Raw genomic sequence first — 57671 nt, 5'->3', positions numbered from 1 at the left:
ACATCTTGCGTACCCAGGGCTATGTTCGACTGCTGGCCAATGCCCTCGCCAGCCACCCCCGTTTTATCGATACCCTGACCCCCCGCTACATCGATCTGCTGAGCCGCTCCGCCCCCTTGCACGACATCGGCAAGGTGGGTATTCCCGACCATGTGCTGCTCAAGCCCGCCAAGCTGACAGTAGAGGAGTGGGAGGTCATGCGTACCCACGCCAAACTCGGTAGCGATGCCATCGAGGAGGCCGAACGGGATATAGAACAACCGCTGGCGTTTCTCACCCTGGCCAAGGAGATCGCCCACTGGCACCACGAAAAGTGGGATGGCAGTGGCTATCCGGACGGCCTGCGTGGCGATGAAATTCCTCTCTCGGCCCGCTTGATGGCGCTGGCCGATGTGTTTGATGCCCTCATCAATGTACGGGTTTACAAGGCCGCCATGCCCTATGACGAGGCGAGAACCCTGATCCTCAGTGGCACAGGCCAGCATTTCGATCCGGACGTGGTGACGGCATTTGACAACCATTTCGACCAGTTCGTTGCCATCGCAGAGCGCTACACGGATGAAAACGGGGCTCCGCATGGCTGATCAGCCGCCACTCACCCGAGCCTATGTTCTCAATATCGTCCTCACTTATGCAGCCGTGGCTAGCCTGTGGATCCTGCTCTCCGACAAGGCGGTGGAGTGGCTGTTCAGCACACCCAACCAGTTTGCGCTGGCCAGCACCATCAAGGGCTGGCTGTTTATCCTCATCACGGCGCTCATGCTCTATACCATGCTGCGTCGCCGCATTGACATGCCGACGGTCACCGCAGCACCCTCCCGTCGTCAACTGCTGCCCTTTATCCTGATCAACGGTCTCATCCTGGCGCTGACCGGCATGGCCATCGCCCAGAATATCAGCCACACCCAGGACAAGGAGGTGGCCCGGATCCAGGCGATTGCCGATCTCAAGAGCAAACGCATCACCGAATGGCTCAAGGCCCGTGAACGGGATACTCATCTGCTGGCCGAAAACACCCTCTACACCGGGCTATATCGCCAGAGAGATGACGCCCCCCAGAGTAATGGCCGTGAACAGCTGATGGCCCAGCTGGTCGAGTTCATCTCCATCAGGGGCTTCAGTGCAGCGACCCTGTTTAGCCCGGCAGGAAAAACGCTATGGCAGACATCTGGCGCGGGCAGCTTGAATTCAAGACTGCGTCATGCCTTTACCAAGGTAGAGGCAGGCCATGTCATGCGAGTGGGCCCCTACCTCGATGAGCAGGGTCAATCCAGACTCGACTTCATCGCCCTACTGCCCATCAAAGGAGCCCCTTCCCCCTTCATCGTGCTGCAGATCACCTCAAGCAATTGGCTCAACAATATTCTCAAGCAGTGGCCCATCCCGGACAGCAGTGGTGAAGCCCTGCTGTTTCGCAAGCAGGGCTATCAGGTGCAGTTTCTCAATGACGTGCGCTACCGCCCCGCCTCGGCCCTCACCCTGCAGATCCCCATCAGCAACGGCACCTTGCTGGCAGCCCAGTTTCTCAATGGCGGCGCCCGTGAAGGTCACCAGCAGGTGTTCTTTGGCAAGGATTACCGCGGTATCGAGGTCTTTGGCACCATCCACTCCGTCATGGGCACCGACTGGTATCTGCTGGCCAAGATAGACAAGGCAGAGCTCAACCAGGCCGCCTTCAGGGAGAGCGTCTGGATCGGACTCATCGGCCTGCTGGTGCTGTTCATTGCCAATACGGGCATCATATTGTTGCGCCAGCATACCCAGCTCTATATGGCCGAGCAGATCCGGCTATCCCAGGCAGGCCGCCTGCAGGCGCTGCAACTGCTCTCCGCCATTGCCGACAGCTCGGAAGATGCCATTTTCGCCAAGGATATTGATGGCAAATACATCCTCTTCAACCGCGCCGCCAGCCAGTTCGCCGGCAAGTCAGCCGCAGAGATACTGGGCCAGGATGATCAGGCCATTTTCCCCCCTGATCAGGCTCGCATGCTGATGGAGCTGGGCCAGCAAGTCATTGTCAATAACAAGGTACAGACCCAGGAAGAACATCTGACCCTGCCCTGCGGTGAACGGGTGTTTCTCGCCACCAAGGGTCCCTTGCAGGACAACGACGGCCAGGTGATCGGCATCTTCGGGATCTCCCGCGATATCACGGACTTCAAGCGGGCCGAAGCCGGATTGCGGGAACGGGAAGGGCTGTTTCGCGCCCTGGTCGAGCAATCCCTCGCCGGCATCTATATCATCCAGCAGGGCCAGCTCTGTTACATCAACCCGGGCTTCGCCCGTCTGTTCGGCCACAGCTCAACCGCCACCTTGCTGAAGGTGGGCACCCTGCATGGGCTGGCCAGTCCGAAAGACAGCGCCAGGGTCGCGGAACAGTTGCAGCGCAGCGAAGAAGAGGACACTGAGATACACACTCGTTTCACCGCCTTGCACCACGACCATCAGAACATAGAAGTAGAGCTGTACGGGCGGCGCGTCGATTATCGCGGCAAGCCTGCGGTACTGGGTCTGTTGCTGGACGTCACCGAGCGGGAACAGGTCGAACAGGCCCTGACCCGTCAGGCCGCTGAGCTACGTCAGCAAAACAACGAGCTGGAACGGTTCAACAAGGTAATGGTGGACAGGGAGCTGGCCATGCTGGCCCTCAAGCACCAGATCAATACGCTGTCAGTCCAGCTGGGACAGCAGCCGCCTTATCCTCAGGCCCCCACTCCGCCGGAGGAACTCCTATGATGAGCTGGTCTCAGCTGTTGCATGTCCGCCAGCCCTGGCAGCAGTGGGGGGCGTGCCTGCTGGCCGTTCTGCTGCCCATCCTCATGTTGCAGATCCGGGTACAACTGCCCATCGCCTTTGGTGAGCGACCGCTGCTGGTGCTCTTCATGTTGCCCATCATCGTCTGCGCCCTGCTGGGTGGCTTGCTGCCCGGCCTGCTCAGCACCCTCGTCAGCACGCTCGTCACCACCTATTTCATACTGCCCCCGATCCATTCAATGACCATTGCCGCCGGTCAGGATCTGGTGCAATGGGGGATACTGATCGCAAACGGCATCCTGATCAGTTTGCTCAGCGCCGCCATGCACAGATCCCGTGCCATGGAAAGCCAACGCTGGCAGGAGCTGATGAATATCCAGTCCCGTCTGCAACAGAGCGAAACCCGCTTCCAGGCAACCTTCGAGCAGGCCGCTGTGGGCATTGCCCTTGTCGCTCCTGACGGCAAGTGGTTAAGGGTCAACCAGCGACTGTGCGACATGGTCGGTTATCAGGCTGACGAGTTGATGGGCATGACTTTTCAGCAGATCACCCACCCGGACGATCTCTTTATCGATCAAGCCTATGTTGGCCAGATGCTGGCGGGCGAGCGGCCTCACTACACCCTGGAAAAGCGCTACCTGCGCAAGGGGGGCGACATACTCTGGATCACCCTCACAGTGGCGCTGGTTCGCGATCTCAAGGGAGAACCCGACTACTTCATCTCGATCATCGAGGACAATCAGCAACGCAAAGAGACAGAAGCAGCCCTGCGGCGCAACGAGGTGATACTGCATGAATCCCAGCATCTGGCCAAGATCGGCAACTGGCGCTGGCACATCGCCAGCAACAGCCATTTCTGGTCGCCGGAGATCTACCGCATCTATGGCCGTGACCCGGGCTTGCCCCCTGCCGTCTATCCCGAAGTGAAAAAGTACTTTACCCAGGAGGGGTGGCGCGCCATCGCCCAGTCTGTCGAGCGCTGCCTGCAAAACGGCCAGCCCTACGAGTGCGATGCAGAGGTGATCCACGAACAGGGTGACCCTGTCTGGGTCATCGCCCGTGGCGCCGCCTTGCGCGACAGCGAGCAGCGCCTGTTGATGGCCCAGGAAGGAGCCCACGTCGGCATCTGGGAGTGGGACATACTGAGTGGCCGCCTCTTCTTCTCCCCCGAATGTGCCCGCCTCTATGGCCGCAGCGTGGAGCAACTCTGCGAATTTCACGTCTGGCAAGGCAGCCTGCACCCGGACGACAGGGCCCGCATCGACCAGCTGCTGTCCGAGCTGCCACACACAGGCACACCGCTCGATATCGAGTTTCGCATCTTGCTACCCACTGGCGAGGTACGCTGGCTGGTGAGCAAGGGCAGCGTCTATCGGGATGCCCAGCAGCGCCCGGTGCGCCTGCTCGGCATCAATCTGGACATCACGGAGCGCAAGCAGGCAGAGCAGCAGTTGCGCCAGCTGTCACTGGCACTGGAACAGAGCCCGGACGGCGTCTTCATCACCGATATCCAAGGGCGTATCGAATACGTCAACGTCGCCTTCCTCGCCGCCAGCGGGTATCAGCAACACGAGGTGATTGGCCAGACCCCCACCCTGTTGCGTTCAGGCCTCACCCCCAAGGCCACCTACATCACGCTGTGGGATGCGATTCATCAGGGACAGCGCTGGCATGGGGAGTTCATCAACCGGCGCAAGGATGGCTCACACTACCAGGTGCTGGCCACCGTCTCCCCCATCCGTCAGGAGAACGGCGAAGTCACCCACTATGTGACGGTACAAGCCGACATCACGGAGAAAAAGCAGCTCGGCGAGGAGCTGGATCAATACCGCTACCACCTGGAGGAGATGGTCAACGAGCGCACCCTGCAACTGGCCCAGGCCCACCAAAGGGCGGAGAGCGCCAACCGGGCCAAGAGTGCCTTCCTCGCCAACATGAGCCACGAGATCCGCACCCCCATGAATGCCATTCTGGGGCTGACCTATCTGCTCAAGCGCGATACACCGGATCACACCCAGCACGATCGGTTGGAAAAGATCGACAATGCCGCCCAGCATCTGCTCACCATCATCAACGACATTCTGGACCTTTCCAAAATCGATGCGGGCAAGATGGTACTGGAGCAAGGCGACTTCTCCCTCACCGCCATGCTGAACAATGTCAGTGCACTGATGAGCGAACAGGCCCATGCCAAGGGGCTCACCATCATTGTCGATATCGGGGATTCCCCCGCCTGGGTCCACGGCGATATCACCCGATTGCGTCAGGCACTGCTCAACTATGCGGCCAACGCCATCAAGTTCACCGAACAGGGCTCCGTCACCTTGCGGGTAAGGGTCGAACGGCCGCTATCCAATGGGTATCTGCTGCGCTTCGAGGTGGAAGACACGGGCATCGGCATCAGCCCGGAGCAGCGCGAGAAACTGTTCCAGGCCTTTGAGCAGGCCGACGCTTCTACCACCCGAAAATACGGCGGCACCGGGCTGGGCCTCGCAATCACCAGTCGGCTTGCCACCCTGATGGGGGGAGAGGTCGGCGTGGAAAGCACCCAGGGCAAAGGCAGCTGCTTCTGGTTCACCGCACTGCTTTCACTGGGCCAGGGCGAACCGCAGCAAGCAGGACAGCTCGAACAGGCAGTGCAGCAGGCGCTCTTTTTCTCCAACCATGCCAGGGTGCTGCTGGTGGAGGACAATGCAATCAACCGCGAGGTGGTACTGGAGCTGCTCAACAACAGCGGCCTCATCATCGAAACTGCCGTCAATGGCCAGGAAGCGCTGGAGAGAGTCAGTCAGCATCCCTTCGATCTCATCCTGATGGACATACAGATGCCGCTGATGGATGGCTACACAGCCACTCGCGCCATCCGCACCCTGCCGGGCTGGGAGCAGCAGACGCCTATCCTGGCGCTGACGGCCAGCGCCTTTGAAGAGGACAGAAAGGCGTGCAAGGCTGCGGGCATGAACGACTTCATCGCCAAACCCGTCACCCCGGCCAAGCTGTTCGAGGCGCTGCAACAGTGGTTGCCCACCAGCACACCCGTACAGCCCAAATACCAGCGCCGGGCCAGCGACACCCTGATCGCCCCCCTCGTCCGGTTGCAAAACCTGCCAGGACTGGATCTGCAACAGGGGTTGGCCACGCTGCAGGGCAACCAGACCAAATACGTCGCCCTGTTGCGCCATTTCGCCAGCGAGCACTGCCAGGACATGGCACTGCTGACCAGTCATCTGCAAGCAGGCGATCAGACCAGTGCCACCCGACTGGCCCACACACTGCGCGGTGTCGCCAGCACACTGGGATTGGTGAGTCTGGCAGAGCAGAGCCTGCAACTGGAGCAAACGCTCTCTGGGGATGGCAGTGAACTGACCGACCAGATGTCCGCCATTACCGAAGTGCTTGCCACCCTGCTCGAACAACTGGGGGAGGAAGCACCGGCCCCTGCAACCATGCCAGCCCCCCTCACCAGCCATTGGCAGCAGCAGTTGCTGCGCCAGATTGAGGGCCTGCTGCTGCAAAGCGACACCGCCGCCATCCCCCTGTTCGAACAATATGCCGGCCCCCTGCTCATCAGTCTTGGGCCCAAAGGGGACACGCTGGCGCGGCAGCTGAAAATGTTCGATTTTGACGGCGCCCTCATCACCATCCGCAGCCTGCAAGCAGAAGAGGGGCACTCACCGGTAGCCCCCGATGCATCAAGCCGGCATCAGGGGGCGACGAATCAAGATAAAGGGTTGAATCACTGAATAAAGTCATGCATATAGTGTTGGTTCCCCTGTCGAACACGTTCCCTTGCGGCCACGTTTTCGCCCGGCTGGGCACCACCTGTTGAAGCATGCCGACGATCTTCACTCATTGGCCGTCTGACGCCCGCGTCATCCGGCAATAACGATGTTTTTAACCGTGCGTTACATGGAGCAACGAGCATGTTGTCAAAGCGTATTATCCCCTGTCTGGACGTCAAAGATGGCGTCGTGGTCAAGGGAGTGCAATTTCGAAATCATGAAGTGATGGGCGGTATCGTCGAGCTCGCCCGCCGCTACGCAGAAGAAGGGGCCGACGAGCTGGTGTTCTATGACATCACCGCCTCCAGCGATGCCCGGGTCGTTGACAAGAGCTGGGTGAGCCGGGTGGCGGAAGTCATCGACATCCCCTTCTGCGTCGCCGGTGGCATCAAAAGCGTTGATGATGCCCGCCAGATCCTGGAGTTTGGCGCCGACAAGGTGTCCATCAACTCACCGGCACTGGCGGATCCCGGCCTCATCACCCGTCTGGCGGAGCGCTTTGGCGTGCAGTGTGTGGTGGTGGGGATCGACTCCTACTTCGATGCCGACACTGGCCACTATCAGGTCAAGCAGTTCACCGGTGACGAGAGCCGCACCCGCACCACCGCCTGGCACACTCTCGATTGGGTGCCGGAGGCGCAAAAACGCGGCGCCGGTGAAATCGTGCTGAACGTGATGAACCAGGATGGCATGCGTCAGGGCTACGACCTCGAGCAGCTCACGCTGGTCCGCGCCATCTGCAAAGTGCCCCTCATCGCCTCCGGCGGCGCCGGAGCCATGGAACACTTTCGCGATGCCTTCACCCTCGCAGACGTGGACGGGGCCCTGGCTGCCTCCGTGTTCCACAAGGGCCTTATCCCCATTCCCGAATTGAAACGCTGGCTGAAAAATGAAGGAGTCGCCATCCGTGAATAATCAAGCTGTAAACAATGAGCTACCGCTCGCCGAGCGCCTGGACTGGGCAAAGTGTGATGGCATGATCCCCGCCATCGTCCAGCATGCCGCCAGCGGCGAGGTGTTGATGCAGGGCTTCATGACCCGCGAAGCGCTGGCACAAACCCAAACCACAGGTCAGGTCACCTTCTTCAGCCGCAGCAAGCAGCGCCTCTGGACCAAGGGCGAAAGCTCGGGCCATGTGCTCAAGCTGGTCGCCATCAGCACCGACTGCGATCAGGACGCTCTGCTGATCGCCGCCAATCCTGTCGGCCCCACCTGTCATCTGGGCACACCCTCCTGCTTCGACGGCCACCCTGTGCCGCCGCTCGGCTTCCTGGCAGAGCTTGAGCAGATCCTGGCATCGCGCAAGGGCGCAGACCCCGCCACCAGCTACACCGCCAGCCTGTACGGCAAAGGCACCAAGCGCATCGCCCAGAAGGTGGGTGAAGAGGGTGTTGAAGTGGCCCTGGCCGCCATGGCCAAGGATCGGGAGGAGCTCATCAACGAATCCGCCGACCTGCTCTACCACCTCACAGTCCTGCTGCAAAACGAGGGGCTGGGATTGAAGGATGTGGTACAGCGGCTCCATGAGCGCCATAACAAGTAATCGTAAAACTGATGTGAGAAACGGGCCCTGATGGGCCCGTTTCTCCTTATGACATTCAGTCATGGGCTCCTGTACCAGAAGCCTGCATGGGTAGTTTTCTTATTTAACCTATGCGAGTCCAGAAACTCATATTCACCGAGTCCATCTCCAGCAGGGTCAGATACTCCCCTGCGACCTCATCGTGCAGCCACTGCTGGCAATACGCCTCGGCCAACGACTGGCTGGGAGCCATCACCAGATCGGCATAGATGCCATCAGCACCGCGCAGCAGGCAGTGAACGATGAGTTCGGACTGCTTGGCAAGAAACTCGGCCTCCACCCGCTGTGACAAAACGAGCAGATCCTGCTCAGTCACTCCCTCTTTGAGCCTGAAGGTGGCAAACTCCAGCCCCCCAACCCCTTGCATGCTGCCATTGATTATCATCTCGCACTCTCCATTGATATCCGTGTGTTTGGAGAAGCCAGCATAGAAGGGAGCCACTGACAGCCTTGTGTCAGTAGCCGGCGCTATTTTTTAACCTCCAGAGGCGCCATCAAGCAGGGGATTTTCCGCCTGGCGTACGGCCAGGTAGTTCGCCAGCGTCACACCTGTAGGCACGGAGTCCTCTTTGGAGCACGGTTCTAGGCTGCCGATTCGATCCACTCTAAAGTCCCGGTATGCCAGGCGCAGTGCGCACCAGGCCCCCAATGTCCAGCATCCACCCCAGTAAAAGAGCCCCAGAGGATAGATGCGGCGCCGGGTCTGTCGGGCCAAGACATCATCGTAGCCGATCTCCAGCCAGTGACCCGCCGTGATGGCGTCGTGCAGCTTGTCCCAACGGGCGTACTCAGGACGCGCGGTCCGGTAATCGGGTACTCGCACCACGGGAGTTTGCCCGCGGCCAGGCCCCCTTTCTGGCAAGGCGGCCTCTATCTTGGCGAGCAGTGCCCGGGCCGGATCCGCCAGCCCCTTGCCGGTCAGCACAGCCACCAGGTTCACTCCTGTGATCAGCGCTTCCAGTTCGGCGTCGCTCAACTGCAGGGGAGCCAGCTCAAAGCCCTCGCTTAGCCGATAGCCCAGTCCCGCCTCCCCATAGACGGGGATACCCGCCAGGGAGAGATCGTCCATGTAGCGATAGATGGTGCGCTCCGATACGCAGAGACGCTCAGCCAGTTCGCGGGCGGTCAGGGGCTGATGAGCCCGCAACAGATTGGTCAATTGAAACAGTCGATCCGATTTTCTCACGGGCAACCTCTTGCTTGCCGAACTTGGCTGGCATGGTAATCCGGGAGGAGACACCTTGATACGCCTTTGTAGTTCGAGCGCCTCTCATGGGCCCTCAATACGATGACAAGCTAAGGCCGCAAGCATTGCCGGCCATCGCCGTGTCGGCACGCAAAACGGGCCCATCAGGGCCCGCTGCATTTCTTAAATGGCGCTGTATCCCCATTACCCCAGCTGCTGGCGCAGCATGTATTTTTGCACCTTGCCGGTGGAGGTTTTCGGCAGCGGGGTGAAGATGATCCGCTTGGGGGCCTTGAAGTGGGCCATCTGCTCACGGCAGAAGGCAATCAGCTCGGCCTGGGTAAGCTCGCGCCCCTCCTTGAGCTTGACGAAGGCACAAGGCACCTCCCCCCACTTCTCGTCCGGCATGGCGATTACCGCTACCTCGTCCACGTCGGGATGGCGATAGAGCACGTCCTCCACCTCCAGGCTGGAGATGTTCTCCCCGCCCGAAATGATGATGTCCTTGGATCTGTCCTTGATCTCCACATAACCGTCCGGGTGCCACACCGCCAGATCGCCGCTGCGAAACCAGCCCTCCGCCATCGCCTCGGCGCTGGCATCCGGGTTCTTGAGATAGCCCTTCATCACCAGGTTGCCGCGCAGCACTATCTCACCCAGGGTCTCGCCATCCCGGGGCACAGGCTCGCCGCTAACCGGGTTGATGACCCGCATCTCCCCCTGCAGCGGGGATGCCACCCCCTGGCGCGCCTTGAGGCGGGAGAGCGCAGTGGCATCCTGCCCCTGCCAGCTTCGCTGGGGTTCGCACAGCACGCAGGGACCATAGGTTTCGGTGAGGCCGTAAACATGGGTCACGGCGATCCCCATGGCCTCCATGCCGGCGATCACGGTGGCGGGCGGCGCCGCTCCGGCGGTCATCACCTTGATGGGATGATTGAGCCCATATTTAAGCGCAGGGTCGGCGTTGTTGAGCATGTTGAGGACGATGGGCGCGGCGCAGAAGTGGCTCGCCTTGTGCTCGCGCAGGGCATCAAAGATGGCCCCCGCCTGCACATGGCGCAGGCAGACACTCACCCCGGCGGTGGCCGCCAGGGTCCAGGGGAAGCACCAGCCGTTGCAGTGAAACATCGGCAGGGTCCAGAGATAGACGCTGTGCTTGGGCAGCTCCCAGGAGAGTACATTGTTGATTGCATTGAGGTGGGCACCGCGGTGGTGATAGACCACCCCCTTGGGGTTGCCCGTGGTACCCGAGGTGTAGTTCAGGGAAATCGCCTGCCACTCGTCATCCGGCAGCCAACCGGGCTCATCCCCGTTTCCCTGGGCAAGAAACTGTTCATAGTCGAGCTCGCTTATCAGCTCCCCCTCCCGATAGAGGGGATCGTCGATGGCGATGAGCAGCGGCTGCGTCTTGATAAGGGCCAGCGCCTTGCGCACCACGGCGCTGAACTCCCTGTCCACCAGCACCACTCTGCTCTGGGCATGCTGGAAGATGAAGGCCATGGACTCGGCATCGAGCCGGGTATTGAGGGTGTTGAGCACGGCGCCGCTCATGGGCACCCCGAAGTGGGCTTCGAACATCGCCGGGGTATTGGGGGCGACGATGGAGACTGTATCCTCCTCGCCTATGCCATGCCGACGCAGGGCCGAGGCGAGCTGGCGGCAGCGCCGCTCGGTCTGGGCCCAGTTTTGACGCAAGGCCCCATGGATCAGCGCCGGGTAGTCGGGATAGACCCGCGCCGCCCGGGCCAGGAAGCTTATGGGGGTCAGCGCCTCGAAATTGGCGGGGCTTTTATCAAGGCCGGCCTCGTAGATGTTCTGCTCTGTCATCGGGTTCCTTCCTCGCAGGTGGCACAAAGCGGCTGGATCGAATTGGGCGGGAGATCTCGCCGGCATCATGCACTGCACGGATCTCTTATGGGGCTGACAGCCTAGCAGCAGGGCCATGGCGGCAGGTATTAGCAAAACGTCTTAGGCGATGGCGCTGCCTGAGTTTTCACCCTGTCAGGCCGGTCACGATGCCGGGCATTGCCAGCCTTGAATAATATCTATCCATTATCAAACCGGCATGGGCTGCCATGCATTATTTACATATTAATTTGCAGCCTATGGCATTGTTGCCAATTATATCCACCAAATGAATAGAGATAATCATTGAATATAATGACTCCGTATGGGCATGGCATTGCAATTAACGACAGTTTCATCAGCCAATATATTCTGTGAGCCAGCCCATAAAGCGAGCCGCGCTTCCTATTCATCCCGACACCAGCAGGTTATGGTTACATGGTGAAACAATCTACCGCATGCCCAATATCAGGCCAGACTTCTCGCCAACGAGTGCGCCATTACCAGTAGATCTGCGCACTTCTGCCCAATGACGAAGGAACCCTGTCGCCCCGATATTCCGCCGAGCCCGAGCCTGCTTTATCGAGGAGCATTTATGTGTGCCGAGCCGAATACCAAGCCACGCAGACAATTTCCCACTGCCTTTACCATTTTGTTTCTTATTATGTTGCTGGCCATTGCCCTGACCTGGATCATTCCGGCAGGGGCCTATTCCAAGCTCTCCTATAACCCGGCCAACCACACTCTGATGGTCAATAGTCCGAAGGGAGAAATAAGCCGGGTGCCCGCCACCCAGACCGAGCTTGAAAAACTCAATATCAATATCGGGGTGGAACAGTTCACCAGCGGCACCATCCGCAAGCCCATCGCCATTCCCGGCACCTATGAGCGGCTGGCGCAGGCCCCCAAGGGTCTCGCCGATGTGGCGGTCAGCATGGTCAAGGGCACCATAGAGGGGGCTGACATCATCGTCTTCATCCTGGTGCTCGGCGGGCTCATCGGCGTCATCAACAAGACCGGCGCCTTCAGCGCCGGGCTGGTGGCGCTGTCGCGCAAGACCCGGGGCAACGAATTCATGTTCGTGGCGCTGGTTTGCGTCGTCATGGCGCTGGGGGGCACCACCTGCGGGCTGGAAGAAGAGGCGGTCGCCTTCTACCCCATACTGGTGCCCATCTTTCTGGCGCTCGGCTATGACGCCATCGTCTGCGTGGGTGCCATCTTCCTCGCCGCCTCCATGGGCACCACTTTCTCCACCATCAACCCCTTCTCTGTGGTGATCGCCTCCAACGCAGCCGGCATTCCCTTCACCGAGGGGCTGATCTTTCGCGCCGTCGGCTGTTTGGTGGGCACCCTGGTGGTCATTGGCTATCTCCACTGGTACTGCAAGAAGATCAAGGCCAACCCGGCCTTATCCTACACCTATGAGGACAGAGACAGCTTCCGCGCCCGTTTTCTCAAAGAGGACGCACTGGATGAAGGGGTCCCCTTCACCCTGCGCCGCAAGATCATTCTGACCCTGTTCATCCTCGCCTTTCCGCTCATGGTGTGGGGCGTCTCCATGGCCGGCTGGTGGTTCTCGCAGATGGCGGCCTCCTTCCTTGCCGTTGCGATCATCATCATGTTCATTTCGGGGTTGAAGGAGAAAGAAGCGGTCGAGGCCTTCACCCAGGGCGCCTCCGAACTGGTGGCGGTGTCGCTGATCATCGGGCTGGCGCGCGGGGTCAATCTGGTGCTGGATCAGGGGATGATCTCGGACACCATACTGGCTTACGCCTCCGACTTGGTTTCCGGCATGCACGGCGCCGTGTTTGCGGTGGCCCAGATGCTGGTGTTCACCCTGCTGGGGCTGGTGGTGCCCTCTTCCTCGGGGCTCGCGGTGCTCTCCATGCCCATCATGGCGCCGCTGGCGGATACAGTGATGATCCCGCGCTATATAGTGGTGTCGGCCTACAACTGGGGGCAATACGCCATGCTGTTCCTGGCCCCCACCGGGCTGGTGCTGGTCACCTTGCAGATGCTCGGCATCCAGTTCAACCAGTGGGTCAAGTTCGTGCTGCCCATGGTGGGCTTCGTGCTGGGCTTTGGCGCCCTGATGCTGGTGGTACAGGTGATGATGATCTGAGGCGAACCTCACCAGAGAGCGCCCGGCCCACAGTGCCGGGGCGCTCTCTATGCAGCCAGGCTCCAGCGGCTCGGAGAAACGCCCTCTCACTCGCGCATCAATGACGCACCCTGCCCTGTTGGCGAAAACAGTAGAGCTTGAGGCTGATGTCGACTATGTCGGCGGGCAGTTCCTGCGCTACTTCGGAGAGGGGTTGATAAAGGGATGCCAACAGCAATTGAGCCTGCTGCTGGGTGATAATCCGGGCCTGTACGGCCGGCTGTATCCATCTTGGCAACATCGACATAAGTCCCCCTTGCCGATTGTCTCTTTCATTCGCTACGCGATGACGACGGTGTCACTTCATCACCGTTCTTTCACTCTCTTGCCAAAAGACCAAGCATAATGCTTGCCGTGATCTCTTATCGGCAATGGGAGCGCTTTATCACAGCGATTTATCAAGCAGTTGCCGCCAGCATGCACGATGCCCGGACCCGTCTCAGAGGGCAAACGCAGCCAATCCCCCTACAGCCAGAGACACAAGCGACGAGGGCTTGACGCAAAATGAGCACAAAGAGCCCATATGAATCGCAAAATGCAACGTCTCCACCCGATCCAGAGCAACATGCCCACGTCCCAGCCAGACCTCCACGGCCTTTGTCGCCAAAGCCCGACACCTTTTTGACGAGGGACTTTGCGGTGCAGTCAGAGGCTGTCGTGCCTGAGCGGTGCGCGCCTTGTTCATCCCCCGGGTTGTGCCAAGATCGCGACAAGCAACAGCCGCATCAGGTGATGCATTTCAGGAGAACGCAAAATGAACAAATCCATGTTGGCAGGTGTCGGGATCGGTGTGGCCTCTGCGCTGGCATTGTCGGCCGCAGCCAGCGGATCCCTGTTTTCATCCAAGCCCCAGTTTGCCGAGGTACTGGCCAGCAAGCCGGTGACCGAGACCATCAAGACACCCCGTCAGGAGTGCCGCAACGTGACTGTGACCCACCGCAAACCCGTGCAGGATGAGAACAAGATCCTGGGTACAGTGGTTGGCGCCGCGCTCGGAGGCGTGCTTGGCAACCAGTTTGGCGGTGGCAGTGGCAAGAAGGTAGCCACCGCTGCGGGGGCCGTGGCCGGTGGTTACGCAGGCAATCAGGTGCAGGGCAATATGCAGGCGGGTGATACCTACACCACCACGCAGCAGCGCTGCAAGACGGTGCAGGATAGCAGCACCCGTACCCTGGGTTATGATGTCACCTACCGCCTCGCCGGTCAGGAAGGAGTCATTCGCATGGACAAGGCCCCCGGCGCCACCATACCGGTCAAGGATGGCAAGCTGGTGATCGACAGCACTCAAGGCTGATCCTTACCCGTCAGGCTCCTGCGCCAAACGAAGGCCCATCATAGCGATGGGCCTTTTTATTGCGCACGCTCCTGCGCTGCTCACCAGCAAGGCATCGGACACGCCAGCAGCCTGAATTCAGAAGGTGGCAACTGCCGGCAAGGATCGTCTTGCACGCATCCTTGCCAGTCAAAAGGCCAGCAAAAAGGGGCCCGCAGGCCCCTTGCTCATCCTTTTTCAATCAATGGCGACCAAACGGCCACCAGGACTTGTCGTTATCCTTGATATCGACCAGGGTTTCCTGCACGACGCCCGGTTTGCCCCCCTGCACCTGCCGCAGACTCACCTTGAACTGCTCTGTGGACTCGACAAACCAGTCGTCCAGGATCAGCACCTTGATGGACTTGCTGCCCCCCTCACCGGCGGCCCAGCTCACCGACTGACTGAACCAGGGCAGGAAATCCAGTCCCCAGCGCGCCGTGATCCCCTCAAGGCCCAACTGGGCACGGGCCGGCTTGCTCAGATCGCCGCTGCGCACCACTGGGATCTCGGCAAACCACTGCCCCTCGTTCACCGTCATGGTGGCGCGGGCCAGCGCAATGGTGGACGGCGCCAGCTTGTCCTTGATAGTCACCAGAGTCTGGCTCTGCTCACCCAGCGCAGCGCCGCTCGCATCGAACAGTTCCAGAGTGAAGGTCTCATCCCCCTCGCGCAGGGTGTCGCTCTTTACCGGGATGCTGATGGTCTGGCTGTCACTCTGGCCGGCTGCCCAATTCAGGGTGCCGCTCAGTGGCGCCACATCATTGGCATCGGCGCTGCCAAAGACGATGCGGAAGTGCACGCTGGCCTCGCCATGGCTGCCATCGCGGCGGCTGACGGTGAGGCTCAGGGCGCTGCCCTCCTCCACGCTGGCGGCCGCGCTGTCCAGACTGATCACCCCGGCAGGCGGCAGCGGATACTGGATAGCCACCAGCACGGGATCGTGATCCGAGGCGCTGAAGGGGCCGTCCGATTTGGCCAGCTGGCCTGTGTACTTGCTGCCGTACTCAAAGAAGTTGCTCTCGGCGGAGTTGATGTGCCAATCCTCGATACCGATCACCTTGGCTGCCAGGCTGGGGTTGGCCAGGGCGTGATCCAGATTGCCAAGCTCACCTTCATAGCTGTAGGAGTAGGTGTCGGTGCCATGGAAGCGGGTATTGAGGTTCACAAAACCATACCCCTTGCCAAGGGCGTTGCCGCTCTCCTCGAAAGGCTGGCCCGCCAGCGTGGTGAAGGAGGCGCTCATGATCTGGCGCGGCTGCGCGGCAGGATCATAGCTGGTCAGCACCCGGATGGGGTCCTCCATGCCATAGGCGTTCAGGTCGCCGATGAGCAGCAGATCCCCGCTCATGTCCTTGAGGCTCTCCCCCAACACCTTGGCGGCGGAGACCCGCAGCGCGTTGCAGTGACCCTGACCATCCAGCGGATCGGCGCTGGCATAGTCGGGGTAATCTTCGAAGCAGGCGGAACCCTTGGACTTGAGGTGGTTGACCACCAGGGTCAGGGGCGCATCCCCCTTGGGTGAGCTGAATTGCTGTAACAGGGATTCGCGCATGCCCTGATTGATGGCAACCGGCTTGCCGCTGGCGTCCAAGGCCTCGGCCTGCTGCACCGGCAGCACTATGAGGCTGGCGGCACCTTGTGGCGTCACGCTGGCGGGTCGGTAGATGAGTCCCACCGTAATGGCATCGGTACCTATGGGCTGGCCATCCTGCGAGGCTATCCAGCGGTAGTGATCCGCTTCATCCGGCTGAGCGGCGTTGAGGGCCTCGACCAGATTGGCGATGGCGGAGTTGTCGCCGTAGCCGTTGTTCTCTATCTCCATCAGCCCCACCACATCGGCATTGAGGCGGGTGATGGCGCTGACGATCTTGGTACGCTGCTTCTCGAACTCCGCCACTGTCAGGGCGCCACGGTTGCTGCCGGTGGGGTTGGCATCCCCGCCCACCACTGTGGTGAAGAAGTTGAGCACGTTGAAGCTGGCGACCCGCAGATCCCCTGCCTCGGCGAGTTCAGGGGTTTCTACCCTGTCCCAGCCGCTGTGGTCTATGTCACTGCTGTCGATGCGGTTGCTCGCCACCAGCCGGAACAGGTTGTAGGAGTAACCCAGCGCCCCCTCCAGCCCGTTGAGTTTGTCGCCGATGCGCAGGTAGCCATCTTCGGCATTGAAGGCGGGATACCAGGGCAGCACCCCATCCGGCGTCTTGGCGTCCGTCTCCACCACCAGCTGATTTTGCTGGTTGCGCAGGGCCCACTGGCTCGCCTCCTCGCTTTGGGCAGCAAACTTCTGGGTCGACTTGATGAGGGGCGCACCATAAGAGAGCACCAGGTTGTTGCGCTTGCCGTCGTAATCGAAGCTGAAGTTGCGAGTCACCACCAGGCTGGACTCGGGCACCAGCCGCACCTGCATCCCCTCGTGGCGCTCCAGCAGCTGGTTCAGGGTCTCGCCCGCCACCGGCACCAGATCCACCGCCGGCAGCAAGGCCACCATGGGCTGGGTCACCACCAGCTGGTCTGCATTGAGCTGGGTCTGGTTGAAGTACTCCTTCACCTTGCCAGAAACACACACCTCGACCCCCGGCACTATGGCGCTGTTGGCCTGGGTGCTGTAGACGAAGAGGCCGTCCGAGCTGGCCGGATCCCCGTCCCCTTGCGGGTCCTGGATGAAGAAGCCCTTGTAGAGGCCGCTTACCACCTGAGTGACCACACCTCGGGTGGCATAGGCCTGCTCGGATTCAAACTTGCCGGCCGGCACCAACGGGCTGCTGCTGCCGGTGCCCTGAATGGCGGGCACGGGTATCAGCTGATCAACCGGGCAGACGAAGGCCGGGGGCAGAGTGCCATCGCAGGGGCCATCGCCACTGCAACCCAGGCCACTGGCGTCATCCTTAGGGGCAGCCACGTATTCAAGCGCCGGATTGAAGGGGCCAGCAGCATCAGTCCGGCCCTGATTGACAGTGGCTTTGCGGCGCAGTGTCATGTCCAGGGTCGAGATGCTGCCGGACACCCAGGCCGTGCCCGGATCCACCCCCACTTGCCCGAAGCTGTCCACTATCTCGCTGCCGCGATAGAGCACCAGGGCATCGTCACCGTTGAACACCAGGTTGCCGCTGGTCTGATTGGCCTTGGCCAGGATCTCGGCGTTGGCGGAAGGATTGGCCAGCACCAGGCTGGCGCCCGGGGCCAGGGTGCCTTGCAGCGCCAGGCTATTGGTGGGGGCATCGGTGAGAGGTTTGCCGTTGGCATAGAGCGCCAGCCGGTATTGAGAGAGGTCGACGGGCGTCGCGCCCAGATTACTCAGCTCCACCGCCTTGTTGTTACTGGATCCTTCCAGATATTCGCTGATCAGCAGTTGTGCCTGTACCTGTCCTGACAGCGCCAGCCCGACCGCGAGCGCCACCAGAGAGTGTCTTCCTGACATAGCCAATGTTCCTTTTCTTATTAGCAGATATGTTATTGGCGCCCCGCGTTATGCGGGCCGCAGCACCTTATTGCACGTATAAAAACAACGGATATAGGCCCCTGGCCAATATCGCGCCTACTCTGCCCGTTTGGCCGCACCACCGCCGCGAGCTGGCTAACAATTACAGAAAATTGTTGCGAACTGGTGACGGGAAATAATGGGATAAAAAGGATAATCGGATCATCTGACTGCCATCGCACAAGTTGTGGCATTTGCTGCCGTCAATATCTCGTTGCGGCGCAGAACATGGCGACACAGGCTGACATAAGAAGCAAAAACAGCAGCTTGAAGACAGGGTGCCATCACGGCTTTCATACCCTCGCGCCGGGGATCACCCGGGAGCGAACAGGGTAATCTGGCAAGAAATAGCAACGACAATGACAAAAACACGGCTATGCAGAGGCGCATGACCGCATCTGACATTTACGCGGCTTACCGAGGAAAAATATCGCCCTATTAATGACAAATGAATTTATAGCCACCTCCTCGATCAATATCCATGCCCTCATCTTTGGATTACAGAAGGAATATGTACCATGCTGATCTCCCTTGCATCCTTGCCCTCATAAAAAGGGGACCGACCATGCAAAAACCCATTGTCTTTACAGCTACACCTATGGCAAGGAGGTGTGGGGTGCCATGGTTCTGCTGGCATTGACGGGGGTGCTGGCAGGATTCGGACTCTACTCTCAGTTGCGCTCCGGCAAGCATGGCTGCTCGCCTCTGCCCGAATGACAGAGGTGGTAGATCCTGCGGGCCATGTTAACGACTGGTGTTCAACTGTTCAGATGCAACGCCAGCCAGACTACCAGGGGGATCACCACCACCGAGAGTGCATTGCCGCCGAGCACTATGCTGGCCACTTTTTCCGGCTGGCACTGGTACTGCTCGCACAGCATGTAATTCAACACCGCCGGGGGCAGCGCCACCGACAGCATCAGCAAGGGTAACCACTCCGCCTGTAGCGGCAACAACCAAACCACCAGCCCGAATGACAAACCGCCAGCCAGCAGGTAAAGCAGGTTGCATTTGAGTGCCAGGCCAAGGTGGTCCAGTTCCCCCTCCATCAGCCGAACACCTAAGGCAAACAGCATCAGCGGCACCGAGATCTGGCCTAGCAGAGTCACGCTGGTCACCAGGTATTCCGGCAACGGTATCTGCAAGTTGGCCACCAGCAAACCGGCGAAGGCCGCCCACAGCACAGGGCTGCGCAGCCAGAGCCAGCGGGAAGTGTTGGCCGAGAGGATAAACATGCCCACCGAGAAGTGAAGCAGGTTGGAGAGCACGAACAATATGATGATGGCGCCGAGCTGCTGCTCGCCAAAGGCCAGCACCATCAGCGGAATGCCGAGGTTGCCTGTGTTTCGAAACATGGCGGGCAGGATCAGTGCCGGCCTGCTGATCTCCTTCAACCTGAGCAGGGAGAGCAAGAGTCCGGGCAACAGGATCACCAGTACCCCCGCCGCGATCAGTGGCAGATGGGCCATCAAGGCCAGCGGATATTTGACCAGCGCCGAAAACACCAGCGCCGGTGTGAACAACTCTATATTGGCCCGATTGACGTAACCCAGGGCCCCGCCCGGTCGCAACCGACCATAGAGGGCACCGAGCCCCACCACGGCAAACACCGGTATGACGATATTGAGCAGCGCACTGAACATGAGCGGGTCCGTTTACAATTCGCGGGCGGGTGGCCCCATCAGCAGTATGGGGTCCAGCGTCACTTCCAGCTCGCCGTTGCTGACCCAGAGCTGACCGTCGGAGATGGTGCAGGTGAGGTGCATGGTGCGCGCCACCATGGCGGTGAGCGGCAGTGTCTGTGTGTCGGAAAGCTCGATCACTGTGAGGTTTTCGTGCTGGCTGAGCTTGCCCTGATTCTGCTTCCACCAGACGCTGGTGCCACGGCCCCCGTAGAGGTAGAGCACGACGTGACGGGAGCGGTTGCATGCTTTTTTCAGGCGACGCTCGTCCGGCTGACCCAGCTCAATCCAGAGCTCAATCTCATCGGAATAGTTCTTGCGCCACAGCTCGGGCTCGTCATCGGCAGAGAGACCCTTGGTGAACTCCAGACGCTCGGCAGCATGCCAGGCGAAGGCCGCCAGCCGGATCATCATGCGCTCATCGGTCTCTGAGGGATGACGGGCCAGTGTCAGGGAGACGTCCTGATACTGGTGGCGGTCCATGTCGGACAGGCTGAGTTGAGCCTTGAATACGGTTGCCTTGAGAGCCATAGAAAATCTTGGATACCTTGAAGTGGTCAATCCGGACCGGATCAATCCAGAGTGGAAAAACTGCGCGCCAGTGTAATCAAAATCCGCGCCAGGTTCGACCACCTTGGCCATGCATTTGGCCGATATTCCGCGGTTCACTGCCGAAAAAGCGTTAAAAAACAGCAACCGGCCCATGGCATTCGTACAACCTTGCCAGATGGCAGGCTGAGCCGTCTGGCAAGGGGAAACCCTTGAAAAACAAATGCCAGTCCGAAGACTGGCATTTGGCGGTATGAACGAAAGAAGCGGATCACTTCTCGGCGGACTTGACCCCGAAGGCATTGAGCAGCAAGCAGCAGGTCACTGCCACTGCCACAAACCCGCTCAGGAAGATAAAGGGCATGGCCCCGTATCCCAATACAGTCCAGATGGTTTGTTCAAGCAGACTCATTGTGTGTCCTTCATCCAGTGAAATGGGTGTCCCTTTCGTGACGGAGTTATCTCCCCGTTCCTGATAATGCTATTTGAACCCAACAGTTGCCTGAGTCCTATGCCACCAAAGTAATAAATAGGGGGCAAGTTTGCGCTGGATCAATTATTTGGCCCTTGCCCAAGGAAAATATGGCCACAATTCCATCCATTGTCAGCGTGCGCCCCCATACCAGAGCAGGAAAAGTGGGAAAAAGGGCTCCAGCAGCAGGCGTTTGGATCAAACATCTGCCGTAAAGATCACCTTGGATGACTGGATTCACTGCCAGTTTGTACTCCTGGGAGTGGAGGAACGTGCAAGAAACCATCTCGAAAATGGGCCTTTCTCGACAGCAATACACCGACAGAAACCGTGCAGTATTGACCTATTTTACCGCTGACACTCACACTTTTATGTAACAAGAGCTTGGCCCAGACGGCAACCTTGTGGCACTCTGGGACGTCAATGGACAGACTCACAGACACCTCGGGTGTCACCACTGCAAAAGGAGCAACACAGATGGCCAAAGCCAGCAAGAAAGATATCAAGAAGAAAATCGCCGCTCGCCTCGAGAAAATTGCCAAGCACGAAGGCAAGATCAAGAAGCTGAAAAAAGCCCTGAAATAAGGGTCGGCACGATAAAAAACCGCCTGATTGTTATCTGGCGGTTTTTTTATTTCCGCGTCATTGCTGTGCCGTACCCGCTGGCCATGCCTGCCAGCAGGGGGACGTCACCAGTACCTCTTGCTCCAGCCACAAGCGGCTTTCAATCAGATGCATAAATACCGCGGCCAGCACCTGGTCCGGCTGAGCCATCGCAAGACTGCCTCGCCAGGGGGTCTTTCCCCTGCTGCCCTTTTGGCCTTCCAGCCGACGCGTCAGAGGGCGAGCATAGTGGTGGACGTACTCCATCAGATTGCAAGGCAACCAGAGTGACAGGGGACGGTTGACCGCATTGGCCAGTTCGGCGGCAATATCCAGGCCCCGCTGATCCAGATCGCCAAAGTGAGCCCAGGGAATGGTCGAAGGCAGCAACGGGAGCAGTTGCCTTGCCAAAGACGTGTTACGGCCAGGCACATAGATGAGTAACTCCCCGGCTTGCAGCGGGTAATCCACGAAAGCCCCCTTGTTCTCCACTGTCACTATCTGCCGCCCTTGCCACGCTATGCCCTGCAGCCTGGACAAACAGCGCTCCGGCAAGGCCAGCTCCCCCAGAAAGGTCATCAGCGGCGTCATGTCCTGCGGTTGGCCGTGCAGATCAATGAGTGACAGCGGGGTCAGGGTGCGCATGCGGATCACCTCATCCTGCGTCAGCAAAATCTCGATGGGAACCTGGTCGGGAACAGTGTCACTGCGCGGGTGTTTGCTATCCCCGTGCCAGAGGGCATGAAAACTGGCCTGATTGAGGGGGGACGGCAGCGTCAACCCGAGTGCCTGCACGCTGTCACGCTTGTCCGGCTGTTGTGGCGCCACTTGCGCCAGTTGCTTGGTGAGATAGTCAATCCCCGGGTCAGTCAGAAGATAGCGAGCGCTGCGCCCGAGCGGCTTGACGCCGCCGACCGCCAGCAACAGGGCCAGCAACTCCCGGCCATGCTTGCTATCGAACGAACACCCCCTCTCGTTTTGCTTGTCCAGCAAGCGGGCACAAAGATCCTGTACCCGGCTCTCATCAAACAGTGACATCACGGCTCCTTGTTACGGCGTCATATGAGTAATTAGAGGTGATTTCACCGTCCATTACCGTGATCGGTCTCGCGCATGAGCAATGGTCATGCGCAATGCTAGTGGCGCCGTATCGCACACCTGCTTGGGGCAGCACGACAGGCCTGGTCGACCAGAGCCGACCACAGAGTAACTGGCAAACCCGAGGCAAACACGGCAAGCTGGATGTGTCTGTGTTGGCCAGACGCGTGCCTCTGTGGGGATGCGTCCCTTGTTGACACCCTATTCCCGAGGGCACCTCATGAACCAGTCGACAGAAAAGCAGCCGGTTTCATCCTGGCATGTGTCGGACATCCGCGAGCTGGCCAGATTGCTCACACAAGCCCTGCCCGCCGCAATACAGATCACGGAGGCTGTCCACCAGGCGGTATTGAGTGGCATGGGCATAAAGGGCAAGAGTGAGGGGAAAACCCGGGGCATCACAGGTTTTGTCTACCGGGGGATCCACAGGGCGGCCGACCAGCTCGGCAGTGGCGTCAATGCCGTGCTCGCCCGCGTGCCGGTACCGCTCGCTCAGGAAGCTATCCCCGAAACCCCCAAACGCGCCGCCCTGCTCGCCACCCTCAACGGCGTGATGGGAGACAAACTGGTCGCCAGCCACAATGCCCTCGCCACCCCCATGACACTGCGCTATCAGGGGGTGCCCCTGAACTGGCACGCCATACCCCCTGAACTTGCGGGTCAAAGCCGGGTGCTGCTGATGGTGCATGGCCTGTGCATGAATGATCTGCAGTGGCAAACCCAAACCAAGGGGAAGGACAAAGAGCAGACGCTCAACCATGGGGAGATACTGGCCAGCACCCTGGGTTATGTGCCCGTCTATCTGCGCTACAACTCAGGGCTGCCGATTTCGCAAAACGGGCGGGAACTGGCGAGCCAGCTGGCGCAGCTGGTGACTCACTGGCCCGGCCACATCAGCGAGATAAGCGTGCTGGCCTACAGCATGGGCGGGCTGGTGATCCGCAGCGCCTGTCACTATGCCAGTCAGAGCGAGGCGAGCTGGCCTGGCGTCCTGAAAAACCTGGTGTTTCTGGGGACCCCCCATCATGGGGCCCCCCTTGAACACGCGGGTCACTGGCTGGAACAACTGCTGCCTGCCACCGCCTACACTGAGCCGTTTGTCAGGCTGGCACGGCTGCGCAGTGCGGGTATCAAGGATCTGCGCCACGGCCCCCTGCTCGACGACCAAGACCATACCCGCGATACAGCGTCAACGGATCCGCGCCCGCCTTTGCCCCTGCCAGCAGGCGTCGTCTGCTTTGCGATAGCCGCCACGACGGCCGCCAAACGCAATCTGTTGGCAGATAGATTGATCGGCGATGGCCTTGTCCCCCTGCGCAGTGCCCTTGGGCAGCACAAGGAAGCCCGCCACCAGCTGGCATTTGCGCCATCACACTGCTGGATTGCCTATCGCACCAGCCATATGGCCCTGCTTGGCAGCCCCCAGGTGACTCGTCAACTGCTGCACTGGCTCACGCCTCTTCACCAACAAGCAGAGGATGGCAGCCAGTCAGAGAGGAATGCACAAGCAGTTCCCCTTGCTCAATAAGCTGACATCCGCCCCCATAATGAAAAATCCGCCAGCTGGCGGATGTTTCATTGCATGTCGGTCACATCAAGCGGGCACGGCCGAAGACCCTGATTGAGCTGCCGGGTTCGGCCGGGATCTCGGCGTGCAGGTGTGACGCCATGCCCATATCCTCTCCCTGAAAGAGATCTATGATGCCGCCATGGGGCCAATGGATATCGCGCAGATAACCGGCAAAAGCAGCCGTCGCCGCGCCGGTGGCTGGATCTTCGTAGACGCCGCCATAAGCAAAGGGATTACGGGTGTGAAACAGCTGCTCACGGGCGGCATGGGCCAACAGTATGGTCACCAGCCCTTCCCTTCGCATCAAGGTGCGCCCCTGCTCCAGCTCATACTCCATGGCCGCAAGGGCGGCACGGCTGTTCAGGGCCAGCACCAGATGATCGGCGCCGCCATGAATGAGAGCGGGTGGAATACGGGGATCCAGATCCGCGGGCGTGTAACCGAAGAGATCCAATGCGGCGGCCACCAGTTCGGCCGGGGCCGGTTTGCTGTGAGTCGGCGGCGATTGCAGGGCGGCCTGCCAGTGCCCTTCCCCATCCAGCCAGCCCGATACCTTGATCACCGCCTGATTGAGGTGCAATCCATACTCCCCTTCCCCAAAGCGCTGCGCCAATGCCACGCCGAGGGCTATGGTGGCATGGCCACAGAATGGTACCTCGGCCTCGGGAGAAAAGTACCGTACCCGCCATTCCCGCAGCTCGGCGGTTGGCTCAACTGCCTGTGCGCCTTGGGGCAAGGGCGTTGACATGGGTGCAGCGAAAGCGGTTTCCGAAAATCCCACTTCAGCGGCAATATGCTGCATCTCGTGTGCGCCAGGCAAGCTGGCGCCAATCCAGACACCGGCAGGGTTGCCCCCTTGCAGCCCATCAGAAAAGGCGGCGATACGCACCAACTCGGGCTCCAACGGGGAGGCTAGCTCCTTCATGATCACTCCTTGTTCTCATGCTGCTTGTTTACATAGTGACGACTTCATACTGGCTGCTTTCATGCTGAAAAGGTCAGCACCCATGCTTGACCATTTATGCAGCCCCAAGACAGAGCCTCTTGCAGACCTGACCAACGACCCCATTCACAAGAGAAACACGCCAAGCTTACCCGTTAAATTAAATGGCGGACAGGTGTCGCTTGGGCGCCGCGGATCCGGGTGCTGGCAACTAACCTTGAGGTGCGTGTCTGTATAGGTCTTGCCGTGGAGAACCCTATGTATTCTTACACCCTCACCTTCAAGGAGGAGGTCGACAAGTTGACGGCCCCCGAGCAGGAGATCCGCCTGCAGAGCCCGGCCCAGGCGGGGGACTTTATTATCCTCTCCGATGGCAGCCGCCATCAGGTGATGTTTGTCACCCACCGAGCCCACTACAGCAGCCTCTATCTGGACAAGGGGGTGAGGCTCCCCCCAGAACCTGGTTATAACTAGACACGTACGAGCAGCGGCATGCTATTACTGACTACTTTTTCGAAAGTCTTCGTACTCATGAAACATCGCCTTTGCATGCTGCGCATCGATAGTTGAAAGCAATGCCACTGATGGACATCGGAGAACATCTGACGTCATTTTAGATAGTTCCCCTTTAATAAAACTACTTTTATTGGTTAGATATACCCCATACATATTTTGGTAAATAGTAAATCCATTCATCTCATTTAATACAGTACCAACACGCCATAGGGTTGTTCCTTTATGGTCAACAAAACACAGTCCTTGTTGATGCAATATTCTCGGCATAACATACGAGTTTTTATTATTTGAGCACTTGATGCTATCAAGAGATACATGCAACGGAGGTGTATTACCAAACCGATAATATATCGAATCACCCTTACTGACATTCTCACAGGGAAGATATACTTTCAGCAGAAAGTCACCTACTTTGGAAAATCTATCCAACTCGGTCAAAAGCCCATTTGATTGTAAAAAGAGTTGGCCTTCCCCCTGTGGGGCTACCACGTTGAGTAGTAATAGTTTATTCTCCTGCTCATAGCTTTGAATAGATAAAGTGCCATCATTAGCAAGTACTGAACTAACACCAAATGACATGAAATAAAATATATAACAAAGCAAAAAACTATAATTAACTTTCATTTTCGATATGCTTCATCAATGCTTTAATATGGTCCAGACAGTCTATTATCTGCTGTTTATGAGTATCGTCCATCAGATGAGCCTCGATTTCTTTACAGCAATTAACTATTTCATCATGTCTGACCATCAAGAAAACCCCTTTAATTCTATGAATCAACATAGAAAACATATCGATATCATTGTCCACATAAGCGTTGCGAGCCAAGACAAGATCTGCCATTGTTAACTCTTGCAGCATTTCAACAAATGAGGCGCTCTTAAGCAGATGATTATTATCGGCACTCGTACTTTTTAACTCTGCAAGTTCCAGGTGATCAAGGTGTGCCATTAGCTCACCGTATAGCGCGTTATTATCTATGGGCTTGAACATACAGGCATCCATTCCTGCCGCCATTCCTTTCTCTCTGTCCTGAATAATACCGGAGGCAGTCAAACCCAAAATAATATGTCGAGTACAGCCAGAATCAACCTCGTATTGCCTCAACGCTTTAACCAGAGTGAAACCATCCATGCCCAACATCTGACAATCGGTTATAATGATATGAATTTCCTCTGATTTTACAATTTCTAACGCTTGCCAACCATTGTCGGCCTCATGAATGTTCTCAAACCCTAAAGATGTCAGCCTACGTCGCAGCAGAATTAGATTTACAGGGTGATCATCAATAATCAACAAATGTACGCTAGCAGGAAAAATAATACTTCCTGATTTCTCTGGCGCCTTGTGCTTGACTGGCAATGCTGCCATGTCAACAGGCTGATAAGGCAGAACAATGTTAACTTCTGTCCCCTTACCTATTTCACTCGAGATCGCAACATCACCTCCCATCAATTCACAGAGTCGCTTGGTAATATTCAACCCCAAGCCGGAGCCTTGGTAGCTAGATTCACCATGAACCTGAACAAAAGGTTTAAATAGATCGGCTAACTTATCACTATCAATTCCAATACCAGAATCCTGAACACTTATATTGATTCTATTATTAGTCTTCCAGGCAGAAACCATGATAGTGCCTTCATGGGTAAACTTAACTGCATTTCCAATCAAGTTAAACAGTATCTGTTTGGTCCTAAGTGGATCAAGTTGAATCAGACAGTTATCCAGCTCACTCTTCAAGACTAGATTTAAACTCTTTTCTTTGGCCATAGTTGAGAACATGGAAACAACGTCACGTACGAGATCGCCAATGTTTATTGGTGACAACTCTAACGATAATAATCCAGCCTCAATTTTTGTTACATCCAATACATCACCCACCAGACATAATAGACCATCGGCAGCAGATTTTGTGTATTCCAACTCTTCTCTATCAATATCACAAAGTGATGTACGCTCAAGCACCAGCGTCAAAAATCCATTGATAATATTTATTGGGGTACGTATTTCATGGCTGATGGTTGCAATGAATTCAGACTTGGCTTGATTGGCTAGATCAGCTTCATGTTTAGAGAGCTCCAGTTGCCGGCATATCTCATTGCGCCAAGTGACATCAAACCACCCCCAAAGCACCCCCGTAGAGTCGTCATATATATTATGATAAGGAATAAACCATTCTTGAATATCTATAAGAGAGCCTGTTATATTTACCTTATTATCTCTTACCACAATTCCCATATCCCTGACAACTTTACCTACTACATTTAAAAAATCATCGTCATCACTAAAGAAACTGAATAAATTCGCCCCTTTTGTACACGCTTTTGCATATCCTACGGCCGTTAAAAACGCTTTATTACTATATATCACAGTACCATCAGCATTGATCAATGTCACTGGATGAGGTAACCCATCCAACAGGCTTTGCATCAAATCAAGTTGACCTAGCAGCACTTTTTCCAATTTTTTTCTGGTACTTAGTTCATGATGTATTCGGTAGGAATATAATATATATGCAAGTAGAAGGGGCAGTACTATGCCTGCTAACACTTTAATTTTGTCTGCATACTGAGCATAAAACCCTATCTTTGGAAGCGGAGTTACCCTCCAAAAGTAAGCAATATCAGATAATGCTGATGGTGAAATAGAGGCCATTGCTGAATTCATGACTTCCAACAGCGGTTTGTCATTTTCTTTCATAGAAAAAGCACGCGGCAGAGTCGGTGGCCCCACTCGCTCAATGACTTTATATGATCGTTGACTCAAAGAAGCATAATAGTCAGCTAAATACTGAGGTACAATCGCAAAATCACTATTTCCATCCTCAAAGTATTGCATTACCTCCCTGTCATTATTGAGTGCAATAATGTTTTCATATTGAATACCTGACCATGAATTCAGTATATCTAAATATTTTTTAGATATAACCACTCTGTTTGTTTTTTTTATTTCACCTACAGTTGAAAGCAACACCAAGAAATCATCTTTATTGTAATAAATAGAGTGTAGAGTCTCAGCTGAATGTATATCTGACAGGGTATTACCTATCATATCTATATGACTTGACGACATTGCTTTATCTAGCGCTTCAGAGCTGTCATATGATATAAAATCAAATGACAAGCCACTTGCATATCTCACATTATTCAGCACATCTATAATGATGCCCTGCCACTGCCTTGTTGGATCAATAAATGAATATGGAAAATCATTCGGTATCAAACCAACACGAACAACCGGCTCACTAGTTAACCATGCATCAGCTACTGGGCTTAATCTCTTTAATAATTTGTCAGAAACTTTATAGCTCCCACCACGCCACCTCAGTGCAGTCAAGCCCATGAGAGAACTTTTTTGCATTTCAGATATCAGCCTATCAATGATTTTTTTCAATGGTGGATTGTGACCTGCTATAAAAAACTGAAGCGGTGCACAACTTATTTTAGTGCGTTCCTTTACAGGGAGGCCATTGAGGCGGCTTTTATTGAGATATGTAAGTGAGCTGATACTACCAACAACTGCATCAGCCTTGCCAAAAACAACAGCATCATAAGCATCAGTAATATTTTCGAATGGTATCAACATTGCCTTTGGATATGCAGAAGCTAATGAGTCAACATCCATTCCACCTGACTCATAAGCTATTTTTGGCTCGTTAACATTGGCACTAATAGACTTTATGCTTGCAAGATACGCACAATTATCCAACATGACATTTGAACTGAACAGTCCAACTTTTTTAGTGCTAGCATCAGGTAATAATGATGAAATATTAAGGATATCAACACTTCTATTTTCAATCGCTGATAACGCTTGTTGCTGCGACTCAAATATTTTAATGGTTACATTTTTTCCGGTTAACTTTGCAAGGACACTTAATATATCCGCGCTTATACCTTCCAACTTGTTATCTGATGTAATCACTTCAAAAGGAGGGGTGAAGGGTTTGACAATACCGACAACTATGCTCTCGCGCTGCGCCAACCAAGTTAACTCGCTCGAAGACAGGTTTTGTTTAAAATTCTTTATATAATCAAGTCCAAAGCTGGGTTCACTAGTTTCTGAAATGGTTCTTTGACTCAATGCCAATACCTCCGCATTGACATAAAATGTGGAAAGCATACATAACAAGATGGTGATATATTTGTATTTTTTCATCCTCCCTCCATTTTATATTCTTATCAAGATACAATAAATAAACCCAGAAATTGACACCGCAATTGCTATTGCATCATAACGCTATTTAAGCATCATCATTGGTCTTGTTTGTTTCAGCTCTAGCTATTTCAATCAATTCAGCAATATTACTTATCTGTAGTTTTTCAAAAATTCGCTTCTTGTATGTACTGATTGTTTTTGGGCTTAGGTTGAGGTCTGCAGATATTTTGCAATTACTATCACCTTTAGCCAAAGCTTGAAAAACAGAAAACTCTCTGCCCGAAAGTGAGCTCAATGTATCGAGGTCGCAAGCATTACCATCACAGAGGCTAATCGCAGCCTCAGTGAAATAGGGATAGCCTGATTGAACGAGTTTTATCACCATGGGGAGTAACTCAAGCGACTCAGACTTATGAATATACCCACAGCCGCCAGCAGCACGTACTCTCGCAGCCAGGTACTGGCTATCAGAGCCTGAGAGTACGATCACCTTGCATGGGTACTTATATGGACGGATTTGCTCCAACAACGTCAGACCATCCATCCCCGGTATATCCAGGTCGAGCAGAACAATATCCAAGCTCAAAGAACGGATTAGTCGCAGCGCCTCTTGGCCACAGCCGGTCTCAGCCACTACCTCCGCCCCTGCACGACGCAATGTATCGGTTAGAGCAAAGCGGATGGCAGGATGATCATCAACGACCAAGCAACGGAATTTCTCGTTCATATTACACCTCATTATCTGTGGCTCTTCTCTACGGCCATCCAACAGTCATATAGTGAAAGTATTCATTGATGCCGATGTGTCAAACTCCATTTCGATCGTATGCAGAGAATGAACACTGACGGATGGCTGAAAAGGTCACACAGGCTACCGCGCCAGACGCGCAATAACAATACATAAAAGAGGGTTAAAAGGCATTTGATTGGTACATATAGCCAATATAGTTGAGTTAATTGATATAAACAACCCAAGTGATTCATCCAAAATCATATGAGTCTTTTATTTCAACAAACAACAACAAGCAACAGGTACTTGAGGGGAAATGCTGGCACACATTGTCATCAATACAGCACAACGCGGAGACACACGGTCACCTTCCGCAGAGAAAGGGACCATGTGTTGTGATGCTTGTTGTTGCTCCCCTAACCAGCGATCAGGTAGCAACTTCCCCAGACTACAATGGCAGGTAAATTTAGTATTTACTAACAGCGAGATAATGTATTGCACTTAATATATGGATTCACGGACACGTTGTGTATTACGTACAGTTACTGACTCCCCATATCGATTTACTCATCTTATAATCTCGACTATATAACTCAAGTAATCAGTTCCCAGTATAATTTAGAAGATCCATACTCTGGTATATATCAACACCCACTAAAACTTTGATGCCAGAGTTACCACTACTCATATCGCATTTCAAGTGTTGCTGTCGCCTCAAATTCCCCTGGGTTAACCTCCAGCGTCGTTTTCACCAGATAGAATTCAAGTGGGATGTTTATTTTTTGTGATGAAACAGGTCCTGTCTCAGGTGTTCTTCCCCAATGTAGCGTTTCCCCAAAACGGACTTCATGTTGACTACGCGCCATATTTTTATAACGCATTTTAACACCCACTCCCTTGGCTGAGCTATCAAGGGTATCAGACATGAGCATGATATTGTTCATCTGTTGTTTTGCCGGGGTGACGCGAAATCCCACATTTGTGCCGAGATCACAAACCAACTCAAGGTCTTGACTGCGCACTAACTGAGGTAATGGCTCCTTATCTGGGCTTCTAAGATCGTCCGCATGTATGGTCTCATAATCAATTGCCATACGTGCAGTGTTGAGCATACACGAGCGAGCAAACAAAGGGATAGATGGAAACTCTAATGAATATAGAGGATAAGCTCCACTTTTATTTTTATAGCTTACATTGATAGGCGAAGGTGAAATATCACGACCAGGTTGCAGCATCCCAGTAATGTAATAAAAATAAAAATCGTCATGTACTCTTATTGTATTTCCAGATTTAGTTAAAGAACGCTCCATATTTTCAGAATGACTATAAGACATACGCTTTTCATTGCCATCCACACTATTGCGCCATACGAAGCCAACAGAATCCTGCATACCCTTCAGCAAGTTCACCATCCCTATATTAGAGGTCGACTGTGTCGAATAACCAGATCCTGTATGGCTCATAACGAGTAGCGGCCATGCCTCTCCCTCAGCTACATCATCACACGTTAGAATTGTCTCAAACTGAACTATTGCTATCGGATCCGGGCTGCCTGGCGAACGATCACGTTGATAGTCGTAGTTCAAGTTCATTGCTGGGCCACTTATTACTCGACATTCAGCGTGTACTTGCCATGGCAAAGCAAAAGCCGCAACAAACAGAAACACCCATATTAACTCATGCTTGGTTAGCATCATCTAACTACCTATTTTGGTCTGTATTTACATCATCACTGTTACTGCACTGTAACACTGCCTGATGATAGCTTTGCCCTGCGGTCGGTGCACTCGGCAGACTATAAGGTACAACACATTGCATCTTGTCTCCTTTGATAACAAGTACCCCAGCAGGCTTATTCAATAACGCCATCGCTCTACCATGCGGGTCTGACATCGCCAATAACTCACCATCTTTACTTTCAAGCTGAGTGCCAAATGGAAGTATTTTACCGCTCGCACTACGTAGTTCAAACTGGGCTCTAATGACTTTCCTGGCAGGAAATACCACTTTGGTTATTGCACCCTTACGTGGAACTACCTGACTATCATTTCCATCAATTTCGACATCATCAGGCAAGGTCTTAGCATCTATTTTAACCCAATTTCGTTTATAAGGAGTAAAGGTACTTAATACGGCATAGCCGTTATTACCTGTCTTGGCATTCTGTCCAGCAAAACCGACACTTTCCGTGTCCTCGACTTCTGCAAGAATAAATCCATCCATAAAACCAGGAGCCAAGTTTATACCGCCCTCATGTGCCACGAGCGAGCCATTCCAACTGGCATGAAGTGCACGATAATTCTTGCCTTGGCTGTATCCAAGGGAACCATCACCGTATCTGCCACGGCCACTACCACTAGCTGACCAGCTTTGATTATCAGCATGGTCTGTATTGGCACGTAGACCATAACTGAATTGTTCGTATGAGCCACCAATGCCCATATTACTGTAGCTATTGTCACCTGTATGGCTGGAGCCTATCGAGAGCCAGTTACGTGCCCCCCCCCATTGCAGAGGCATGGAAAGGTTAACCGAAAAGCGAGTGTCGTCACTGCCATTTCCTGCTCGGCTCTTTTCTACATTGACGTTGTAACTCAAACGCTGCCAGCTATTGCTATAGCCTGCGGACAAGCTGGTCCGGCTTTTTTCTGCGCCCCAAAACTCGTCATAATTAAACGACAGATTCAGACTGCCATAGCGATCCGGTAATGATTGGCTGATGGCTGCAGACAATTGTGCTTTACTGTGGGAAGATTGTTCTTGTGCCTGTTCTTTACTATCCGCTATATGATCGTTCAAGGTCCGATAATTTTTATCAGAGTAACGCATGGCCGTAACACCAACGGTCGTTCCCGTCTCCATAAACTGGCGTGAGAAGCGAGCTCGATAACTCTGGCCTCGCACATGTACATCATGACGGGCAAGACTATCTGAGTGAGTAACATCAAAAGACATGGCACCAAACGATGTCCCCAACCCGACCGCCATATTGAGGGCAAAATAATCTTTTTTGCCCTGTAAGCCTCCCCCAAGGGTAACGTTAGAGGTCAAACCATAAATAACTTCACCACTACCAAACCAGCGATCCCCCAACAATTCACTATCATCAAGCTCACCCAGATTAAGGCGATAACGTGTTGCCCCCTTGGGCACCATGATGGCGTCCATCCCGAAACCTTGTGTTTGAGTCCGTTGACTGCCATCCGCTTCAATGATGGTGATTTCCAATTCACCATTGCTGCCTCGCGTCGGAATATCCCGCAACGTAAAAGGGCCTGCTGGTACAGAAGTGCGCAACAACACCTCTCCTCCCTGACGAATTTCCACAGTCGCATTGGTTTGTGCAACACCACTTATCACGGGGGCGTAGCCACGCATGTGCGCAGGCAGCATCTGCTCATCGGTCCCCAGTGTAAGACCGCGCAAGCGCGGCGCACTGAGCAATTGTGACTCGGCATAGACCTCACCCAAGGCTAACTGGCTGTTCCAGCGGGTGATATCGCGCTCGGCATAGCTTTGTTCGCTACGCCATGTCAGCTGGCCATCGCTGTAACTGGCTGAACCATGGTTGCGCAAGCGCCAGGGGCCCACATTAATACCCGATGTAAAGCTGCCGTTGTGGCGCTCGCTAATTCCCCGACCACCCTGCTGATTCCAATGGCTGCTCAGACGGTAATTAACAAAGGCTGCCATAATCCCCTGATCCCACAATGCAGGAGAGACTTCATCTCGTGCAATCTTGGGCACCAGCTCCAGCGGTAAACTGATGTCCAGTCGCTGGTTGCTTCCATCATACTGCCAGTTACCATACTCAATATTTTTTGGATCGATACAGGTTGGCCAAGCCTCACCCTGTACGCCCAGTGTCTTGGCTAATGTCGGCATATCAACGCCGATACGCTGCAATAAATCGGAAGGCAAGCAAGGGGAAACCTCGACGCCTTCCTGAATAAATGTGACCAGTTCTCGAGCAACAAGTTGCTGGTTCAGAAACAGATCTACCCGATAACTACCCGGCAGGATGGCACCTTGGGCAAGAAACTTGTCGAGATCGACCTCCAACCCCTGCATAAAGCCGGCATTAAATGTCAGTTTGTCGTTCACTGGCATGCCTGAGGCAGCCAACACGCCCCCACCAGAGAACAGCGAAAGCATGATCACTGGCCCCGATATGTAAAGAGACTGCATATACACCTTCATATGGGTTCTGATGACCGGCATTACTACTGGATCAGAGTTTCTTTCTTTATTAAGGAGAGACCAGGGTCAACCCTTGTCCTATGCCTTGATTCAATTGAACTTGCCATGGCATATGCGCACCGAAGTCGTTGACTATGGTCAGTGACAATGCACTGCTAGCGATCAAGCCAGAAGCGGGAAGCACAAGAGATCCAAAGGGTGCAATCGTGTCACCACCAAGGTCATGCTCGCCCTGTGCGACGGAAGACAAATTGATGAAGTAAGGGGTCGGGTTGTTGATGGTAAGCTCGCTATTTTTTAACGAGAGCGTCAGGGCTTTAGGAGCCTCCATGGCCTTGCCAGGCAAGCCCGCAGGGCGATAGAACACCTTGATCCGTTGCTGCACGGCCAACTGGATCACATTCTGCCCCTCGGCCTTTTGCGGGATCTCCTGCACCGCCAACCAGTACATGGATTCGCGATCGGCTGGCAAGCCGCTACCAGCGTAGTGGACCCGTAACAATTGCTGACTATCACGTTCCAATTTGGCAAGTGGCGGCGTCACCGCAAAAGGCGGCACAGGATCTGTTGGCTGATGCTTGTCTAGCCAGCTTTGTACCAAACGCACATCGCCTTTATTCCGAACCGTGACAGAAACCTCTCGACTTCCCTTCTCAAAAATAAGTCGGGTACTAGACAGCTGGATAGATGCATGAGCCGACCAGGCACTAAGTACTAGTGCGAAAAATGAAATTAATCTGATAATCACTTTAACCTCGCTTGATTGATTTCAACAACCCACCACTTAATAAGCACATCTATCAAACTAGTGTTTTCATAGAAAAAATTTTATTAAATTTTTTTAAGATTAATCTGCCCACAGAGTCAACAAATAAGATGAAGCGATATCCCCTGGAGAAGGCTCAGTATTTCTTAACGTTGACATAAACACTTTTACCACAGAGATAACCCCCTCCGAGTCATCCAACTTCAAGTTATATATATCATTTCCATCCATATCCGCTTTCCCATTAATGTCGGTCTCTTTCCCACTCTCAGTATCTAAATATGAAAATTTAGACATCATGCCAATGCTTTTATTTTGACCACCACATAAGTACCTCCAACCAGAAGGTATCTTTTCAGCACACTCTGGGCTGGCAACTTTCAACGTGAATTTAGCACGGGTACCAGAAGTGCATTTAAACGTCATCTTAACATCATTTAATTTATGCTCATACCCCATAGTCGAAGTTGCATTTTTAATACTCTCCAGAGGGACCTCGCCAACATCAACCAATAAATCCCCAGGAAATCCATTGAGAACCTGACATGTTTCCCCGACAATTTTAGCTTTTATTTCGATAGGTATTTCACCCAAGGATCGTCCATTTTCAGCTAGCGCAGAAGAACTACCAAGACCCAATAAAACAATATTCATTATGCCGATTAAAAATCGCATAACCATTAACTCCTTAGTCTATTAAGGTAAGAGAACAAACACTCAACCAGAGGAACTTAATTAAAAAACACAATAATGGTGACACGCCTCATGGAAAGTCCCGCCGCACAATACAATCAGATATCATCTGATATATTTTATGCGGCAAGACTTATATTTCTACATCAAAAAGCATATGTCATTATTTAAACTGCATATCCCTTCAATTCCGTATTTTATATATCACATATAACTTAATACAAATGGCAGATTAGCTTCCACATCACCCGGCTTGCTATTGGAGAGCTCGTCACTCAGAGCATAGTTGGCACCAAAAATCATATCGACCTTGCCATTTTCGCTAACAGTAACCTGTTTGCTCTCTGGGTTGGAAAAATCGATCCAGTTGGCGCCCGCCAAATCAGTGCCCAGCGCGGCCTTTACCTTAAAGCCGACACCACTAGCACCGCCCTCAGCAGCCTCCTTGATATTCAGCAACACATCACCGTCATAAGAGCTGGCGGCTGGCTTGAAAGCCATCTTCACAGTGGCAATACCCGGCGGGCAGACCAGCGCAGTACTGCTATCACCACCAATGGTCGCGAAGATATCGGTCGGTGCTTTTTTGACACTGGCAAGGCTAACTTCACCCAGCTCCAGATTCAGCACTTTGCCTTCTATGGTTCCATCTTCAAAGGCACAGCCATCCAATACTACTTTACCGTTGATATGCAGAGTATTTTCAGAGTCTTTCAATTCAGCGTGAGCAGTAGCGCTAAGGACCATCAAGGCAGTTAATGCAAGGATATTTTTTTTCATTGTAATGTTTCTCTAATGAACCATATTGAACACAAATGTCAGTTTGTCTGACGGCGGAAATAATACATGCCCCCCCTCTTACACACCATCATCCAATCACCACAATAAAGGTAGGAAAAAACCTACAAATCTCTCATAAATTAATTTTAATCAATTGCTTAAATTGTAAGCCCATTCCATTGCCCCAGCATACCTCGCCTAGACAGAACAGCAGCCACCTTGCGACCTGAATGGGGTTGGATGTCATCCATCTATTAGACATTGAGACTGCTGAATGTATTTATTTCGAGAAGTTCAGCCACATCCTCATCGTTTTGGTCATTGAGTTTACGCCAATGAAATTATAAACTCGCCCACCTTCACTTCACCTGACATACCCCACCAAGGATCCCCATAAGGAAAAAAACATGAAAAAAATCATATTGTTCTTCTCCGCCATGTTAATACTACCCATGTCTTATGCCTCGCCACAATTTAAGGAGGGTATCAACTATGAGACACTCTCCAATACCGGCAGTGATCAACCGGAAGTACTGGAGTTTTTCTCCTACTTCTGTCCAAGTTGTGCAAATTTTGAACCCATTATCGAAGATTTGAAGAACACTCTGCCTGAAGGTGTACAGCTAAAGAAAAATCATGTGGCCTTTTTAGGCCGAGACATGGGTCCGCAAATGCAGCGAGCTTATGCGGTAGCTAACCTGCTTAATGTGGAAGAGGAAATAACCGCGGCAATTTTTCACAAGATGCAACAACGCCAGTATCCAAAAAGTCGTGCTGACGTGAGACAAATTTTCGTAGAGAGTGGTGTTCCAGCTGAAAAATTTGATGGCATTGTTGATAGCTTCGCTGCCATCGGTATGGTGTCCAAGTTTGATCACAACACTGAAAAATACAACATTCGTGCTGCGCCGACTTTCCTAATAAATGGTAAGTACGTTATTAAGCTTGAGTCCCTTCGTTCAGAGGAGCAGTTCAATCAGTTAGTGGCATTCCTGCTGCTAAAATAAGACCCATATACAGGAGCTTAAGCGGCAACCACACTTCAAACGCCTCACGAGCTCCTTGAAGTGGTCCAATGAATTTGGACACTCATGAACGCGGTAGAATGCCCTCACGTAGAGAGAGGTGTTCATGATAAAGAAGATCCGCCGTTCCTTTTCCGCTGACTTCAAAATGCAAGCTGCAACACTGGTACTCGATCAGCATTACTCGGTCTCCCAGGCCTGTCCGGCCATGGCGGTAGGCGAAACCAGCTTGCATCATTGGGTCAACAGGAGCGTGAAGGATCCAGGAGCTGGAAGCCCGGTGAAACGCTTGGAAATGGAGAAAGAAATACTAAAAAAGCCACCGCTCTCTTGATGTCAGACTCGATACCGCCCTCGCGCAAATAGACCACCTCAAAGATAGCTATCCCATAGAGGTGGTCTGCGACGTGCTGGAGATCAATCGCAGCAGCTATTGCGCCTTTTCGCGCAAGCAGCAAGGCCAGCTAAGACTCAGGGCAAAGGTGCTGGCACTACACCAAGCCAGCCGTGGCGAGGTACAGCGGGTGTTAGCACCCTCTCGCAAGCCCTGAAGGCCGAGGGGGAATTGGGCCAGCAGCTGGCCCAATACATTTATGAGTAGCTCACCTCTTCCATAAAAATCAGCCGCAGGGGCTCTGCCAACAATGCATCGGCCTGCTTGGAAAAGGCTTGAAAATAGTCGGTCGCGCAGTGGTCATCAAGGGCGGCCTGACTGACGAAAGTTTCACGCATATAGAAGGTGTCCGGTTCGTCACGCAATTCGAACAGCACATAATCCAGGTTGCCCGGCTCGTGGCGCGTGGGCTCGACAAGCTTGAGCAGTTCATGGCGCAGGCGTTCCTTCATACCAGGTCGTGCTTTGAGCACCGCAATCGACACTATTTTGTCTGACGTTATCTTCATCCATATCTCTCCACTGTCACACCACCAAGACATCAGGATGAGCCAACATCTCTGCATTTACGTTCATGAAAGCTCATCCATCAACATGGCAGCAGTGTATGCATGGCCGGTTGATGGATATAGATGGGCAGGATGGACAGAGTGTTCCGTCGGATGAACAACGGAGGATCCGGTAGAGCTGGCAGGCATCCCTTAGTTCAGCACGCAGGCAGGGGTTTGGCGCCAGCGCCACTGGGGAAAATAACCTTCAGGACGACAAGATCAACGGGCGGCACTTCATGCACTGGCAAAGCGCCAGTTGTCCGCCATTAGTTCGCAAACCATTGTTCTACGCTGAGGTAATACGTGGTGAAGCCACACCCCGACAAGGTCGTCTTTTTCACTCTGGTGGATCGTCTGGCGAGGAACCGGTATGCGGGGCGGGTGTCCAGCAGATGAAAAAGCACCTCCCGATGGCCCATGCTTCGCGCCCACCCCATCATCTCCTTGAAGATGGCAATCCCCGCCCCCCAACCCGCTTTGGCGATGACAATGGCAATCTCGACGCCCTCGCCGTCGGGTTGTATTCCGCACCAGCCAACCAGAACACCATCGATGACAAGGGCCCGCACGCGGCAACCGGGTAACATGTCTATCCGTATCTTGTCATCCATCCAGGCGCGCACACTGGCCGCATCGAAGGGGGGATGATCAATCAGATGTTTTCTCACTGTCTCATCGTTGACCAGGGGCAGAAAATCCTCTGCGCGCACGTCACCGAAGGGTTTGAATTCCATGCAACTCATTGTGAATGATGTCCAATATGGTGGGCTCGGCAGCATGATGACTCTCCCACCGGATATGTATTCCGCTTCTGATAGCGCGAACCGTTTTTATACAAAGCTGATCAGGGCCAGGTCGTCATCTGGGCGTTCGATGATATCGATGGATTTCAAGACAGGTGGCATCGGCCACGAAACTCCTTTGCAACTGATGAGCCAATCTGCTGCCTGCCTTGCATCCAATGCATTTCCAACACAGCGCCTCTTGCCCGCTACAACACCTCGACCTTGACCTTGATAAGGCCGGATCTTGTGTCGCCAATGCTGCTGAAGGCAGACCTGGAGAGGTCGATGATCCGCCCGCGTTTAAAAGCACCGCGGTCATTGACCTTGACCACGACGCTCTTGCCGTTGGCGATATTGGTGACCCTGACCAGGGAGCCAAAGGGTAACGTCATATGGGCAGCGGTGTTGAGGTGAGTGCGGTAAAGCTCGCCGCTGGCGGTCTTTTTATTGTGGTAGCGGTCGGCGTAATAAGAGGCGAGCCCAGTTTCGGTATAACCGCGCCAACTGCCGCCGTGGCTGTCGTCATATCGGCTGCTACAGGCTGCCAGCAACAGGCAAAGAGATAACAACAGCCCTTTTTGTATGTATTGCATCTTTCCCTTCCTATCCGCCATGCGCTTTATCCTTGATCCCCTTGCCGGTATGGCCGGTCTTGTTGTCGTCACGTAAAACGGCCAGATCGGGATGGCCAGTAAAAGGTTCATAAACTGTCTCGCGGTTCCACACCCGAGGGCAACGTGGCTACTTTGCCATGTTTTTCAACTAAAACGGGAGGCCAAGCCTCCCGTTCATGTATTTACCCGTCAGCCCTTGTCAGGATGTGCACCAGACGCAGGTCAGGCGATCAGCTTGTCGTCGCTAAAACCAAAGCCACGCAGCCCTACCACGTGCACGTGTTCGTGCTTGCCCTGCACCTTGCGGATGAGCTTGTAGGTGGTGCCCTTCTCGGGACTGATGTTCTCCGGCGCCGCGATAAGCAACTGCATATCCTGCCGCTCGCACAGCTCGAACAGGGTGGCGATAGACTTGCCATCCAGGCGCGCCGCTTCATCGAGGAACAAGAGGCGGCAAGGGGCGATATCCTTGCCGCGCAGACGGCGGGACTCCTCCTCCCAGCTGATCAACACCATCAAGAGGATGGCCTGACCGGTACCGATTGCCTCACCGGTGGAGAGCGCGCCGCTCTCGGCCCGCAGCCAGCCATCGGCGCCGCGCTGTACCTCTATCTCCAGCTCCAGATAGTTGCGATAGTCGAGCAAGACATCGCCCATCACCTGATAGCTGCGATCCCCCTGCTCGGTTTGCGGGTTGAGACGCTGGAACAGCTTGGCCATCGCCTCGGAGAAGCTGAGCTCCTTGTCGGCGAACAGATCGTTGTGCATGGCGGTCTGATCTGCCAACGCGGTGAGAAGGCGGGTATGGGCCTCGCGGATATTGACGTTGAGGCGCACCCCGCGCACCAGACCGAAGGCGATGTTCTGCAAGCCCTGGTTGAGCACCCGGATACGGTTCTGCTCGCGGCGTATGATGTTGGTGATCTTGGCCGCCACCTCGTGGGAGGAGAGCGACAGGTGGTTTTCACGCTGTTTGAGCTCATCAGCGAGGCGCGCCAGCTCGATCTCCATCTCCTCGATCGCCTCCACCGGATCATCTGAGCGGATGATGTCGTTGCGGATGCGATCTTTGAGGTAACGGTAGACCTGCACGTAGAAGGCGACCTTCTGCTCGGTGCTGCGATTGCCTTCCGACAGACGCAGCGCATCGCGCAGGGCCTCGTCATGGGCCACGGCAACCCGCAGGGCGCCGAGGGCCTTGTCAGACATGGAGCGCAGCTCGTCGCTGTCCAAGTAAGCCAGCTCGCGCTTGTTCAGGCGCTTCTCGACGTCGGTGTCCCGTGCCAGACGCACCACCCGCGACCAGCTCGCCTTGTGGCTAACCAGTGATTTACGAGCAGTGAAGTAATCTTTGCCCTCCAGCTTGAGTCGACCGCCAAGGGATTCAATCTCGCGCTTGGTCACCTGCAACTGGGCCTCGGCACTGGTGCGACGGGAACGGGTGCGGATGAGCAGCTCTTCGATCTCTTTCTTGTGGGCGCGTGACTTCTCTTCCATGTCGTCCGACAGTGTCAGCCCCATGGCCGCCAGCTCCTGCTCGAACTCGTTCAGGGTCTGGCGCTTGGCCGAGGCGCTGGAATCGAGCGCGGTGCGCAGTTGCAGCGCTTCTGTGTGACGCTGGGCAATCTGCTTGTGCTGCTCACCTGCGGTGCGGGCCGCCAGCTCGGCAGCCTTGAGCTTCTCTTTGAGTCGCTCGCTCATTTCAGACGCCTTACCAAGCAGGTCTTGCGCATCCTGATAGGCAAAGTGCGGCAGACGGGCTACCAGCTGATCGAGGGCGTAGCAACGGCGCTTCTGCTCGGCCAACAGCTCGCTCACCTCATCATATGCAACTTGCAGCGCAGCGAGATCCTGCGGATCCTGGCGCAGCACCTGCACCTGGGTTTCGAGCTTCTCGAGCGCCTTGCCATGTTTGGCGATAAAGGCTTCGGCCTGTTTCAGCGCTTCCACATCGGCGTGAGCCGCCTCGAGACGGGCCGCCAGATCGGCTTCGGCAAACAGGTGGGCAAAGGGCAACATCCCCTGCACCAGCTGGATATGGCGAGTCAGCTGGGCGGCGGCCGCTTTGGCCTCGCTCAGCTGCTTGTCGCACTCGGCTATGGCGCCCTGCAACGTGCGCAGCTCGGCCTGCTTGGCCTGTACTTCGGCTTCAGGGTCGGGACGGAAAGCGATATCCAGATGCTGGCCGATAAAGTCACGGAAGTGGCCGTAGAGGCGGTGATACTTCTGCTGCTCGAAGGCGGCCTTGGCGTAACCCTCGATGAGCCCTTCGCGCTCAAGATCGAGCTGTTCAATGCGTTTTTCACGGGCGGCACGACCGAACAGCGGCAGCTCGGGGTAGCGGGAGAAGCGCACCTGACGCTTGCTGGTGCGCACCAGCACGGCGTCCCCCAGCTCGTCCGCTTCCACCAGATCCTCGTCAAAAGAGTCGGGGTTGCCCTGAATCAGGTAGATATCTTCCGGGCAATCTTCCAGCTTTTTCAGCCGCTCGATAGCGCCCTCAAGGTCGAGCACCACCAGGGCGCTGCGGGCCGGGCCGTACAGCGCGGAGTAGTAAGGGGCATCGTCGATGGAGATGTCGTCATAGACATCGGAGAGCAGCACGCCCCCCACCTGCTCGGCGATGCGGGCCAGGCGCGGATCGGCCTCGCCAGCACCCAGCTGCAGGTTGCGAATTTGCAGCTCCAGCGCCTGTTTCTGCGCCGCGATGCGATTGCTCTCCTGCTCGAACTCGCGCTCCTTGTCGAGCACGGTTTGCATGCCGGCAGAGAGCGCTTCGGCGGTAGCAAGCGGCAATCCGCTCTGCTCGCGCAACTGCTCAAGCTTTTCAAAGGATTTGAGCCAGCGCGGGGCCAGCCTGGTCAGCTCGCCGATATCGCGGCCCAGCTGGGCGCCCTGATGCTCCAGGCTGGCGCGACGCTGGTTCAGATCGCTCTGCTGATCGGCCAGCTCTTCCTGACGGGTGCGCTGGGCCTCAAGAAACAGCTCCAGCTCGTCTTGGCTCGCGATCAGCTGACCGGAAGCCTGCTGCAGCTCGTCGCGCAGTTTGAACAGCGCCTGCTGGCTTTCGCTCTCTTTCTCGAGGCGAGCCAGGGCGGCGCGCAGCCCCTGTCCCTGGGCAATGCGAGCCTTGTCTTCGATGTGACGCTTGAGCAGCGCCTGCGCCGTAGGCCAGGCGGCCTCGCGCACTGTTTCGGGTGCGATGCTGAGCAGCAGCGCCAACGCCGCTTCGTGTTCGGCCACCGCCGCCTTGGCCAGCGCCAATTGCTGCTCGGCCCCCAGCATCCGGCTGGTGAGGCTCTGCTCGGCGGTGCGGAACTGGTGCAGGGTGTCGCTCGCCTGCTCGGCAGTCAGCCCCGGCAGCTCGCACTGCTCGCGGGCATTGTCCAGCGCCTGCACCGCCTGACGGTACTGGATGGCGCGGGTCTGCTGAATGTCCAGCGCCTGCTGATAGTCGGCCAGCTGGGTCTTGAGGCTGTCTACCTCTGTCTGCGCCAGTTCTTTGCGCTCTTCCACTTCCAGCAACTGGCAATGGATCTCTTCCACCACGGCTTGCTGCTGCTCCAGCTTGTCGACAAGCTCCGCCAGATCGGCGCGATACATCTCTATCTTCTTTTGCAAAGCAACGGCGGCCATCACCTTGGCCAGATGCTCGGCGGCAGATTCCAGCTCGTCGGTCAGCAATTTCTCACGGTTGGTGAGCTGATCCACCTCGTCAGCCAGATAGATGGCACGCTGCTTCTCTTCAGCCAGCAAGCGGCGTTTGCCCGCCAGCTCCTGCCGCGCCTTGAGGGCCAGCTCGGAGAGACGGTTCTTCTCGGCGGCGTTGCGCACATAGTCCGCCGCCACATAGTGGGTGGTCTCAGTGATCAGGTTCTTGAACAGATCCCGCTGGCCTTGCGTCTCTTTAATGGCTTCCAGGGTGCGGCGGTTTTCATAGATGGCTGCCTCCATGTCCTGGAATGCCTTGCGCACACCGGAGTTCTCCGGCAGCAGGTATTCGCGCAGGGATCGGCTAATCGAAGAAGATATGCCGCCGTAGAGGGAGGCTTCGATCAGGCGATAGAATTTGCCGCGATCCTTCTGATCGCGCAATTTCTTGGGGGTAATACCGAACTCGAACATGAAATTGTGATAGTCGGTCACCGTATTGAACTTGGCGACCTTCATGGCCCCCAGCTCGGCGGCCGCCCCTTTCAGATCGGTAAAGGCGCGCACCCGGCCCTTGCCGTCGTCGAGCTTTTCCAGCAGCAGATCGGTGGGTTGCAGTTGCTCTGGCACATCTACCAGCGCGAACGGGGTGATGTTGACCTTGTTGTCACGGTTGGCTACCTGCTCCAGGTGCACACCGACCCAGATCCGCTGTTCGCGGCTGTTCATCACCTCGAGTACAGAATAACAGTGGCCGCGCTGCAGCTTGCCGTAGAGCCCCTTGTCACGGGAAGCACTGGATGAGCCCGCTTCCGTGGTGTTGCGGAAATGGAGCAGGGATTGATCAGGGATCAGGGCAGCGATAAAGGCCGCCATTGTGGTGGACTTGCCCGCCCCGTTGCCGCCAGAGAGGGTGGTGACCAGCTGGTCGAGATCGAAGGTGCGGGCGAAGAAGCCGTTCCAGTTGACCATGGTCAGGGATTTGAATTTGCCTCTCACGACACACTCTCCATCAAAGCAAAGGGCTCCATCAGGGCCTTGTATTTAACGCTGCAGGTCATCTTCGACCTCCAGTTCAAGCTGTTCTTCATCAAGATCCGCTTCAATGTCTTCAAACAGCGAATCGCTGCTCGGCATCTCGTCATCGTGGAAGATGGCCTCCCCCTCCTGGATCATCCGCAGCTGAACGGCGCGGGGATCTTCATCGGAGCGCACGTCGGCAGCAAAGCGGAACACGGATTCGTTGACCCGGAATTTGTCGCTGTTACCAAGAGCGGTGATCATGCCAAGGCGACGCAATCGGCGCATGGAGGTGCGGATCTTTTCGAGCAGCTTCTTCTTGTCGAGGTCGGTGCCGCCGGAGCGGCTGTTGACCATGCGCAGCAGCTGCTTTTCGTCGGCCAGGCTCAACACCTCTTCTTGCAGCTCGCCCATGGCGAACACCCCTTCCGAGGCCAGACGGTCCGGGCTCAAGTACAGGTAGCAGAGCACCTTGCCCACCAGCATATCGAGCTCGGAGAGCACAGTGGTGCCGATGTCGGCGCTGGGGCGCGGGCGCAGATAGAAGAAGCCTTCCGGCGCCTTGATCAGCTCCACCTGATAGCGGCCGTAGAAGATCTCCAGCTCGTTGTGGTACTCCACCAGCGCCGAGTGCTGTTCGAAATCGTCGGCACTGATGTGACGGCCCGAACGCAAGGCGGTATCGATGCGCGGAAACAAGGGGTTGGCAATCGCCTCTGCGAGCCGCAGCGGCAAGGGAAATTCAGTATTGATCAATGACATAGGCCTGAACCTTGGATCCAGCTTGGTTAATGGGTTTCCATGCAGGTTGGCGGTGCAGCTCGCGCTCACCGCTGGCATGGCCCAGGCGCACGGCCTGGTCGATCAGAAGACGCGCCACATCGAAATGGGCGTGAGCCGGGTAATCCAGCAGGTATTCCCGCAGCACATCGGCCACATCCAGCTGATGGCCCTGCTCGGGATAGCGGGCGAGGTAGCGCTCGATGCGCTCCGCCAGCGCCTGATTGATGTCCACCATCTCCATGTACTCCATCTCGAGGGGAACCTCACCGGTCACCTCCTCGTCGTGGATGGCAATGGTTTCATCCCGCAGCTCCAGCAGACGGGGCTCCTCGGCGATGCGCAGCTGCCAGTTGTGCTGCTCGAAATTGCGAATGGAGTCGCGCAGCCGCTGGCTGAAGGCGCGGTTCTTGTCCATGTCGATGGCATTGCGGATAAATTTGTGGACGTGGCGATCGTAACGGGACCAGAGCTCGATGCACTGCTGGCCCCAGCTGGTGATCACATCGAGCCGTCCCTGCAAGGCATGGGTCAGCTCCTCGACGTGAAACAGATCGTCGCGCCCCTGGGCTGCTTCCTGAATATTGAGCAGCCCCGCCTGCAGGCGGTGGCCGGCAGCGTCCAGGGTATCTTGCAGCTCACGCAGGGTCTGGCCGGTTTCGTGCAGCAGCTTTTCGCAGCTGTGGATGGCATCGACCCAATTCTGGGTCAACAGGGCCGCTATCTCGCTCTTGACCTGATTTTGCTGCTCATCCATGGCGCGCTGGGTCAAGTCGATGCGTCCCAGCGTCTCTTCCAGCGAGAAGGTGAGCCGTGGCAACACTTCCGCGTCCCACTGCTCGCGGGTGTTGGTCTCAAGCGCCGCCTTGCGGGCGGTGTCGAGCTCGGCCGCCAGGTGTTCGAGCAGGATGGAGAGCTTGATGGAGTCAACCTGACGCTGATCCATAAAGAAGTCGACGATCCCCATCCCCAGCCGCGACAGGCGATAGAGACTCTCCCCCGCCACCATGTCGGTGTTGAAGCGCGACAGCAGTTGCTGGCGAATGAGATCGTTGATGGCGTTGTTGGCACGACCGGTGAGGGTCTCGTCCATCTGGCCAAAAGCGTTGCTGACATAGCCAAAGGCATCGTGCAGCGCCGCTTCCGACAAGTCCGATTCATCTTCGGACAGTGTCTTGATTGCAATCAGAAAGGCCAGCCGGTCGGTAGGCAGGCTCAGCGCCAACCCCTCCTGCCTGACCCACCCTACTATCTCCGGCACAGAACGCTCGGGCAGGGTACGGGATGTACTCATCATGACGTTGTCATCTCGTTGTTATCCGTGGGACGGTCTCATCATATGAAACTGACCATCTCGTTGTTATTACAAGGCTGCCAGACAGACTGCTTGTCAGCTTGACGGTTTCTGCGCCATTACATGGATGCATTGACCCAGGGACGGCAAAGAGCACCGAAGGGATTATCCCCCAGTCGACCCACTCTCCGACCCATCAGCTGACTGGCTTTTGCGCCATCACATGGATATAGCGGCCCAGGGAGATAAACGGCTCCTGGCGACAATATTGCTGCTCCATGGCCAGCAGATCATCGAACTTCTCGACCTGATCCTGCTTGTGGCGCATGTAGTCGTGAATGACCCGCACCCCCGTCTTGCCAATGATCTTGAGGCCACCTCGCCCAATCCAGTCGTAAACCTGTTCAGGCAACTGCGGATTGGTGGGGGTCAGGGCGGTCTGGCGCTTCTTGCGCAGGCCAAGGCGCACATAGTCGAAATTGCCCACCACCAGACTCTGAAACAACAGACCATGACGGTTGTAAAAAAGCAGCGACAGTATGCCCCCTGCATTGACGAAAGGGAACAGACCGAGCAGGGTCTGGCGCGGCTCGGCGAGCCACTCCAGCACGGCGTGACAGAGCACCAGATCAAAGGTGCCGGTCACGTGGGCCTTGAGATCCTGAATGGGGCAATGGATGAGACGAATTCTGTCTTCCAGCCCCTTTTCAGCGATCTGGACCCGTGCAAGTTCAAGCATTTCGGCGGAGAGATCGCACAGCTCCACCTGATGACCCATGGCCGCCAGCTTCTGGGAAAAATAGCCAAATCCGCCCCCCGCATCCAGGATGCGCAGGGGCCGGTTGCCAAGGCGAGCCAGGCAGGCTTCAATGTCGCTCCAGACCACAGTGGTGCGAATACGCCCCTTGGTGGAGTCATAAATGTTGCGAGCAAACTTGTCGGCACGCCCGTCAAAACTCTGATCTTGCTTCAAGACTCACTCAACTTTTGGCCGCAGCATTGGGCCTGACGAAAAAAGAGGGGTATTCTGTCACATCCCGAATTTGCTGAAAACTCAAGGACGACATCCCAGTGTTTGAGCTCAACCTGTTTGCCGCCAACTTGTTTGTTATCAAGAAATGGCTGGGTCAATTGCTGATGCCACTGCCCTTTTCCCTCTCCTTATTGCTGCTGGCGCTTTTGCTGCTCTGGTTCACCCGCTTTCAGAAAACCGGCAAGCTGCTGGCGACCTGCTCCCTGGTCATTGTTGCTCTGATGGGGATGCGGCCGGTGAGCTATGAGCTGGCCAGAGGGCTGGAGCAGAGCTTCCCGCCGTTCGAGATAAGCCAACACCCTGATATAGAGGCTATCGTGGTGTTGGGCAACGGCCATGTGAGCGATCCGGCGATCCCTGAGCGCGCCTGGCAGAACAATATCGCCCTCGCAAGAACTCTGGAAGGCGTACGCCTCGCCCAGGCTTACCCCCAGGCCACACTGGTCTTCTCCGGCTATGTATCGGGGGATCCCCTCTCCAACGCCGAGGTCAATGCCCGCATGGCGGCCAGCCTGGGGATAGAGAGATCCCGAATGACGTTGTTTGAAAACAACAAAGACACCCATGACGAGGCCATCAGCATCAGCCGTTATCTCAAGGGCAAGCGGGTGGCGCTGGTCAGTTCGGCAACCCACCTGCCGCGGGCCATGGCGCTGTATCAAGGGCAGGGACTCGATGCGGTGCCGGCCCCCACCGACTACACAGCCAAGCAGAGTCAGGTGGCGCAACCCCTCTACAGCTACCTGCCGAAGGGGCGTTATCTGATGTATTCCGAGGCTGCCATTCACGAATGGATTGGGGTATGGTGGGCCCGTTTGCGAGGGCAGGTTAACGATTGAGCAATCGAGCCTTTCATTCCTGATTTGGATCAGGAAAGCGAAAAAAAATTACGTCATTTGCCGCCGGGTCAGCTATCTTGGGCTCGGTTCAATTCATATAATGTCGCGCAATCAAATGCCTAGGAGAGTTACAAGATGAGACAGCACCTGGTAATGGGTAACTGGAAACTGAACGGCACCAAAGCTTCTGTAGAAGCTCTGATCAAAGGACTGACCCCGGCTGCTGCCGCTCATCCTTCCGTGCAAGTCGCCGTCTGCCCGCCGGTTATCTTTTTGGGTCTGGTTGAGCAGCTGACCGCAGGCAGCAAGATTGCCTACGGTGCCCAGAATGCCGACGTTCACGAGTCCGGCGCCTTCACCGGCGAGAACGCCCCCTCCATGCTCAAAGCCTTCGGTTGCACCTACTCCCTGGTCGGTCACAGCGAGCGCCGTACCCTGCACGCAGAGAACGACGACGTGGTAGCCGCCAAGTACGAAGCCATCCAGAAAGCGGGCCTGATCCCCGTATTGTGCATCGGTGAGACCCTGGAGCAGTTCGAAGCCGGCGTGACCAAGACAGTGGTTGAGACCCAGCTGAAAGCCGTCATCGACCGTTGCGGCATCGCCTCCTTCAGCAACGCCGTGGTTGCCTATGAGCCGGTATGGGCTATCGGTACCGGCAAGACTGCTACCCCGGAAATCGCTCAATCCGTTCACGCTCACATCCGTCAGTACCTGGCCAGTTTTGATGGCGCCGTGGCTGCCAAAGTACAGATCCTGTACGGCGGTTCCGTCACTGGTGCAACCGCTGCCGACCTGTTCGGTCAGCCGGACATCGACGGTGGCCTGGTGGGTGGTGCGTCCCTGAAAGTGGACGACTTCTCCCAGATCATCGCTGGCGCTGCCAAGTAATTTCGCATTACTGACAAAGAGAGGGGTGTGTCCCCTCTCTTGTATCGCTTTTCCTATGGCGGCCCCCGCATCCCATACGAAAGCCGATATAGTAAAAGTGGCTTGTCTATTTCCAAACATTCGTATTTGACAACTCAGATCCAGAGGCACTCATGACCAAACAACTCAAACGTATTGGTGTTTTGACCAGTGGTGGTGACGCACCGGGTATGAACGCAGCCATTCGCGCCGTGGTGCGCGCCGGTCTGCATCATGGCCTGGAAGTTTATGGCATCTATGATGGCTACCTCGGTCTGCATCAGGACAGGATCGTCAAGCTGGAGCGCCACAGCGTCTCCGACGTGGTGAACCGTGGCGGTACCTTCCTGGGTTCTGCCCGTTTCCCCGCCTTCAAAGATCCGGCCGTGCGTGCCGAAGCGATCGAAAACCTGAAAAAACACGGCATTGATGCCCTGGTGGTGATTGGCGGTGACGGCTCCTACATGGGTGCCAAGAAGCTGACCGAAGAGGGTTTCCCCTGCATCGGCCTGCCGGGCACCATCGACAACGACATCGCCGGTACCGACTTCACCATCGGTTTTGATACCGCCCTGAACGTGGTGGTTGATGCCATTGACCGTCTGCGCGATACCTGCAGCTCCCACCACCGTATCTCAGTGGTCGAGATCATGGGTCGTCACTGCGGCGATCTGGCCATGTCTGCCGCCGTTGCCGGTGGTGCCGAGTACGTAATCGTACCGGAAGTGGCCTTTGACAAAGAGAAGCTGCTGCAGCAGATCAAGGAAGGCGAAGCAAAAGGTAAACGTCACGCCATCATCACCATCTGTGAACACGTCACCGACGTGAATGCGTTGGCCAAGGACATCGAAGCCATGACTGGCCGCGAAACCCGCGCCACCATACTGGGTCACATCCAGCGTGGTGGCTCGCCGACTGCGCGCGATCGCATCATGTCGAGCCGCATGGGTGCCTTCGCCGTCGAACAGCTGCTGGCAGGCCAGGGTGGTCGCTGCGTCGGTATCCAGGGCAACGAGATGGTGCACCACGACATCATCGACTGCATCGAGAACCTGAAGCGCCCGTTCAATCAGGAGCTGTACGATCTCTCCACCACCCTGTTCTAAGCCGCATGGCTTGCATCAGGTTGTTGTGACAAAACCCTCCGCTGGAGGGTTTTTTAATGGCTCTGTCCCAATTGTGTGTTGAAAGGCTAAGCTTGAAGTAGGCCATCACCTTGAGGTCTACCATCATGGATACCCCAGCCTTTCAACACCTGTTATCCCTCTTTCCACTGCTTACCCTGCGCCAGCGCCGTGTTGCCCAGCAGGAGCTCACGGCGCCACACGCCATTACCTCACTCAATACCCAGTTACCAGCATGCAGCGGTTGCCCTCATTGTCAGGCCGATCCTGCTCAGCTGGCGCCTTGGGGATGGAGTCGGGGACTGCGCCGCTACCGTTGCAAACTGTGTCTGCGCACCAACACCGTGCTCACCAAGACGCCCCTGGCCCGGTTGCGCAAAGCCCAGTGCTGGGAGGACTACGCGCAGGCCCTCATTGAAGGGCTGACCGTCCGTCAGGCAGCGCTGCGTTGCGGCGTCAGCAAAAATACCGCCTTCCTCTGGCGTCACCGCTTCTTACGCGCGATGGCAACCCATCAAGCCACACGGGAAGAGGGCATCATTGAGGTTGATGAGACCTTCTTCCTCGAATCGTTCAAGGGGCAACGGGGACTGCCGCGTCCGCCACGGCATCGCGGTGGTAAAGGGCGAACCCGTGGAACCGGGCCGGATTACATCCCGGTGATGGTGGTGCAAGACCGGGCAGGCCACCATGCGGATTTTCAGCTGGATAAGATGAATGCCGAAACAGTGATAACGGTCTTGAAGCCCTTGGTTTCACCTGACGCGGTACTGTGTAGCGATGGTGCGGGCGTGTATGCCAGTTTCAGCCAAGCGCAGGGGGTAACCCATCAAGTGGTGCACAATCGTCGGGGCGAACGGGTGGTTGGTGCGTATCACATCCAGCATGTAAACGGATATCACCATCGGTTGAAAGAGTGGATGGAGCGGTTCCATGGTGTGGCGACCCAATACCTGAAGAATTACCTGGGTTGGCGCAGGATGCTGGAACGTTACGGAAGGGGGGTGAATATCAAAGCGTGTTTGCATGAGGCGCTGGGGCACCCCATGCAACACGTAATTGGGACATAGCCTTTTTAATCCGCCTTGTTTACCGCAGCGTCAGCAGTAAACAGCGGCATTGCATGCCCGGCTTTACTGGCACTCCGCTTTACTCTTCATCTCACTCTTCTCGTTCGCTCGCACCACTCACACAAGACTGATTGGCTCACTCGGCCACTCAAGACCGTCACCAGGATCCGCTGACTTGCTGTGCGAAGCCAGGGGTTAGCAAGCCTTCCGCTGTCGGTGCCCATACTGGGTGATTGGGAAGTGCCTCAGTGTCCCCCTGCAACGCCAACCCGTGTCACCACTCGCCCCGCCCTTCTCCCATATTATTCAGGCTCTTTCCTCCTATTCACCCCCATCACACTCTCAAGCTGTCGTGAAAACGCCACAAACCGCTCGGAAGAAGAAGCCGATGACAGCGCAGTGACTGTGCAGCGAGTTACTGATCAACGGCCAATAGGCACCTGAAAATGCCAAAAATACCGACCCGCAATGTCACTCAGCCCGCATCCACAGGTGCATGGCATCGGGAAAATGTGAAATTCCTTCCCGCTGGCCCCGGCGGCTCTTTATCCCAGTGAAAGCCCACCTTTTTCATCCTTTTTATCCCTCTGACTGAAAAACAAGAAGAGTGACAATCCCCTGCAAGTGACGCCACCCATGGCCTGCGTGCTTTCACTGAACCAAAAATTGGATATCAACACCCTATCCTACCCTGAGACCGCCAACCCTGCTTGTGGCGACACTTTCAGGCGCAGCAGGAGACCATTTTTGCGCATAAAACTGGTCAAATCCAACAAAAGCTCCATATAAAACCCACCAAAAACATCACCACAAAAGAATGTAAGCATTTGAATTTATATACAAAAACTAAAAAATAGCACGTCTCACTCCATAGAAATGAACGGAGTGGTGATAAAACACCCTCAAAAATACAAAAACAAGGCTTAGCAACCACCAGCTCGACAATAAGCCACATAATTACATTTTGTCGTTGTGTTACTGCACAGTTATGGTATCTTGGTCCCATCAAGAGTCAGCCAAGGGAGACAAAATATGAAAGAGTTTGTTGTTACTGCCGTTTTTACCGTGTTTTTCACTCTGGTTGCCGTCTCTCTGCCGTCCTTGTCACAGCTCTGAGCCGGTTAATTATCCAGAACCCTGTATTACTGAATGACAACCATCGCTTTGGCGCTGACTATTCCACCGTTTCCTGTCTTTTTTGACTGCCTCACTCGAGATGATGCCTGAAACGGAATTTAGAACGGGTTGATGCACACTAAACAAGCTGGACGTCATCGCCATCACCAACAAGGGGAGCCTCATCGCTCCCCTTGTTGCATTTTGTCAGCGGGATTTACTCTTGCTCCCCTGCCCGTCACAATATCCGCTGAACTCGCCACGCAGGAATTACCATGACACAAGATGCTCTTCGCCATTGGCGTCGTGATCTTCATCGTCTGCCCGAAGCGGCCTGGTGTGAATTTCGCACCAGCTCCCTCATTGCTCACCACCTCTCAAAACTCGGATTTGAAGTCATGCTGGGTGACAAGCTGCTGGCCAGCAACCTCATCATGGGACGGGAGGTCGACGTACAAGCCCAGAAGGAGCGCGCCCTACGCCAGGGAGCGCATCCCGACTGGCTGGCGCGCATCGAAGAGATAACGGGTGTGATGGGAGTATGGGACAGCGGTCGTCCCGGCCCGACCCTGGCCTTTCGCTTCGATATCGATGCGGTGGAAGTGGACGAGAGCCAGGATGAGCTGCATCCCCCCAGCCAGGAGGGGTGGCAGTCTCGCAACGCCGGCTGGATGCACGCCTGTGCCCACGACGGCCACACCGCCATCGGGTTGGTGCTGGCCGAGCGGATAGCACCCCTGGCAGAGCGACTCAGCGGCCGCATCAAGCTGTTCTTCCAACCCGCCGAAGAGGGGTGCCGTGGTGGCAAGGCACTGGCAGCCGGTGGTCAGCTCGACGATGTGGATGCCCTGCTGGCGCTGCACATCGGCATTCATGCGGCCAGTGGCGAGCTGGTGGTCAATCCCACCGAGTTTCTCTGCTCAACCAAATTCGATGTGGAGTTTATGGGGCGCGCCGCCCATGCGGGTCTTGAGCCCAACGCGGGCAGCAACGCGCTGGCGGCAGCCTGCACGGCGACCACAGCCATGCTCGGCATTGCCCGACATCGCGATGGCATGACCCGCATCAACGTGGGCCAGCTCAGCGGTGGCAGCGGTCGCAACGTGATCCCGGGCCATGCCCGCCTGCAGGGAGAGACCCGTGGTGCCACCCCGGCGCTCAACGACTACATGTTCGGCCAGGTGCAGCAGATAGTGGAAGGGGCAGCCATGATGCAGGGAGCCACCTACCTGATTCGCAAGCAGGGGGAAGCCATCGGCATCGAGAACAGCCCGGCCCTGCTCGAAGAGATAGTACCGCTTGCTCAGGCGCTCAAACTTGAGACCATCCACACCCGCCGCTTTGGCGCCAGCGAGGATGCGGGCTTTCTCATCGAGCGGGTGCAGCGTAACGGTGGCGAAGCCGCCTACCTGATCCTGGGCGCCAATCTGGCCGCGCCTCACCACCATCCGGAGTTCGACTTCGATGAAGCAGTGCTGGAACACGGGGTTGCCCTGCTCGAGTCCTGGCTGCTCAGCCGCCTCGGTACCTGATCCCCTCAAGATCACAAAAGGCAGCCTTGATGGCTGCCTTTTGTGTGTCTGGCGATCCGCTTGCTGCCCTGGTGCTTACTGCCCCAGCACTATGGTGGAGAGATGGGCGAAGTGGTGGATCTCGTGGGTCGCCTCGCACTCGGTGTCGTGACGGGCCGGATTGTACCAGCAGGTGGCCAGCCCCTGGGCCGCCGCACCGGCGATGTCGGTCTTGGGGTTGTCCCCCACCATCAACACCCGTGCCGGGCTCGGCTGCCCCATCAAGGCAAGGGTATGCTGGAAAATGGCGGCGGCCGGCTTGGTCACCTGCACTTCGTCAGAAATGACCAGCGGCTCGAACCAATCGCTCCAGCCCAGTTTGCTGAGGCGACCGCGCTGCGGCAGGCTGAAGCCGTTGGTAATGATCCCCATCCTAACCTGGCCCTTGAGGGCCTCCAGTGTCTCGACGACCCCTTCAAGGGGCACACTCAGGGCAATGATCTGCTGCAAGAAGGTGTCGTTCATCGCCATGGGCGCCACGTCCACCTGCTCGGCGAACAGGGAGAAACGGGTCTGCTGCAGGTGCGCTGCATCAATTTCGCCCGAATTGTACTGTTGCCACAGCCGGTGGTTGAGCGCGTGATACTCCGCCATCTTGGGGGGAGTGGGCGCCACACCGTAGATCTGCAGGGTCTGCTCCAGGGCCTGGGCGACCGGGAAATCGAGCAGTGTTTCGTCCAGATCGAACAACACCCAGTCATAACTTGGTACTTTCACGTTATTCCTTAATTTTCTTGTTCATCGAGTTCATGGCGGCGGCCCAACGGGCTGCCTAACAAGTCCAGCGTCAACCGGACCCCGAATCCGGTCACTTCGCTGCTGACCACGCCATTGCCCCCCTTGCTGCGAAAACCGCTCAAATCGAGGTGCAACCAGGGGGTCTGCTGGGGCACAAAGCGGTTGAGAAAACGGGCGGCATCGATGTGATCCGGCGACGCGCCCGGCGCACATTGTAGCAGATCGGCCCACTCGCTATCGAGGTTGTCGTCGTAGTCCTCATCAAGCGGGAAGGGCCAGATCCGCTCGCCGCTGCGCTGGCCAAGACTTATCAAGTCACAGAGCCACTGGGGCCGGTTGGTAAAGGCACCGCTGTAGCGGCTGCCCAGCGCCCGTTTGCAGGCACCGGTCAGGGTGGCGTAATCGATCAGCAGATCCGGATTGTCCTGTACCGCCATACAGAGGGTATCCGCCAGCACCATGCGCCCTTCGGCATCGGTATCCACCACCTCTATGGTGGTGCCGTTGAGCGCGGTTACCACCTCCCCCGGCCGGTAAGCCAGCGGGCCTATGTGGTTCTCTGCGATGGCGAGCCAGCAGTGCACCTCATAGGGCAGACTGGCCCGGCTGATCGCATAGAGAGCACCCAGCGCCACGGCACTGCCGCCCATGTCCAGGTGCATGCCATACATGCTGCCGGCGACCTTGAGGTTGTAGCCACCCGAGTCGTGGCAGATCCCCTTGCCCACCAGTGCCACCCGGCGCACCGGATTGGGCGGGCAGTAGCTGAGCTTGACCATGGCGGCCTGGTTGTCTTCTGAACCTCTCGCCACTGCGATGAAGGCGCCGGCGCCCCGCTCGGCCAGCTGGGCCTGATCGTACTCGAACCACTGCCACCCTTCGACCTGAGCCAACTGACGTACCCACTCCCGATAGCTGCGCGCGGTGAGATCGGAGGCTGGCGATACCGCCAGATGTCGAGCCATGCCGTTGCCTTCGGCTTCGGCGTAGATCCGCGCCAGATCCAGCACACAGCGCGGTGACACTGCAATCTGCTGATAGCGCCACTCGTCCTCGACACAGTGCTTGTGACTGGGCATGGGCACGTTCGCCGCCAGCAAACAAGCCAGTGCCAGCTCGGCCAGCAGCGCCCTGTCCCCTTCGTCAAACCCTTCAAGGTGCACCCCCATCCGCTCGATCTTGAGGCCCGCCAAGGGGACTACCCAGGATCTGGCTTGCTTGTAGAGGGCGTGATCACGTACAGGATGGCTGCCCATGAAGACCACCAGTTGCAGGCTGTTATGCTGCACCAGGCTGTAGGGAGCCTTCTGGCCCAGCGCTATCTGGGTCGCCACGGGGGCAAATTCGGGCATGGCAAGAACAGGATCACGCAACTCTTCCGCGATCAGCAACAAGTTGGCCGAGAGCCCGTTGGTCATGGCCTGACTCAGGGTGGCATCGTGAATATCGATTTGAGGGGGGAGATAAGTGAAATTTTGCATCATTGGGCAAGGCCCTCGTCCATGAAGAGATATCACTGATGATACCCAACAAAACGCGAAGACGACCAGATTTACACTTGAAAATCAATATCAAGCGTCATGATGCACTTATGTGACGAACGGCTGGACACACAGGGAAATATAAGGAAGGGGTAATACAGAAAGAGGGAAACAACGGAAAGTTGGTTGCGGGGGCCAGATTTGAACTGACGACCTTCGGGTTATGAGCCCGACGAGCTACCGAGCTGCTCCACCCCGCGTCCGAATTGTACTGCCTTTATCACCGCGTACTACCGAGCAGAAGTAGTTCGCTGTCTTTACGTTCACCGCTTGGCATCAGCCTCACCATGAGCACAAATAGTTGGTTGCGGGGGCCAGATTTGAACTGACGACCTTCGGGTTATGAGCCCGACGAGCTACCGAGCTGCTCCACCCCGCGTCCGAATTGTACTGCCTTATCACCGCGCACTACCGAGCAGAAGTAGTTCGCTGTCTTTACGTTCACAGCTTGGCATCAGCCTCGCCATGAGCACAAATAGTTGGTTGCGGGGGCCAGATTTGAACTGACGACCTTCGGGTTATGAGCCCGACGAGCTACCGAGCTGCTCCACCCCGCGTCCGAATTTTACTGCCTTTATCACCGCGTACTACCGAGCAGAAGTAGTTCGCTGTCTTTACGCTCACCGCTTGGCATCAGCCTCGCCATGAGCACAAATAGTTGGTTGCGGGGGCCAGATTTGAACTGACGACCTTCGGGTTATGAGCCCGACGAGCTACCGAGCTGCTCCACCCCGCGTCCGAATTTTACTGCC

43 protein-coding genes and 4 tRNA genes (1 of these 47 running past the window's edge) are annotated in these 57671 nt (G+C 55.8%); 16 read left to right on the top strand and 31 right to left on the bottom strand.

Annotated features, from left to right (window positions below; all coding sequences use genetic code 11):
* The 5 genes from GWQ29_RS11150 to hisIE form a co-directional block, all read left to right on the top strand.
* Positions 1 to 584: the 3' portion of a two-component system response regulator gene (locus GWQ29_RS11150; RefSeq protein WP_275919441.1), read on the top strand. 526 nt of this gene lie to the left of the window's left edge; only the last 584 of its 1110 coding nucleotides appear in the window; its start codon lies off the left edge, out of view; its stop codon occupies positions 582 to 584.
* Positions 577 to 2736: a PAS domain S-box protein gene (locus GWQ29_RS11145; RefSeq protein WP_275919440.1), complete on the top strand. Its 2160-nt coding sequence runs from the start codon at positions 577 to 579 to the stop codon at positions 2734 to 2736. Before GWQ29_RS11150 ends, GWQ29_RS11145 begins: the two co-directional genes overlap by 8 nt.
* A complete protein-coding gene (locus GWQ29_RS11140; RefSeq protein ID WP_275919439.1) occupies positions 2733 to 6497 on the top strand; it encodes a PAS domain S-box protein in 3765 nt (1254 codons plus the stop codon). Before GWQ29_RS11145 ends, GWQ29_RS11140 begins: the two co-directional genes overlap by 4 nt.
* Positions 6498 to 6677: 180 nt before the next feature.
* On the top strand, positions 6678 to 7451 hold the full coding sequence (gene hisF / locus GWQ29_RS11135) for an imidazole glycerol phosphate synthase subunit HisF (protein ID WP_275919438.1): 774 nt from the start codon (positions 6678 to 6680) through the stop codon (positions 7449 to 7451).
* Positions 7444 to 8079 carry a bifunctional phosphoribosyl-AMP cyclohydrolase/phosphoribosyl-ATP diphosphatase HisIE gene (gene hisIE / locus GWQ29_RS11130; RefSeq protein WP_265422041.1) on the top strand — a complete coding sequence of 212 codons (636 nt, stop codon included), beginning with the start codon at positions 7444 to 7446 and terminating at the stop codon, positions 8077 to 8079. Before hisF ends, hisIE begins: the two co-directional genes overlap by 8 nt.
* 103 nt (positions 8080 to 8182) lie before the next feature.
* Here the strand turns inward: hisIE and GWQ29_RS11125 are convergent, their stop codons facing one another.
* The 3 genes from GWQ29_RS11125 to GWQ29_RS11115 all read right to left on the bottom strand — a co-directional run bounded on the left by GWQ29_RS11125 (position 8183) and on the right by GWQ29_RS11115 (position 11131).
* Complete coding sequence (locus GWQ29_RS11125) at positions 8183 to 8503, bottom strand: hypothetical protein (RefSeq protein ID WP_265432693.1); 321 nt, start codon at positions 8501 to 8503, stop codon at positions 8183 to 8185.
* A 90-nt stretch (positions 8504 to 8593) separates the two neighbouring features.
* Entirely contained in the window at positions 8594 to 9277 is a 684-nt protein-coding gene (locus tag GWQ29_RS11120; protein ID WP_275919497.1) for a YafY family protein, read from the bottom strand.
* Between the two features lie 231 nt (positions 9278 to 9508).
* Positions 9509 to 11131, bottom strand: coding sequence for an acyl-CoA synthetase (locus tag GWQ29_RS11115; RefSeq protein WP_275919437.1), 1623 nt, complete (start codon positions 11129 to 11131; stop codon positions 9509 to 9511).
* Positions 11132 to 11744: 613 nt separating this feature from the next.
* On the opposite strand from GWQ29_RS11115, the gene GWQ29_RS11110 reads away from it, so the two are divergent.
* Entirely contained in the window at positions 11745 to 13271 is a 1527-nt protein-coding gene (locus GWQ29_RS11110; protein ID WP_275919436.1) for a YfcC family protein, read from the top strand.
* A gap of 97 nt (positions 13272 to 13368) precedes the next feature.
* Here the strand turns inward: GWQ29_RS11110 and GWQ29_RS11105 are convergent, their stop codons facing one another.
* A complete protein-coding gene (locus tag GWQ29_RS11105) occupies positions 13369 to 13557 on the bottom strand; it encodes a hypothetical protein (protein WP_034523758.1) in 189 nt (62 codons plus the stop codon).
* A gap of 507 nt (positions 13558 to 14064) precedes the next feature.
* Between GWQ29_RS11105 and GWQ29_RS11100 the strand changes: the two genes are divergently transcribed.
* Positions 14065 to 14604: a glycine zipper 2TM domain-containing protein gene (locus tag GWQ29_RS11100; protein WP_096119549.1), complete on the top strand. Its 540-nt coding sequence runs from the start codon at positions 14065 to 14067 to the stop codon at positions 14602 to 14604.
* A 220-nt stretch (positions 14605 to 14824) separates the two neighbouring features.
* Here the strand turns inward: GWQ29_RS11100 and GWQ29_RS11095 are convergent, their stop codons facing one another.
* From GWQ29_RS11095 to GWQ29_RS11075, 5 genes are all read right to left on the bottom strand, one after another.
* Complete coding sequence (locus GWQ29_RS11095) at positions 14825 to 18043, bottom strand: ExeM/NucH family extracellular endonuclease (protein ID WP_275919435.1); 3219 nt, start codon at positions 18041 to 18043, stop codon at positions 14825 to 14827.
* 818 nt (positions 18044 to 18861) lie between these two features.
* Positions 18862 to 19746 (bottom strand): AEC family transporter, encoded by an 885-nt coding sequence (locus tag GWQ29_RS11090; RefSeq protein ID WP_275919434.1) that lies wholly within the window; start codon positions 19744 to 19746, stop codon positions 18862 to 18864.
* Between the two features lie 12 nt (positions 19747 to 19758).
* Positions 19759 to 20316, bottom strand: coding sequence for a YaeQ family protein (locus GWQ29_RS11085; RefSeq protein ID WP_275919433.1), 558 nt, complete (start codon positions 20314 to 20316; stop codon positions 19759 to 19761).
* Positions 20317 to 20605: 289 nt separating this feature from the next.
* Complete coding sequence (locus GWQ29_RS11080; protein ID WP_005301193.1) at positions 20606 to 20746, bottom strand: TIGR02808 family protein; 141 nt, start codon at positions 20744 to 20746, stop codon at positions 20606 to 20608.
* Between the two features lie 702 nt (positions 20747 to 21448).
* On the bottom strand, positions 21449 to 22447 hold the full coding sequence (locus GWQ29_RS11075; RefSeq protein WP_275919432.1) for a Wadjet anti-phage system protein JetD domain-containing protein: 999 nt from the start codon (positions 22445 to 22447) through the stop codon (positions 21449 to 21451).
* Between the two features lie 280 nt (positions 22448 to 22727).
* Here GWQ29_RS11075 and GWQ29_RS11070 point away from each other — a divergent pair, with 280 nt between their 5' ends.
* The gene (locus GWQ29_RS11070; RefSeq protein ID WP_275919431.1) at positions 22728 to 24035 is read left to right on the top strand and encodes an alpha/beta hydrolase; all 1308 of its coding nucleotides are present in this window, start codon (positions 22728 to 22730) and stop codon (positions 24033 to 24035) included.
* Between the two features lie 61 nt (positions 24036 to 24096).
* On the opposite strand, the gene GWQ29_RS11065 is transcribed toward GWQ29_RS11070, so the two are convergent.
* Positions 24097 to 25002: a PhzF family phenazine biosynthesis protein gene (locus tag GWQ29_RS11065; protein ID WP_275919430.1), complete on the bottom strand. Its 906-nt coding sequence runs from the start codon at positions 25000 to 25002 to the stop codon at positions 24097 to 24099.
* A gap of 276 nt (positions 25003 to 25278) precedes the next feature.
* Here GWQ29_RS11065 and GWQ29_RS11060 point away from each other — a divergent pair, with 276 nt between their 5' ends.
* On the top strand, positions 25279 to 25494 hold the full coding sequence (locus GWQ29_RS11060) for a hypothetical protein (protein ID WP_021139308.1): 216 nt from the start codon (positions 25279 to 25281) through the stop codon (positions 25492 to 25494).
* Between the two features lie 24 nt (positions 25495 to 25518).
* On the opposite strand, the gene GWQ29_RS11055 is transcribed toward GWQ29_RS11060, so the two are convergent.
* The 8 genes from GWQ29_RS11055 to GWQ29_RS11020 all read right to left on the bottom strand — a co-directional run bounded on the left by GWQ29_RS11055 (position 25519) and on the right by GWQ29_RS11020 (position 36864).
* Complete coding sequence (locus GWQ29_RS11055) at positions 25519 to 26160, bottom strand: hypothetical protein (protein WP_275919429.1); 642 nt, start codon at positions 26158 to 26160, stop codon at positions 25519 to 25521.
* Positions 26150 to 29695, bottom strand: a complete 3546-nt coding sequence (locus tag GWQ29_RS11050; protein WP_275919428.1) for a transporter substrate-binding domain-containing protein — start codon at positions 29693 to 29695, stop codon at positions 26150 to 26152. The genes GWQ29_RS11055 and GWQ29_RS11050 overlap by 11 nt, the downstream gene beginning before the upstream one ends.
* An 85-nt stretch (positions 29696 to 29780) precedes the next feature.
* On the bottom strand, positions 29781 to 30422 hold the full coding sequence (locus GWQ29_RS11045) for a response regulator transcription factor (RefSeq protein ID WP_021139305.1): 642 nt from the start codon (positions 30420 to 30422) through the stop codon (positions 29781 to 29783).
* A gap of 683 nt (positions 30423 to 31105) precedes the next feature.
* Positions 31106 to 32122: a fimbrial protein gene (locus GWQ29_RS11040; RefSeq protein ID WP_275919427.1), complete on the bottom strand. Its 1017-nt coding sequence runs from the start codon at positions 32120 to 32122 to the stop codon at positions 31106 to 31108.
* A 4-nt stretch (positions 32123 to 32126) separates the two neighbouring features.
* Positions 32127 to 34529: a fimbria/pilus outer membrane usher protein gene (locus tag GWQ29_RS11035; RefSeq protein ID WP_275919426.1), complete on the bottom strand. Its 2403-nt coding sequence runs from the start codon at positions 34527 to 34529 to the stop codon at positions 32127 to 32129.
* Positions 34530 to 34674: 145 nt separating this feature from the next.
* A complete protein-coding gene (locus tag GWQ29_RS11030; protein WP_275919425.1) occupies positions 34675 to 35373 on the bottom strand; it encodes a molecular chaperone in 699 nt (232 codons plus the stop codon).
* 99 nt (positions 35374 to 35472) lie between these two features.
* Entirely contained in the window at positions 35473 to 36066 is a 594-nt protein-coding gene (locus GWQ29_RS11025; protein ID WP_275919424.1) for a hypothetical protein, read from the bottom strand.
* A gap of 222 nt (positions 36067 to 36288) precedes the next feature.
* Entirely contained in the window at positions 36289 to 36864 is a 576-nt protein-coding gene (locus GWQ29_RS11020; RefSeq protein ID WP_275919423.1) for a fimbrial protein, read from the bottom strand.
* 407 nt (positions 36865 to 37271) lie between these two features.
* Between GWQ29_RS11020 and GWQ29_RS11015 the strand changes: the two genes are divergently transcribed.
* Together GWQ29_RS11015 and GWQ29_RS11010 are read left to right on the top strand one after the other, a co-directional pair.
* The gene (locus tag GWQ29_RS11015) at positions 37272 to 37871 is read left to right on the top strand and encodes a thiol:disulfide interchange protein DsbA/DsbL (RefSeq protein WP_275919422.1); all 600 of its coding nucleotides are present in this window, start codon (positions 37272 to 37274) and stop codon (positions 37869 to 37871) included.
* A gap of 124 nt (positions 37872 to 37995) precedes the next feature.
* Positions 37996 to 38223: a transposase gene (locus tag GWQ29_RS11010; RefSeq protein WP_275919421.1), complete on the top strand. Its 228-nt coding sequence runs from the start codon at positions 37996 to 37998 to the stop codon at positions 38221 to 38223.
* Positions 38224 to 38480: 257 nt separating this feature from the next.
* Here GWQ29_RS11010 and GWQ29_RS11005 read toward each other — a convergent pair whose 3' ends face one another.
* From GWQ29_RS11005 to cmoM, 7 genes are all read right to left on the bottom strand, one after another.
* The gene (locus tag GWQ29_RS11005) at positions 38481 to 38792 is read right to left on the bottom strand and encodes a putative quinol monooxygenase (RefSeq protein WP_275919420.1); all 312 of its coding nucleotides are present in this window, start codon (positions 38790 to 38792) and stop codon (positions 38481 to 38483) included.
* A gap of 308 nt (positions 38793 to 39100) precedes the next feature.
* Entirely contained in the window at positions 39101 to 39568 is a 468-nt protein-coding gene (locus GWQ29_RS11000) for a GNAT family N-acetyltransferase (RefSeq protein ID WP_275919419.1), read from the bottom strand.
* 257 nt (positions 39569 to 39825) lie between these two features.
* Positions 39826 to 40212, bottom strand: a complete 387-nt coding sequence (locus GWQ29_RS10995) for a septal ring lytic transglycosylase RlpA family protein (protein ID WP_275919418.1) — start codon at positions 40210 to 40212, stop codon at positions 39826 to 39828.
* Between the two features lie 243 nt (positions 40213 to 40455).
* Positions 40456 to 44883 carry a chromosome partition protein MukB gene (gene mukB / locus GWQ29_RS10990; protein WP_275919417.1) on the bottom strand — a complete coding sequence of 1476 codons (4428 nt, stop codon included), beginning with the start codon at positions 44881 to 44883 and terminating at the stop codon, positions 40456 to 40458.
* A 45-nt stretch (positions 44884 to 44928) separates the two neighbouring features.
* A complete protein-coding gene (gene mukE / locus GWQ29_RS10985; protein ID WP_021140832.1) occupies positions 44929 to 45666 on the bottom strand; it encodes a chromosome partition protein MukE in 738 nt (245 codons plus the stop codon).
* Entirely contained in the window at positions 45647 to 46981 is a 1335-nt protein-coding gene (gene mukF, locus GWQ29_RS10980; RefSeq protein WP_005311139.1) for a chromosome partition protein MukF, read from the bottom strand. Before mukF ends, mukE begins: the two co-directional genes overlap by 20 nt.
* 193 nt (positions 46982 to 47174) lie before the next feature.
* Positions 47175 to 47951, bottom strand: a complete 777-nt coding sequence (cmoM, locus tag GWQ29_RS10975; RefSeq protein WP_275919416.1) for a tRNA uridine 5-oxyacetic acid(34) methyltransferase CmoM — start codon at positions 47949 to 47951, stop codon at positions 47175 to 47177.
* A 128-nt stretch (positions 47952 to 48079) separates the two neighbouring features.
* Here cmoM and elyC point away from each other — a divergent pair, with 128 nt between their 5' ends.
* From elyC to GWQ29_RS10950, 5 genes are all read left to right on the top strand, one after another.
* On the top strand, positions 48080 to 48850 hold the full coding sequence (gene elyC, locus GWQ29_RS10970; protein WP_275919496.1) for an envelope biogenesis factor ElyC: 771 nt from the start codon (positions 48080 to 48082) through the stop codon (positions 48848 to 48850).
* 135 nt (positions 48851 to 48985) lie between these two features.
* Positions 48986 to 49741, top strand: a complete 756-nt coding sequence (gene tpiA / locus GWQ29_RS10965; RefSeq protein WP_275919415.1) for a triose-phosphate isomerase — start codon at positions 48986 to 48988, stop codon at positions 49739 to 49741.
* Positions 49742 to 49893: 152 nt separating this feature from the next.
* On the top strand, positions 49894 to 50865 hold the full coding sequence (pfkA, locus tag GWQ29_RS10960) for a 6-phosphofructokinase (protein WP_265462992.1): 972 nt from the start codon (positions 49894 to 49896) through the stop codon (positions 50863 to 50865).
* Positions 50866 to 50990: 125 nt separating this feature from the next.
* Positions 50991 to 51953 carry an IS1595 family transposase gene (locus tag GWQ29_RS10955; RefSeq protein ID WP_275919414.1) on the top strand — a complete coding sequence of 321 codons (963 nt, stop codon included), beginning with the start codon at positions 50991 to 50993 and terminating at the stop codon, positions 51951 to 51953.
* A gap of 1391 nt (positions 51954 to 53344) precedes the next feature.
* Entirely contained in the window at positions 53345 to 54601 is a 1257-nt protein-coding gene (locus GWQ29_RS10950; RefSeq protein ID WP_275919413.1) for an amidohydrolase, read from the top strand.
* 75 nt (positions 54602 to 54676) lie between these two features.
* On the opposite strand, the gene yjjG is transcribed toward GWQ29_RS10950, so the two are convergent.
* The 6 genes from yjjG to GWQ29_RS10920 all read right to left on the bottom strand — a co-directional run bounded on the left by yjjG (position 54677) and on the right by GWQ29_RS10920 (position 57655).
* The gene (gene yjjG / locus GWQ29_RS10945) at positions 54677 to 55357 is read right to left on the bottom strand and encodes a pyrimidine 5'-nucleotidase (protein WP_275919412.1); all 681 of its coding nucleotides are present in this window, start codon (positions 55355 to 55357) and stop codon (positions 54677 to 54679) included.
* 8 nt (positions 55358 to 55365) lie between these two features.
* Positions 55366 to 56862 carry a leucyl aminopeptidase family protein gene (locus GWQ29_RS10940; protein WP_005311105.1) on the bottom strand — a complete coding sequence of 499 codons (1497 nt, stop codon included), beginning with the start codon at positions 56860 to 56862 and terminating at the stop codon, positions 55366 to 55368.
* Positions 56863 to 57042: 180 nt separating this feature from the next.
* Positions 57043 to 57119 (bottom strand) — tRNA-Met (locus tag GWQ29_RS10935).
* Positions 57120 to 57221: 102 nt separating this feature from the next.
* Positions 57222 to 57298 (bottom strand) — tRNA-Met (locus GWQ29_RS10930).
* A 101-nt stretch (positions 57299 to 57399) separates the two neighbouring features.
* Positions 57400 to 57476, bottom strand: a tRNA-Met gene (locus tag GWQ29_RS10925).
* Positions 57477 to 57578: 102 nt separating this feature from the next.
* Positions 57579 to 57655, bottom strand: a tRNA-Met gene (locus tag GWQ29_RS10920).
* Positions 57656 to 57671: the final 16 nt, after the last annotated feature.

It is taken from the genome of Aeromonas sp. 2HA2, assembly GCF_029237345.1.
Taxonomy (GTDB): Bacteria; Pseudomonadota; Gammaproteobacteria; order Enterobacterales; family Aeromonadaceae; genus Aeromonas; species Aeromonas salmonicida.
The sequence above is the reverse complement of the archived record's forward strand: the minus strand, read 5'-3'. Positions and strand labels throughout refer to the sequence as shown.

Bases quoted from the DNA above. Each gene is read 5' to 3' on its own strand.
- GWQ29_RS11145 (WP_275919440.1), top strand. From the start codon at position 577: ATGGCTGATCAGCCGCCACTCACCCGAGCCTATGTTCTCAATATCGTC.
- GWQ29_RS11140 (WP_275919439.1), top strand. From the start codon at position 2,733: ATGATGAGCTGGTCTCAGCTGTTGCATGTCCGCCAGCCCTGGCAGCAG.
- hisF (WP_275919438.1), top strand. From the start codon at position 6,678: ATGTTGTCAAAGCGTATTATCCCCTGTCTGGACGTCAAAGATGGCGTC.
- GWQ29_RS11125 (WP_265432693.1), bottom strand. From the start codon at position 8,503: ATGATAATCAATGGCAGCATGCAAGGGGTTGGGGGGCTGGAGTTTGCC.
- GWQ29_RS11115 (WP_275919437.1), bottom strand. From the start codon at position 11,131: ATGACAGAGCAGAACATCTACGAGGCCGGCCTTGATAAAAGCCCCGCC.
- GWQ29_RS11110 (WP_275919436.1), top strand. From the start codon at position 11,745: ATGTGTGCCGAGCCGAATACCAAGCCACGCAGACAATTTCCCACTGCC.
- GWQ29_RS11105 (WP_034523758.1), bottom strand. From the start codon at position 13,557: ATGTCGATGTTGCCAAGATGGATACAGCCGGCCGTACAGGCCCGGATT.
- GWQ29_RS11100 (WP_096119549.1), top strand. From the start codon at position 14,065: ATGAACAAATCCATGTTGGCAGGTGTCGGGATCGGTGTGGCCTCTGCG.
- GWQ29_RS11095 (WP_275919435.1), bottom strand. From the start codon at position 18,043: ATGTCAGGAAGACACTCTCTGGTGGCGCTCGCGGTCGGGCTGGCGCTG.
- GWQ29_RS11090 (WP_275919434.1), bottom strand. From the start codon at position 19,746: ATGTTCAGTGCGCTGCTCAATATCGTCATACCGGTGTTTGCCGTGGTG.
- GWQ29_RS11085 (WP_275919433.1), bottom strand. From the start codon at position 20,316: ATGGCTCTCAAGGCAACCGTATTCAAGGCTCAACTCAGCCTGTCCGAC.
- GWQ29_RS11080 (WP_005301193.1), bottom strand. From the start codon at position 20,746: ATGAGTCTGCTTGAACAAACCATCTGGACTGTATTGGGATACGGGGCC.
- GWQ29_RS11075 (WP_275919432.1), bottom strand. From the start codon at position 22,447: ATGTCACTGTTTGATGAGAGCCGGGTACAGGATCTTTGTGCCCGCTTG.
- GWQ29_RS11070 (WP_275919431.1), top strand. From the start codon at position 22,728: ATGAACCAGTCGACAGAAAAGCAGCCGGTTTCATCCTGGCATGTGTCG.
- GWQ29_RS11065 (WP_275919430.1), bottom strand. From the start codon at position 25,002: ATGAAGGAGCTAGCCTCCCCGTTGGAGCCCGAGTTGGTGCGTATCGCC.
- GWQ29_RS11060 (WP_021139308.1), top strand. From the start codon at position 25,279: ATGTATTCTTACACCCTCACCTTCAAGGAGGAGGTCGACAAGTTGACG.
- GWQ29_RS11055 (WP_275919429.1), bottom strand. From the start codon at position 26,160: ATGAAAGTTAATTATAGTTTTTTGCTTTGTTATATATTTTATTTCATG.
- GWQ29_RS11050 (WP_275919428.1), bottom strand. From the start codon at position 29,695: ATGAAAAAATACAAATATATCACCATCTTGTTATGTATGCTTTCCACA.
- GWQ29_RS11045 (WP_021139305.1), bottom strand. From the start codon at position 30,422: ATGAACGAGAAATTCCGTTGCTTGGTCGTTGATGATCATCCTGCCATC.
- GWQ29_RS11040 (WP_275919427.1), bottom strand. From the start codon at position 32,122: ATGATGCTAACCAAGCATGAGTTAATATGGGTGTTTCTGTTTGTTGCG.
- GWQ29_RS11025 (WP_275919424.1), bottom strand. From the start codon at position 36,066: ATGCGATTTTTAATCGGCATAATGAATATTGTTTTATTGGGTCTTGGT.
- GWQ29_RS11020 (WP_275919423.1), bottom strand. From the start codon at position 36,864: ATGAAAAAAAATATCCTTGCATTAACTGCCTTGATGGTCCTTAGCGCT.
- GWQ29_RS11015 (WP_275919422.1), top strand. From the start codon at position 37,272: ATGAAAAAAATCATATTGTTCTTCTCCGCCATGTTAATACTACCCATG.
- GWQ29_RS11010 (WP_275919421.1), top strand. From the start codon at position 37,996: ATGATAAAGAAGATCCGCCGTTCCTTTTCCGCTGACTTCAAAATGCAA.
- GWQ29_RS11005 (WP_275919420.1), bottom strand. From the start codon at position 38,792: ATGAAGATAACGTCAGACAAAATAGTGTCGATTGCGGTGCTCAAAGCA.
- GWQ29_RS11000 (WP_275919419.1), bottom strand. From the start codon at position 39,568: ATGGAATTCAAACCCTTCGGTGACGTGCGCGCAGAGGATTTTCTGCCC.
- GWQ29_RS10995 (WP_275919418.1), bottom strand. From the start codon at position 40,212: ATGCAATACATACAAAAAGGGCTGTTGTTATCTCTTTGCCTGTTGCTG.
- mukE (WP_021140832.1), bottom strand. From the start codon at position 45,666: ATGTCATTGATCAATACTGAATTTCCCTTGCCGCTGCGGCTCGCAGAG.
- mukF (WP_005311139.1), bottom strand. From the start codon at position 46,981: ATGATGAGTACATCCCGTACCCTGCCCGAGCGTTCTGTGCCGGAGATA.
- tpiA (WP_275919415.1), top strand. From the start codon at position 48,986: ATGAGACAGCACCTGGTAATGGGTAACTGGAAACTGAACGGCACCAAA.
- pfkA (WP_265462992.1), top strand. From the start codon at position 49,894: ATGACCAAACAACTCAAACGTATTGGTGTTTTGACCAGTGGTGGTGAC.
- GWQ29_RS10955 (WP_275919414.1), top strand. From the start codon at position 50,991: ATGGATACCCCAGCCTTTCAACACCTGTTATCCCTCTTTCCACTGCTT.
- GWQ29_RS10950 (WP_275919413.1), top strand. From the start codon at position 53,345: ATGACACAAGATGCTCTTCGCCATTGGCGTCGTGATCTTCATCGTCTG.
- GWQ29_RS10940 (WP_005311105.1), bottom strand. From the start codon at position 56,862: ATGATGCAAAATTTCACTTATCTCCCCCCTCAAATCGATATTCACGAT.